The organism is Kerstersia gyiorum (genome assembly GCF_004216755.1).
In the GTDB taxonomy this organism is placed as follows: domain Bacteria; phylum Pseudomonadota; class Gammaproteobacteria; order Burkholderiales; family Burkholderiaceae_B; genus Kerstersia; species Kerstersia gyiorum.
In genome coordinates this window covers 115,344-155,992 of the sequence record NZ_SGWZ01000006.1, presented here as the reverse complement: position 1 = coordinate 155,992, position 40,649 = coordinate 115,344, and the positions used below count along the sequence as shown (strand labels likewise).

Annotated in this window: 38 protein-coding genes (1 of these 38 only partly in view); 16 read left to right on the top strand and 22 right to left on the bottom strand. The window is 64.6% G+C overall.

Features of this window, described 5'->3' with window-relative positions; translation table 11 throughout:
• Positions 1-592 (top strand): sugar phosphate isomerase/epimerase family protein (locus EV679_RS15625; RefSeq protein ID WP_130487735.1); only part of this gene is annotated, 592 nt, incomplete at its 5' end.
• A 28-nt stretch (positions 593-620) separates the two neighbouring features.
• Here EV679_RS15625 and EV679_RS15620 read toward each other — a convergent pair.
• The gene (locus EV679_RS15620) at positions 621-1,553 is read right to left on the bottom strand and encodes a LysR family transcriptional regulator (protein WP_130487702.1); all 933 of its coding nucleotides are present in this window, start codon (positions 1,551-1,553) and stop codon (positions 621-623) included.
• A 117-nt stretch (positions 1,554-1,670) separates the two neighbouring features.
• On the opposite strand from EV679_RS15620, the gene EV679_RS15615 reads away from it, so the two are divergent.
• The 3 genes from EV679_RS15615 to EV679_RS15605 all read left to right on the top strand — a co-directional run bounded on the left by EV679_RS15615 (position 1,671) and on the right by EV679_RS15605 (position 4,975).
• Entirely contained in the window at positions 1,671-2,861 is a 1,191-nt protein-coding gene (locus tag EV679_RS15615; protein ID WP_130487701.1) for a serine hydrolase domain-containing protein, read from the top strand.
• Positions 2,861-4,042, top strand: a complete 1,182-nt coding sequence (locus EV679_RS15610; RefSeq protein ID WP_068374388.1) for an MFS transporter — start codon at positions 2,861-2,863, stop codon at positions 4,040-4,042. The genes EV679_RS15615 and EV679_RS15610 overlap by 1 nt, the downstream gene beginning before the upstream one ends.
• Before the next feature lie 183 nt (positions 4,043-4,225).
• Positions 4,226-4,975, top strand: coding sequence for a tetratricopeptide repeat protein (locus tag EV679_RS15605; protein ID WP_130487700.1), 750 nt, complete (start codon positions 4,226-4,228; stop codon positions 4,973-4,975).
• A 167-nt stretch (positions 4,976-5,142) separates the two neighbouring features.
• Here the strand turns inward: EV679_RS15605 and loiP are convergent, their stop codons facing one another.
• Together loiP and EV679_RS15595 are read right to left on the bottom strand one after the other, a co-directional pair.
• Positions 5,143-5,883: a metalloprotease LoiP gene (loiP, locus tag EV679_RS15600; protein ID WP_462937376.1), complete on the bottom strand. Its 741-nt coding sequence runs from the start codon at positions 5,881-5,883 to the stop codon at positions 5,143-5,145.
• Positions 5,884-6,106: 223 nt separating this feature from the next.
• Positions 6,107-6,850: a 16S rRNA (uracil(1498)-N(3))-methyltransferase gene (locus EV679_RS15595; RefSeq protein WP_068374382.1), complete on the bottom strand. Its 744-nt coding sequence runs from the start codon at positions 6,848-6,850 to the stop codon at positions 6,107-6,109.
• Between the two features lie 252 nt (positions 6,851-7,102).
• Here EV679_RS15595 and tkt point away from each other — a divergent pair, with 252 nt between their 5' ends.
• From tkt to EV679_RS15580, 3 genes are all read left to right on the top strand, one after another.
• Positions 7,103-9,148 carry a transketolase gene (gene tkt / locus EV679_RS15590; protein WP_068374380.1) on the top strand — a complete coding sequence of 682 codons (2,046 nt, stop codon included), beginning with the start codon at positions 7,103-7,105 and terminating at the stop codon, positions 9,146-9,148.
• A gap of 18 nt (positions 9,149-9,166) precedes the next feature.
• On the top strand, positions 9,167-10,177 hold the full coding sequence (gene gap, locus EV679_RS15585) for a type I glyceraldehyde-3-phosphate dehydrogenase (RefSeq protein WP_068374377.1): 1,011 nt from the start codon (positions 9,167-9,169) through the stop codon (positions 10,175-10,177).
• 128 nt (positions 10,178-10,305) lie between these two features.
• The gene (locus EV679_RS15580) at positions 10,306-11,520 is read left to right on the top strand and encodes a phosphoglycerate kinase (RefSeq protein WP_068374374.1); all 1,215 of its coding nucleotides are present in this window, start codon (positions 10,306-10,308) and stop codon (positions 11,518-11,520) included.
• A 228-nt stretch (positions 11,521-11,748) separates the two neighbouring features.
• Here EV679_RS15580 and EV679_RS15575 read toward each other — a convergent pair whose 3' ends face one another.
• The 12 genes from EV679_RS15575 to EV679_RS15520 form a co-directional block, all read right to left on the bottom strand.
• Positions 11,749-14,490 (bottom strand): DUF3141 domain-containing protein, encoded by a 2,742-nt coding sequence (locus tag EV679_RS15575; protein WP_130487699.1) that lies wholly within the window; start codon positions 14,488-14,490, stop codon positions 11,749-11,751.
• Positions 14,491-14,669: 179 nt separating this feature from the next.
• On the bottom strand, positions 14,670-15,230 hold the full coding sequence (locus tag EV679_RS15570; protein WP_068374369.1) for a DUF924 family protein: 561 nt from the start codon (positions 15,228-15,230) through the stop codon (positions 14,670-14,672).
• Between the two features lie 121 nt (positions 15,231-15,351).
• Positions 15,352-16,077, bottom strand: a complete 726-nt coding sequence (locus EV679_RS15565; protein ID WP_130487698.1) for a type 1 glutamine amidotransferase — start codon at positions 16,075-16,077, stop codon at positions 15,352-15,354.
• Positions 16,077-16,841, bottom strand: a complete 765-nt coding sequence (locus tag EV679_RS15560) for an ABC transporter ATP-binding protein (protein WP_068374363.1) — start codon at positions 16,839-16,841, stop codon at positions 16,077-16,079. The genes EV679_RS15565 and EV679_RS15560 overlap by 1 nt, the downstream gene beginning before the upstream one ends.
• Positions 16,831-17,607: an ABC transporter ATP-binding protein gene (locus EV679_RS15555; RefSeq protein ID WP_130487697.1), complete on the bottom strand. Its 777-nt coding sequence runs from the start codon at positions 17,605-17,607 to the stop codon at positions 16,831-16,833. The genes EV679_RS15560 and EV679_RS15555 overlap by 11 nt, the downstream gene beginning before the upstream one ends.
• A complete protein-coding gene (locus EV679_RS15550) occupies positions 17,604-18,566 on the bottom strand; it encodes a branched-chain amino acid ABC transporter permease (protein ID WP_068374357.1) in 963 nt (320 codons plus the stop codon). Before EV679_RS15550 ends, EV679_RS15555 begins: the two co-directional genes overlap by 4 nt.
• A complete protein-coding gene (locus EV679_RS15545; RefSeq protein ID WP_068374354.1) occupies positions 18,563-19,423 on the bottom strand; it encodes a branched-chain amino acid ABC transporter permease in 861 nt (286 codons plus the stop codon). The genes EV679_RS15550 and EV679_RS15545 overlap by 4 nt, the downstream gene beginning before the upstream one ends.
• A gap of 15 nt (positions 19,424-19,438) precedes the next feature.
• Positions 19,439-20,641, bottom strand: coding sequence for an ABC transporter substrate-binding protein (locus tag EV679_RS15540; RefSeq protein WP_083969735.1), 1,203 nt, complete (start codon positions 20,639-20,641; stop codon positions 19,439-19,441).
• Positions 20,642-20,713: 72 nt separating this feature from the next.
• Positions 20,714-21,982, bottom strand: coding sequence for an NAD(P)/FAD-dependent oxidoreductase (locus EV679_RS15535; protein ID WP_068374351.1), 1,269 nt, complete (start codon positions 21,980-21,982; stop codon positions 20,714-20,716).
• Positions 21,979-22,302, bottom strand: coding sequence for a 2Fe-2S iron-sulfur cluster-binding protein (locus tag EV679_RS15530; protein WP_068374349.1), 324 nt, complete (start codon positions 22,300-22,302; stop codon positions 21,979-21,981). Before EV679_RS15530 ends, EV679_RS15535 begins: the two co-directional genes overlap by 4 nt.
• Positions 22,303-22,311: 9 nt before the next feature.
• Positions 22,312-23,751, bottom strand: a complete 1,440-nt coding sequence (locus EV679_RS15525) for a glutamine synthetase family protein (RefSeq protein ID WP_068374346.1) — start codon at positions 23,749-23,751, stop codon at positions 22,312-22,314.
• 16 nt (positions 23,752-23,767) lie between these two features.
• Positions 23,768-25,090 carry an aromatic ring-hydroxylating dioxygenase subunit alpha gene (locus tag EV679_RS15520; RefSeq protein ID WP_127773154.1) on the bottom strand — a complete coding sequence of 441 codons (1,323 nt, stop codon included), beginning with the start codon at positions 25,088-25,090 and terminating at the stop codon, positions 23,768-23,770.
• A 79-nt stretch (positions 25,091-25,169) separates the two neighbouring features.
• Here EV679_RS15520 and EV679_RS15515 point away from each other — a divergent pair, with 79 nt between their 5' ends.
• From EV679_RS15515 to EV679_RS15490, 6 genes are all read left to right on the top strand, one after another.
• Entirely contained in the window at positions 25,170-25,349 is a 180-nt protein-coding gene (locus EV679_RS15515) for a hypothetical protein (RefSeq protein WP_130487696.1), read from the top strand.
• 767 nt (positions 25,350-26,116) lie between these two features.
• Positions 26,117-26,851, top strand: a complete 735-nt coding sequence (locus EV679_RS15510) for a GntR family transcriptional regulator (RefSeq protein ID WP_068374340.1) — start codon at positions 26,117-26,119, stop codon at positions 26,849-26,851.
• Between the two features lie 129 nt (positions 26,852-26,980).
• On the top strand, positions 26,981-27,865 hold the full coding sequence (locus EV679_RS15505) for a phosphoribosylaminoimidazolesuccinocarboxamide synthase (protein ID WP_068374337.1): 885 nt from the start codon (positions 26,981-26,983) through the stop codon (positions 27,863-27,865).
• A 254-nt stretch (positions 27,866-28,119) separates the two neighbouring features.
• The gene (gene purE / locus EV679_RS15500) at positions 28,120-28,644 is read left to right on the top strand and encodes a 5-(carboxyamino)imidazole ribonucleotide mutase (protein WP_068374522.1); all 525 of its coding nucleotides are present in this window, start codon (positions 28,120-28,122) and stop codon (positions 28,642-28,644) included.
• Between the two features lie 20 nt (positions 28,645-28,664).
• Positions 28,665-29,861 (top strand): 5-(carboxyamino)imidazole ribonucleotide synthase, encoded by a 1,197-nt coding sequence (locus tag EV679_RS15495; RefSeq protein WP_130487695.1) that lies wholly within the window; start codon positions 28,665-28,667, stop codon positions 29,859-29,861.
• Positions 29,858-30,901, top strand: coding sequence for an L-threonylcarbamoyladenylate synthase (locus tag EV679_RS15490; protein ID WP_130487694.1), 1,044 nt, complete (start codon positions 29,858-29,860; stop codon positions 30,899-30,901). Before EV679_RS15495 ends, EV679_RS15490 begins: the two co-directional genes overlap by 4 nt.
• Before the next feature lie 75 nt (positions 30,902-30,976).
• Here EV679_RS15490 and EV679_RS15485 read toward each other — a convergent pair whose 3' ends face one another.
• The 6 genes from EV679_RS15485 to EV679_RS15460 form a co-directional block, all read right to left on the bottom strand.
• Complete coding sequence (locus EV679_RS15485; RefSeq protein ID WP_130487693.1) at positions 30,977-31,882, bottom strand: shikimate dehydrogenase; 906 nt, start codon at positions 31,880-31,882, stop codon at positions 30,977-30,979.
• A gap of 178 nt (positions 31,883-32,060) precedes the next feature.
• The gene (locus EV679_RS15480; RefSeq protein WP_068374322.1) at positions 32,061-32,750 is read right to left on the bottom strand and encodes a TetR/AcrR family transcriptional regulator; all 690 of its coding nucleotides are present in this window, start codon (positions 32,748-32,750) and stop codon (positions 32,061-32,063) included.
• Between the two features lie 14 nt (positions 32,751-32,764).
• Complete coding sequence (gene purU / locus EV679_RS15475) at positions 32,765-33,619, bottom strand: formyltetrahydrofolate deformylase (protein WP_068374320.1); 855 nt, start codon at positions 33,617-33,619, stop codon at positions 32,765-32,767.
• Between the two features lie 84 nt (positions 33,620-33,703).
• Complete coding sequence (locus tag EV679_RS15470; RefSeq protein WP_127773160.1) at positions 33,704-34,216, bottom strand: flavin reductase family protein; 513 nt, start codon at positions 34,214-34,216, stop codon at positions 33,704-33,706.
• A gap of 92 nt (positions 34,217-34,308) precedes the next feature.
• The gene (pdxH, locus tag EV679_RS15465) at positions 34,309-34,941 is read right to left on the bottom strand and encodes a pyridoxamine 5'-phosphate oxidase (protein ID WP_130487692.1); all 633 of its coding nucleotides are present in this window, start codon (positions 34,939-34,941) and stop codon (positions 34,309-34,311) included.
• A gap of 140 nt (positions 34,942-35,081) precedes the next feature.
• A complete protein-coding gene (locus tag EV679_RS15460) occupies positions 35,082-35,717 on the bottom strand; it encodes a gamma-glutamylcyclotransferase (RefSeq protein ID WP_068374314.1) in 636 nt (211 codons plus the stop codon).
• Between the two features lie 705 nt (positions 35,718-36,422).
• Here EV679_RS15460 and EV679_RS15455 point away from each other — a divergent pair.
• The 3 genes from EV679_RS15455 to EV679_RS15445 are packed head-to-tail and all read left to right on the top strand — an operon-like array spanning position 36,423 to position 40,455.
• On the top strand, positions 36,423-37,577 hold the full coding sequence (locus EV679_RS15455; protein ID WP_165390068.1) for an efflux RND transporter periplasmic adaptor subunit: 1,155 nt from the start codon (positions 36,423-36,425) through the stop codon (positions 37,575-37,577).
• Positions 37,578-39,569 (top strand): MacB family efflux pump subunit, encoded by a 1,992-nt coding sequence (locus tag EV679_RS15450; RefSeq protein WP_130487690.1) that lies wholly within the window; start codon positions 37,578-37,580, stop codon positions 39,567-39,569. It begins immediately after the preceding gene.
• Positions 39,570-39,591: 22 nt separating this feature from the next.
• Positions 39,592-40,455: a tRNA threonylcarbamoyladenosine dehydratase gene (locus EV679_RS15445; RefSeq protein ID WP_130487689.1), complete on the top strand. Its 864-nt coding sequence runs from the start codon at positions 39,592-39,594 to the stop codon at positions 40,453-40,455.
• Positions 40,456-40,487: 32 nt separating this feature from the next.
• On the opposite strand, the gene EV679_RS15440 is transcribed toward EV679_RS15445, so the two are convergent.
• Positions 40,488-40,649 carry the end of an aminotransferase class IV family protein gene (locus EV679_RS15440; protein WP_130487688.1) on the bottom strand. The gene runs 480 nt beyond the window's last position, so 162 of the gene's 642 nt are visible here — the last part of the coding sequence; its start codon lies beyond the right edge, outside the window; its stop codon occupies positions 40,488-40,490.

Below are 40,649 nucleotides of genomic sequence, written 5' to 3'. Positions count from 1 at the left end.
CATCCGCATCAATGCGGGCTTCCAGCCCGATGCCTATCAGGCGTTCCTGGAAACCGGCGCCAGGCTGGGCGGCAAGGCCATCCTGGTCGGCGTGGACGACGAGGACGAACAGCGCCGCGCCGATAATTACGCGCGTTTCTGCGAGGCGGCCCTGCCTTATGGCCTGCGTCCCAATGTGGAATTCATGCCCTGGACCGCTGTGAAAAACCTCAATGACGCCTACCGCATGGTGCAGCAGGCCGGCGAGCCGGAAAACGGCGGCATCCTGATTGATGCGCTGCATTTCGGCCGTTCCGCCACGACGCTCGAAGACGTGCGCGCGCTGCCTCGCCAATGGATGCAATACGCGCAGATCTGCGACGCACCTGCCATCGAGAATCCGACGCTGGAAGACTATATCCACGCCGGCCGCGTTGAACGCCTGTTGCCGGGCGAGGGTGGTATCGACGTCCAGGGCCTGTGGAACAGCCTGCCCGAGGGGCTGCCGGTCAGCGTGGAATTGCCGACGCAATCGCGTGCGCACCTGAGCCCGGTGGAATGGGCGGCCATGACGCTGGATGCTGCCAAGCGCGTGGTGGCGGCACGCCACTGAGCGTGCAGGGCAGGCGTGCGCCCGACGGTTAACGGGGGGTTGCGCACCTGCCCGACTTGCGGGCCGCCGGCCCGGGCTTGGGAAAGACGCGGGCGCATAGAAAATCAACGAATGCCCGCACCTTCGGCGAAGGATGTTTGCTGGCCGGCCAGAGCACATGAAAAACCCCGGAGCAGGCCATGTGCTCGGACAGCACGGGCTGTAGACGTCCGTCCGCCAGATGCTCCCGGACCGAAAAATCAGGCAGATAGGCAATGCCCAGTCCCTGCAGGGCGAAGCACAGCCGCGTTTCCAGGTTGTTGCAGATCATCGAATTCGGCAGTTGCAGTTCCGGTTCGCCCGGCGCCAGCCGCAGCGGCCATTTTTCCAGCTTGCCGCTGTTCGGATAGCGATAGTGCAGGCAGCGGTGCTGCAACAGGTCTTGCGGCAGCGCTGGTGCGCCTGCGCGGGCCAGGTAAGCCGGCGAGGCCACCAGCAGGGCGCTGAAATTGCCCAGCTTGCGCGCCGACAGGCGGGAATCGGTAGGCGTGCCGGTCCTGACCACCGCATCGAAACCTTCTTCTATCACATTGACCAGGCGGTCGGTGAAGTCCAGGTCCAGCTCGATGTCCGGGTACTGGCGCATGAATTCGCCCATGACGGGCAGGATCAGGGAGCTGGCCGAAGGCAGGCTGACCCGCAGGCGGCCACGCGGGGCGCTGCTGGCTTGCGACAGTTCCTGTTCTGCTGCCTCGATTTCCGCCAGGATGCGCCGGCTGCGTTCCAGGAACAGCGTGCCTTCGGCAGTCAGTGCGACGTTGCGAGTGCTGCGGTGGAACAGCCTGACGCCCAGCTTCTCCTCCAGCCGCGCCACGCTCTTGCCAACGGCAGAGGCAGACACCCCCAGCAGGCGGCCGGCTGCGACGAAACTGCGGGTTTCGGCCACTTGTACGAACACCATGAAACCGTTGAGACTATCCAATTTCCACCCGGTTGATTGCGGACATTAATGTCCTTTCAAAATGGAAATGTAGCCTCTTTTTCTTTAATGCGGGGTTCTCTATCGTGAGGGGGTGATTTGTAGAACAAAGGATTCCCCGTGACTTCCCCATTATTTCCCTTGCGTGCCGGTGCGGCCGGCACGCGTTTTTCGACCCATATCCAGGCAGTGGTGCAGCAGGCGCTCGACGAGCAGCGCCTGGTCGGTGCTGTCTTGCTGGTAGCCCGATCTGGTGAATTGCTGCATCAGCACGCCGCCGGCTGGCGGGATCGCGAGGCCGGGCTGCCGATGTCGGTTGATACGGTGTTCCGTCTGGCATCGGTCAGCAAGCCCATTGTCTCGGTGGCGGCGCTGGCGTTGGTGGCCCAGGGCAAGCTGGCGCTGGATGATGGTATTGCGCAGTGGCTGCCGGGATTCCGGCCGCGCCTGGCCGATGGCCGCGAGGCCGTGCTGACGCCCAGGCAATTGCTGAGCCATACCGCCGGTCTGGGCTACCGCTTTTTCGAGGCCGATGCCCTGGGCCCTTATGCACTTGCGGGCGTGTCCGATGGCATGGACGCATCTGGCATCAGCCTGGCGGAAAACCTGCGCCGCCTGGCCTCTGTGCCCCTGTATTACGAACCTGGCACTTCCTGGGGCTACTCGCTTGCCACTGATGTCCTGGGTGCCGTGATCGAGCAGGTGTGGGGCGGCCCGCTGGACGCGGCGGTGCGGGCGCTGGTGACTGGCCCGCTGGGCATGGAGGACACCGGTTTCCTGGTGCCAGGGCCGGAGCGCCTGGCAACCGCTTATGCGAACGACCAGCCCAGGCCGCATCGCCTCCAGGAAGGTGAGCAGGTAGCGCACCTCGAAGGGATGGCAGGTATCCGGTTCAGCCCGGCGCGTATCCTGGACCCGCAGGCATTTCCGTCCGGGGGCGGGGGCATGGCAGGCAGCGCGGGCGACTTTTTGCGTTTGCTGGAAAGCCTGCGGCAGGATGGCAACGGCCTGCTTCCCGGCGGTCTGGTAGAGGAAATGGGACGGGATCAGACGGCAGGTCTGACGCTGCCCGATGCGCCGGGGCAGGGCTTCGGCCTGGGCTTTTCGGTACTGCGCGATCCGGCGCTGGCGGCCTCCCCGGAGTCCGCCGGCACCTGGCGCTGGGGCGGCGCCTATGGGCATTCGTGGTTCGTGGACAGGGCGCGCGGCTTGAGCGTGGTGGCCTTCACCAATACGCTGTACGAAGGCATGTCGGGGCGCTTCGTGAACGATTTGCGCGATGCCGTCTATCTCTCGCTGGAGCAGGAATGATGGCCGCTGCCACTGGAGATCGCATGCCTGTTGCTGCCTTGCTCGCCCTGGCCATGGGGGCTTTCATTACGGTGCTGACCGAAGCCCTGCCGGCGGGCTTGCTGCCGCAGATGGCGCAGGGGCTGGCTGTGTCCGAGGCCTGGATAGGGCAGACCGTGACCATTTACGCCATCGGTTCGCTGGTTGCTGCCATGCCGTTGACGGCCATCACGCAGGGCATGCGCCGCCGGCCCTTGTTGTTGGCGGCGATCGCCGGTTTTGTCATCGCCAATACCGTGACCGCGTTTTCCACCAGCTATGGCCTGACCATGGCGGCGCGTTTCCTGGCGGGAGTCGCTGCGGGCCTGCTCTGGGCCCTGGTGGCAGGCTATGCGGCGCGCATGGTTCCCGACCATCTCAAAGGCCGGGCCATCGCAATTGCCATGGTGGGAGCGCCGCTGGCGCTTTCCATCGGCATCCCGGCAGGCACTTTCCTGGGCCAGCAGTTCGGATGGCGGATGAGTTTCGGCATCATGAGTGGCCTGGCCCTGGCGCTGATGTACTGGGTGCGCCTGCGCCTGCCGGATTTTCCGGGACAGGCGGCCGGTACCCGCCTGCCTCTGGCCCGGGTGTTCACCATGCCCGGCGTCCGGATCGTGCTGTGCGCCACCCTGGCGTTCGTGCTGGCGCACAACATCCTTTTTACCTATATTGCTCCGTTCCTGGCGGCAGCGGACATGGTGAAGCAGACCGACGTGGTGCTGCTGGTCTTCGGTACCGCTTCCTTGCCTGGCATCTGGATCGTGGGCATGCTGATAGACCGGCATCTACGCCGCCTGACCATCGCCAGCACGCTGTTGTTCGGTGTGTCGGCCTTGGTGCTGGGCATTGTCGGCCCCGCCTGGGGCGGGCCCGCCGTCGTGTATGTCGCGGTGGCGGTCTGGGGGCTGGCGTTCGGTGGCGTGGCGACCCTGTTCCAGACGGCGCTGGCGCAGGCAGCCGGGCCGGCGGCAGATGTGGCGCAGTCCATGCTGGTGACGGCCTGGAACCTGGCAATTGCCGGGGGCGGCGTGGCTGGCGGCATGTTGCTCAGCCAGTTTGGGGTAGGGGCTTTCGCCCCGGTGCTGCTGGGCCTGCTGGCCGTGGCGCTGATTGCAGTCTGGCGCGGCCGTTGCCATGGTTTTCCGGTGGCTGCGCTGTAGCGCCCGCCGGTTCGGCGCGATCTGGGCACAGCGGCCTGGCATACAGGCCAGGCCGCTGGAAATGGTGGGGGCAGACAGACTTTTTCAGACTTCTTGTTACGTAAGCCGGTCCGGGTATTCCCGGAACCCTGCTTTAAAATGCCTGCCCAAACCGCTTCCTTCCTTCGTGCCATAGGAATCTTCATGCCTTATATCGGTCTGGGCCTGCATCTGCTGATCGCCATTTTCTTCGCAGTGCATGCGGTCCGCACACGCCAGCAAATTTTCTGGATTTTCATTTTGCTGTCCTTTCCCCTGCTGGGCAGCGTCATCTACTTCCTCGCCATCTATCTGCCGGAATCGCGCCTGACCCACCATGCCGGCAAGGTGGCGTCGGTGGCGGTCAAGGCCCTGGACCCCGGCCGCGAACTGAGGGCGGCGCAACAGGCCTACGATTACACGCCGACGGCGCAGAACCAGATCCGGCTGGCGACCGCCTTGCTGGAAGCCGGTCAGCCCAAGCAGGCGCTGGAACTGTTCGAGGGCTGCCTCAACGGCGTGTTCTCGGGTGATGCGGAGATTTCCTGGCTGGCCGCCCAGGCGGCCTTCGCCGCGCAGGAAACGCAGACCTGCATCAGGTATTTGCAAGCTATCCGCCAGGCGAATCCGCAGTTCCGCGCCGATGCGGTCAGTCTGTTGCTGGCGCGTGCCTATGCCGCCCAGGGCGACGTGGCCCTGGCCCGCTCTCAATTCCAGGAGTCAGTCACGCGCCACGGCAGTTTCGAAAGCCGGGCGGAATATGCGGTCTGGGCCGCGGGCCAGGGGGATTGGGCCACTGCCGACGCCTTGCATGCGGAATTGAAGACCGTCATTGCGCGCTGGTCGCGTGCGCAGCGGGACATGCACCGCGAGCAGTTGCGGCGACTGGAAACCGCGTTTTCCGGACGGCGCTGAGCCCTGTTCTGGAAACAAAAACATACAAAGAACTGCGCTGATCTGGGTGGCACGGGATGCAAAAACGGCCTCGAATGAGGCCGTTTTTCATGGCGCCGTGGCGGGTGCCAGTCGTGGATTCCATGCAGGGCGCCGATGCGGCGTTGTCCTGCATGGCCGCTGTGCGTTTACAGGCGGTCGCGTACGCGGCGGGCGCGTTCGGGAGAGGACGGGTGCGAGCTCATGATGCTGCTTTCGCCGCCATCGAGTTCCGCCAGCTTTTCAAAGGCGGTAGCCAGGCCCAGACGGTTCATGCCTTTCTGGCCGAGCAGCTCGAAGGAGTAGTCGTCGGCCTCGAATTCCTGGCTCTGAGAGAACTGCGCGTTGATCAGGGCTTCGGTCAGGTTGCCCAGTTCCGATTGGCTCAGCGCGGAGACCGTGCTGTTGCCCGACCCGGTCGCTGCGGTACGGGCGGCATTGACGGCGTAGGCCGTGCGCATGGCCTTCTTGCTGTGGCCCAGGGCGACGTGGCCCATTTCGTGGCCGATCACACCGCGCAGTTCGTCGTCGGTCATCATGTCCATCAGACCCTTGTAGACTCGGATGCAGCCGTTGCCCATGGCCCAGGCATTCACATCGTTGGTCATATAGACCTTGTAGTTGATGCTCTGGCCGTTGAGCGTGACAGGGCCGAAGCCTTGCATGACGCGGTTCAGGCGCTTGGTGTAGGCGCTGGACGCGGGGGCGATCTGCGATTCTGCATCGCTTTGCTTGCAGGCGGCATCAGACAGCTCGACGATGTCGCTGTCGCTCAGGCTGGCAGCGGTATAGGCGCTGGAACCGGCGGACAGCAGGGCGTTCGGGTCCATATTGGCGCAGCCGGCCAGGGCGGCGGCAAGAATCAGGGCGGCAGGATAGCGGAACTTCACGATGGAACTCTCCAGGAGATGGTAGACGCCACCGGACGCACGGGGCGTTCCAGGCGGCAGGCGAATGTAACGGCGGAAGTGTAACCACGCTGCCGCGCTGTCTGCCTATCCTGGCCGGACGCCGAATGTGAACAGATGTGTAAGAGCCGGCAGGCCCGTTTGGTATGTCGGGCGGTCACTTTTTTGATGGCAGCAGCCTGCCGGTTCCCGTCCTTGCCGTGACTCAGTCCAGCCAGCCCAGCAGGGCGCTGCATGCGGCGGCCAGTACGATGCCGGCGGTTTCCGTGCGCATCACCCTGGCACCCAGGCTGACGGGATGGGCGCCATGGCGGCGCGCCAGTTCCAGTTCTGTGTCGGACCAGCCGCCTTCGGGGCCAATGACCAGGCTCAGCGTGTCGGCTGCGCCAGGGCCCGCCTGGCGCAGCCTGGCAGCCAGGGCAGTATCGGCATCCGGGTGGCAGAACAGGGCCAGGCCCGGGGCCAGGCTGGCCAGCGCCTGTGCCAGCGAGCACGGCCGGGCGATTTCCAGCAGGCGGTTGCGGCCGCACTGTTCGCTGGCCGACGTCGCAATGCCGCGCCAGCGGCCCAGGCGTTTTTCCAGGCGTTCGCCTTCCAGCTGCAGCACGCTGCGCTGGGCCGCGACCGGCACGATGGCGCTGACGCCGGTCTCGACGGCTTTCTCAATGACCCAATCCATCTTGTCGCCCGACGGCAGCCCTTGCAGCAGCACGATGCGGCCGGGCAGTTCCGCTTCCCGGGGCAGGTGCGGGCCGGTCAGTGCATAGGCCTGCTTGCCGTCGATATCCAGCGTTGCCGGATATTCGCCGCCAGTGCCGTCGAATAGCACGATGGGGCTGCCCTGGCGCAGGCGCAGCACGCGCAGCGCATGGTGCGCCGGTGCGTCCGGCAACAGGAAGCGGCTGTGGGGCGGGATTTCGGCGGAACAGAAAAAGCGTGGAGCGGACATGACGGCGGGAAGCAAAACCGGAGGCGCTGCCATCTTAGCGTCATTTGCCGGTCCGGAGCGCTCGCGCCGCAGTCCTTTGCGACGGCAACCGGGGGGCTGTCGGGCCAGGTGAACCGACACGGAATGGGGGCTGACGGACTGTCTTGGCCGCAATCGCAGGCAGCGGCTGATGGCGATGTTAAAATCTCCGGTTATTCCTTAGGCTTCTGGCCACGCGCCTTCCGGGGTGTCGTGCCGCATGAGAGTGAGTCGATGACCGAGTCTTCAGCTTCCCCGTCCGTCCTTTCGGCCGCCGTGCGCGCGTTGGCCATGGATGCCGTGCAACAGGCCAATTCCGGCCATCCGGGTGCCCCCATGGGCATGGCGGAAATTGCGCAGGCCCTCTGGCTGCGCCATCTGCGTCATAATCCGGCCGACCCGGCATGGGCTGGCCGCGATCGCTTCGTGCTGTCGAATGGCCACGGCTCCATGCTGATCTACGCCTTGCTGCACCTGACGGGCTACGATCTTCCCATCGAAGAACTGCGCAACTTCCGCCAACTGCATTCGCGTACGCCGGGTCACCCGGAAGTCGGCATCACCCCGGGCGTGGAAACCACGACCGGCCCGCTGGGCCAGGGCCTGGGCAACGCCGTGGGTCTGGCGCTCGCAGAGGCGCTGCTGGCAGCAGAATTCAACCGCCCCGGCCATGCCATCATCGACCATAACACCTATGTGTTCCTGGGCGACGGCTGCCTGATGGAAGGCATTTCCCACGAGGTCTGCTCGCTGGCGGGTACGCTGCGCCTGTCCAAGCTGATCGCGCTGTACGACGACAACGGTATCTCCATCGACGGTAAGGTCGAGCATTGGTTCGCCGACGACACCGCCAAGCGTTTCGAGAGCTACGGCTGGAACGTCATCCGTGCTGTCGATGGCCATGACGTCGATGCTGTCGACGCCGCGCTGGCGCAGGCTCGCCGCAATGCCGAGGCCGGTGCCGGCCCCACGCTGATCATCTGCCGTACTGTTATTGGCAAGGGTTCGCCCAAGCTGGCGGGTTCCGAAAAGGTGCACGGCGCGCCGCTGGGTGCGGACGAAATTGCTGCCACCCGCGCTGCCATCGGCTGGAACCATGCGCCGTTCGAAGTGCCTGCCGATGTCTACGCCGCCTGGGACGCACGCGCCCGTGGCGCCAGCCAGCAGGCGCAATGGCAGGCCGGTTTTGACGCTTATGCCGCCGCTTTCCCTGCCGAAGCCGCTGAATTGCAGCGCCGCCTGGCAGGCAAGCTGCCGGAAGGCATTGAGCAACGCCTGCAGGAACTGCTGCAACGCACGGTTGCCGAAGCGCAGACGGTTGCCACGCGCAAGGCCTCGCAACAGGCCATCACAGCGTTGGTCGAACTGCTGCCTGAAATGCTGGGCGGTTCGGCCGACCTGACCGGCTCCAATTTCACCGACTGGAAGGGCGCTGTCGCCGTCCGCGCGGGCGAACATGGTGTGCAGGGCGGCCGCCACATCAACTACGGTGTGCGCGAGTTCGGCATGGCCGCCATCATGAATGGCGTGGCGCTGCATGGGGGCTTCCTGCCTTTCGGCGGCACCTTCCTGACCTTCTCTGATTATTCCCGCAATGCGATCCGCATGGCGGCGCTGATGAAGCAACGCGTGGTGCACGTCTTCACGCACGACTCCATCGGCCTGGGCGAAGACGGCCCGACCCACCAGTCCATCGAGCATGCCTCCAGCCTGCGCCTGATTCCCAACCTGCATGTCTGGCGTCCGGCCGACACGGTGGAAACCGTGGTGGCCTGGAATACCGCTGTCACGCGTCCGGCCAGCATTGGCATGGATGTGCATGCCGGCGGCCCGAGCGCGCTGCTGCTGTCGCGCCAGAACCTGCCTTTCATCGAACGCGATGCCGAGACGCTCGCGGCAGTGGCGCGTGGCGGTTATGTGCTGCGTGACGCCGCAGGCGCCCGCGCCGTGATCATCGCCACCGGTTCCGAGGTGGCGCTGGCACTGGAAGCACAGAAGCAACTGGCCGAAGCAGGCATTCCGGTGCGCGTCGTTTCCATGCCCTGCACCGAGGTCTTCGACGCCCAGGACCAGGCCTGGCGTGATGCCGTCCTGCCCGTCGACCTGCCCGCCGTGGCAGTGGAAGCCGGCAGCACGGCGCTCTGGCACAAGTATGTCGGCCGCCGTGGCGCGGTCGTCGGCATCGACACCTATGGTGAATCGGCGCCGGCAGGAGTCCTTTTCAAGCATTTCGGCCTGACTGCCGAGAATGTGGCAGCCGCTGTTCAACGCATTCTGTAAATCAAGGAGATTACTGTCATGACCATTCGCGTCGCCATCAATGGCTACGGCCGTATCGGCCGCAACGTTCTGCGTGCACACTACGAAGGTGGCAAGAAACACGATATCGAAATCGTGGCCATCAACGACCTGGGTGATCCCAAGACCAATGCCCACCTGACGCAATACGACACCGCCCATGGCCGCTTCCCCGGTACCGTGTCGGTCGATGGCGACAGCATGGTGGTCAACGGTGATCGCATCCGCGTGCTGGCCAACCGCAACCCGGCTGAACTGCCGTGGGGCGAGCTGGGCGTGGACGTGGTGCTGGAATGCACGGGCTTTTTCACCAGCAAGGAAAAGGCCAGCGCCCACCTGAAGGGTGGCGCCAAGAAAGTGGTCATCTCTGCACCCGGCGGCAAGGATGTCGACGCCACCGTCGTGTATGGCGTGAACCACCAAGTGCTGAAGTCCACCGACACGGTGATTTCCAACGCTTCTTGCACCACCAACTGCCTGGCTCCGCTGGTGCAGCCGCTGCACGCCAAGCTGGGCCTGGTGACCGGCCTGATGACGACTGTGCACGCCTACACCAATGACCAGGTGCTGACCGACGTCTACCACGAAGACCTGCGCCGCGCCCGTTCCGCCACGCAAAGCATGATCCCGACCAAGACCGGCGCCGCCGCCGCGGTCGGCCTGGTGCTGCCCGAGCTGAATGGCCGCCTGGACGGCTATGCCATCCGCGTTCCGACCATCAACGTGTCGCTGGTCGATCTGTCCTTCATCTCCGAGCGCGACACCACGGTGGAAGAAGTCAACGCCATCCTGAAGGAAGCCTCGGAAGGCGCCCTGAAGGGCATCCTGGCCTACAACACCGAGCCGCTGGTTTCGGTGGACTTCAACCACAACCCGGCTTCCAGCACCTTCGACGCCACGCTGACCAAGGTCAACGGCCGTCTGGTGAAGGTGTCGTCCTGGTACGACAACGAGTGGGGCTTCAGCAACCGCATGCTGGACACCACCGTTGCGTTGATGAACGCGGCCTAACGCAAACTCACGGGCGCCTGCCGGCCTGAGCCTGCACGCCGCTACGCCCGCTGTCTTGTGCGCTCCCCCAGGCGGGGCGTGGAGGCAGCGGGCTTTTTCATGTCTTCCCATTGCATCCGGAGCCATCCATGTCCAAGACTCCCTCCACGCTCGCCGTGCTTACGCTGGAAAAGCTGGCGGCCAGCGGCCAACTGGCCGGCAAGCGTGTCTTCATCCGCGCCGACCTGAACGTGCCTTTCGATGACGAAGGCAACATCAGCGAAGACACTCGCGTCCGTGCTTCGGTGCCCGGCATCCGCCTGGCGCTGGACGCCGGCGCTGCCGTCATGGTGACGTCGCACCTGGGGCGTCCCAAGGAAGGTGAACTGAACCCTGAAGACAGTCTGGCGCCGGTGGCGCGCCGCCTGTCGCAGCTGCTGGGCGTGGAAGTGCCGCTGGTGCAGGACTGGATCGACGGTGTTGAAGTCCAGCCCGGCCGCGTCGTGCTGCTGGAAAACTGCCGGGTGAACCCGGGCGAGAAGAAGAACGACGAAAACCTGTCGCGCAAGATGGCGGCGCTGTGCGATGTATACGTCAACGACGCCTTTGGCACGGCGCACCGTGCCGAGGCCACCACGCATGGCATCGCCCGCTTCGCGCCGGTGGCCGCCGCCGGCCCGCTGCTGGCGGCCGAACTGGAGGCCCTGGGCCGCGCGCTGCAAGCCCCGGCACGTCCGCTGGTGGCCATCGTGGCCGGTTCCAAGGTCTCGACCAAGCTGTCCATCCTGGAAGCCCTGGCCGACAAGGTGGACCAACTGGTGGTGGGAGGCGGCATTGCCAACACCTTCCTGCTGGCCATGGGCAAGCCCATCGGCAAGTCGCTGGCCGAGCCGGAGCAGGTCGGCCAGGCCAAGTCCGTGATCGAGCGTATGCAGCAGCGTGGCGCGGCGGTTCCCATTCCGGTGGACGTGGTGTGCGCCAAGCAATTCGGCGCCGATGCAGAAGCCACGGTGAAGTCCGTCGATGACGTCGCCGCCGACGACCTGATCCTGGACATCGGCCCGACATCCGCTGAACAGCTGGCCGGCATCCTGAAGCAGGCCGGTACCATCGTCTGGAACGGACCGGTCGGCGTATTCGAGTTCGATGCCTTCGCCAAGGGAACGGAAGTCATCGCCCGCGCCATCGCCGAATCTCCCGCGTTCTCTATCGCCGGTGGCGGCGACACGCTGGCAGCCATTGCCAAATTCGGCATTGCCGGTGATGTCAGCTATATCTCTACTGGTGGCGGCGCTTTCCTGGAATTCCTCGAAGGCAAGGTACTGCCTGCCGTGGATATCCTGCAGCAACGCGCCAGCGCCTGATCTGCCTTGAGTGACACTGCCTGCCGCGGCCGGGGCGACCCAGCCGCGGCAGGTCTGTTTTCCAGCGCGCCGTGTCGCCACTGATCGCACCGCCGATCTGCACTGCCAGCGAAATGTCTGTGTACCGGATATCCGGCATGAACTGGCCGGATGGCCACGCTGATGGCCACGAAAAAGCGCTGCTTCCTTGCGAAAGCGGCGCTGTCAGGGCCGAACCGGCAGGCGGGACTACTTGCTGCGCTGGGCGCGTCGGGTGGCGCGATTGGGGCTGGCAGGTGTCTTTGCCGGTGCGGCAGCAGGCTGCACCGGGGCGGTGCCGGCGGGGGCAGGGCTGGCCGGTGCGGTGGCGGGCGGCTGGGGAACCGGCGTTGCGGGTGCCGGTTTTGCTGCCGGGACAGGAGCGGCCGCCTTGGCTGCCGTTGTTTTGGTGGCGGTCTTGCGTGCCGGCGCCTTGGCAGGCGCACGCTTGACGGGGGCGCTGGCCTTGGCGGCCGGGGCAGCCTGGGGCGTGGCGGCCACGGCAGCGGCACTCGGGGACGGGGCCGCATCATCCAGCGCAGCGCCCAGCTCCGGCTTGGGATCAGGCAGGGCCGGCTGCCCGCCATTGGTCTTGGCAGTAGCCCAGGGCGCCGGTTCCAGGCCGGGGATGGGCTGCGTTTCGGTGGCCTGAGCCAGGCGGCTCTGCTGGCTGCTGGCCGATGCGGCATTGCCCAGGATCGGGAAACGTGCGGCACGGTCGGCGGCGGATTCAAAAATGGCGCGCATTTCTTCCAGGCGGGCCTGGCTGGTTTCGCCAAGCTTGTCGCCTGCTGCCGTCACGACGCGGATCATCTGCTCGAGCGCCTGGCGGATGTTTTCTTCCGACGCTTGCGACAGCAGGATAGGCATGCTCTGGATGGCGCCATGCATATCGAGCATCATCATCAGGGCCTGTTCGCGCACCATTTCCTTGAAGCGCTCCAGCGTCATGCTCTTGTCGTGGTCGACGCGCAGGCGGCGGATCAGGTTGAAATTGCGCTCGTCGATGGCGCCTTCGCCATGGCCGACATAGACCAGCATGCGGATGCAGGCTTCGCGCAGGCCGCCGCGGCTGACCTGGGCACGCAGGTCTGCCAGCGTCTGCTTGACGAAGTCGCGGTGTTCCGGTGAGACGCCGGGGTGCTTGCGCGGCGGCGCTTCGGGGTGGGCGCCCAGGCCTGCCAGCGTCTGCGCCAGGGGCGAGCCGTACACCGTCATGAACAGTTGCTCGACGATATCGTCGCGGGTGACGCGCCAGATGTCCAGGCCCGAGGAAACGCTGCGCGACAGGATTTCCTGCCAGACCCGGAAAATGTTGTCGGCAGCCACCGGCACGCGCTCTTCGCGGACTTTCTCCGCCAGTTTCGCCGTGCTTTCCGCCAGCGGATTCTTGTCGCTGAAGGCTTCGTACTGCAGGCGCAAAGGATGCAGCACGCGCAGCGTCTCGGCCACGGTGGGCGTGGCCCAGAGCTGCACCCAGGGCTGCATGAAGCGGCGGTACAGGCCCAGGTTGATTTCCGACAGGCGCGCCACGGTGGCGAAGCGGCGGTCGTCTTCCTGGATGGGTTCGATGATCTTGCGTACCTGGTCGAGCTTGCGGCGTTCGAAACTGGCGATATACGGGCCGTCGGTGAGGTCGGCGTTGGGCGTATCGTTCTGCTTGTCGCGGATGATGGCTTCGTAGATGCCTGTGGGCAGTACGTCGATCAGGTCGATGTTGCTGGTGAATTCCTGGTGTTCTTTGCGTGCCACGCTGCCGGATACGAAGATGCCCAGGTGGCCGATGCTCTCATGCACGGCATAGACGATGGTCTGGCCGTGGGCACGGATTTCCTCGTCGTTCTGGTAGACATCGGTGAGCCAGCCCAGCGCCTGGGGCGGGGGGGTGATGTTGTCGCCGCGCGAGCAGAACACGATGATGGGCGACTGGATGTTGCGCAGGTCCAGGCGGATGCCGTCGCTGGTGACCAGCTCGGCGGTGGACAGCCGGTTGCCGACGAACAGGTTGTCGACGATGTACTGGATCTCGTCGCCATTCAGGTACACGTGGCCGCCCCACCATTTCTCGAAGCCCAGGTAGCGCTCGGTTTCGGTGTCGATATTGGCGTACAGGTGGTACTGCTTGTCCCACAGCGTATTGGCGGGATTGAGGAATTCGAAGTTGCGCACCAGCCAGGCGCCGTCGAATTTGCCATGGCCGAGATCGCTGGTCAGCGCCGTCAGCCACGAGCCGCCGAGCAGGCCGCCGAGGTAGCGCATCGGGTTCATGCCACGCCAGCCGGCCCAGTAGGAGAGCGGCGCGCCTGCCAGGATGATGGGGCCGAACAACTCGGGGCGCATGGCAGCGGTCATCATGACCTGCCAGCCGGCCTGGCAGTTGCCGATGACGACCGGCTTGCCTTCCGCTTCGGGATGGCGGGCAATGACGGTTTCCAGGAAAAAGGCTTCAGCGCGCATCACGTCTTCGACGGTCTGGCCCGGTTCAGGATCAGGCAGGAAACCCACGAAATAGCAGGGGTGCCCGGCACGGATGGCTACGCCCAATTCGCTTTCCGGCTTGAAGCCGCCGATGCCCGGGCCGTGGCCGGCACGCGGATCGACGACGACGAAGGGGCGCTTGCGCGGGTCTATGACCACGCCTTCGGGCGGGATGATGCGCGACAGCATGTAGTTCACCGGGCGCGGCAGCGTATTGCCACGGGCGATGACCTCTGATTGCATGCTGAGGACGTTCGGTTCCTGTTGCGCCATGTGTTCCTGGTACTGGTTGCCGCGCTGGCGCATGGCGTCCGCATACAGCACGCTGCGCTGCCAGGCGTCGACAGCGTAGGCCATGGCGGCGGACCAGGGGGTCAGGGAAAACAGGGAGGTCAGGGGCGCGCCCTTGGCCTGGGATGCATCTTGGGATTGGGCTTCCTGCGCCTTGGCTTGCGCGCTTTGGCTGGTGGGCATGGCGGACTCCGTAATGATCAGGACGGCGCCGGTCGGCTCACGGCGCAGCGGGACATGCGTACCTCTCCTGCGATTACATCGCAGAAAATATTGCAATGCAACATCAATATCGTAAAAGCCGGAAAAACCGGCTAAGTTTCGGATTTTCCGGAGGTTTCCTGGTTTTTGGCGCGCCGATGTCAGCCGCCGAAGCCGCCGGCGCGCAGAAAGGCGTCTTCCTCGGTGGTGGTGACGCGGCCCAGCATGGCGTTGCGGTGCGGGAAGCGGCCGAAGCGGCTGATGATGTCGTGGTGGATTTCCGCATAGCGCAGGGTTTCGCCGCCCAGCGGCTGACAGAGCGCCACGCAGCGTATCTGCGCTTCGAGGTCTTCGGCGTGCTCCAGCGGCAGGTACATGAAGGGGCGCAGTTGCGGCTCGATGGCGAGGTCGTGGCCGAAGGCCAGCGCCTGCTCCGTATAGAACAGCGCCAGCGGGTCGGTGGCGAACATATGGGCGGTGCCGCGGAAGGCATTGCGCGGGAACTGGTCCAGCAACAGCAGCAGGGCCAGCGCGCCTTCAGCGGTATCCATCCAGGGGTCGCGTTCGCGCCGTGCGGCCGCCAGGTGGTCGGCAATGAAGGCCTGGCTGAAGCGCCTGTCGAAATCCGTATCCTTGGCGAACCACAGGGCGGGACCGGCTTCGCGCCAGAAGGCGATGACCTGGTCCGGTGTGGCGCTGGCTTGCTTATCGTGATCGAGCATGAAGACTCCCTGCGGAGGGTGGCATAGATATCCTTTGCCATCATAGCGGGATTTGCCGGCCAGGCGAGTCATGGATGGAGATTGTCGCCGCGGCGGTGAGCAACAGCGGTTACATATGCGTTCAGCGATGCAAATGCCGCACCCATTGCGAATACAGCGTGAACAGCGTCTCGCGCAGCGTCCGGGTCTTGTCTTCGAGGTCCGCCAGCGTGGCGCTGGGTGAACTGACGGCCGGATTGCCGGCGGCCAGCTCGCGCTCCAGCTGTGCGCCGTTGCGTTCCAGCGAGAGCTGCACCAGCGCCGGGGTCATTTCCAGGTGGGACTGCATGCCGATATGGATGCCGTCCAGCACGTAGCCCTGATGGGCACAGTGCGGGTTGGTGGCAATCAGCCGGGCGCCCGGCGGCAGCCGGGAGAAAGTGTCGCCATGCCACTGGAAGGTCAGCAGGCTCTGCCCTGCGTGGCAGCCCAGCCACTGCTCAGCCTGGGGATCGTCCGTGGCCGTGATCCGGCCCCAGCCGATTTCCGGACGGGGGTTGCGGCTGACTTCGCCGCCCAGGGCGGCGGCCATGATCTGGCTGCCGAGGCAGTGGCCGGAGAGCGGAATCCGCAAGCTGGCAGCCTGCCGGATCAGGGCCTTTTCCTCGGCCAGCCAGGGCAGCGGATCATGCGCGCTCATATAGCCGCCCATGAAGATCATGCCGGCATAGGCGTCTGCCCGGGCGGGGACGGCGTCGCCATCGAGGATGCTGATCAGGCGGTGCGGAATGCCCAGTTCGTCCAGGATGGCGGGCACCGAGCCGGGTGCGCCGACTTCGGTATGCTGAAAAATCGCGACAGGTTTCATCAGGCGGATTCCATGGGCCTCGGGGTTGGGGGCGGGCTGGCCGTGACGGCCTCTTGCGGCATGCCGACGCCCAAGAGGCGTTGCAGCAGCGCGCCGTCGGTCGCCAGGTCACGGCTGGCGCCGGCATGGCAGACGGCGCCGCGTTCCAGCACGATCGCCTGGTGTGTCATGGACAGGGCCAGTACTGGATGTTGTTCCACGATGATGGAAGGCAGACCGTCTTCTTCGCACAGTTGCATGATGGCGCGCGCCAGCTCTTCCACGATGATGGGGGCCAGTCCTTCCATGGGTTCGTCCAGCAGCAGCATGCGCGGGTTGGTCATCAGGGCCCGGCCGATGGCCAGCATTTGCTGTTCGCCGCCGGACAGCTGGTTGCCGTAGTTGCCGCGGCGCTCCCGCAAGCGCGGGAACAGCTGATAGACACGTGCCAGGTGCCACGGGCCGGGGCGGGCGACAGTGCTCAGGTTTTCCTCGACAGTCAGGGAGGGGAAGACCTCGCGTTCTTGGGGCACCCAGCCCAGGCCGGCGCGCACCCGCCGGTGCGGCGCCGCCAGGGTGATATCGGCGCCGTGCCAGCGGATGGCGCCGCCCATGACCCGCGTATTGCCCATCAGTGTTTCCAGCAGCGTCGTCTTGCCGACGCCGTTGCGCCCGAGGATGGCAAGGCTTTGCCCGGCCGGCAGCGTCAGGCTGAGGCGGTCCAGGATGACGGCATTGCCATAGCCGGCCGTCACGGCGTCGAAAACCAGCGCATCAGCAGGCATGGGGAACTCCTGTGGTGCCGAGATAGACCTCCCGCACGCGCGGGTCGGTCATGATCTCCGCCGGGCTGCCTTCGGCCAGGATACTGCCGGAAACCAGGACGGAAATGCGTTTGGAGAAGCGGAATACCAGGTTCATGTCATGTTCGATGAACAGGATGCTGATGTCGTCGGGCAGGGCGGCGATGACTTCGAATAGCTCGCCGCTTTCGTCCTCCGGAATGCCTGCCGCCGGTTCGTCCAGCAGCAGGATGTGCGGCCTGGCGGCCATGGCCAGCGCGATTTCCAGCAGGCGCTGCTTGCCGTAGGCCAGTTCGGTGACGGGCGTCGTGGCGACGCCGTCGAGCCGCAGCCGGCCCAGCAGCTCATGGGCCTCGTCGTGGATGCCGGGCATGCGCCGCAGGCTGCTCCACCAGTTCGCGCCCAGCCCGTCGCGCTCGCAGATGGCCAGCACGATGGAGTCCAGCGGCGTCAGGCTGGGGAACAGCGTGTTGATCTGGAACGTGCGCACCAGGCCGACGCGGGCGCGCTGGTCGCAGGAGTGCTGGGTGATGTCTCGCGTGCCCAGCATGATGCTGCCGCTGCTGGGCCGCAGGACACCGGTCAGCAGGTTGATCAGCGTGGTCTTGCCGGCGCCGTTGGGCCCGATCAGGGCCTGGCGCGAGCCAGGTTCCAGCAGCAGATTGACGTCATTGACGGCGGCAAAGGCGCCGAATCGTATGCCCAGGCCCCGGGTTTGCAGGGGCAGAGTGCTGCCATGCGGTTTCATCGTGCTTTCCCCAGAGTGAACAGGCGCGAGAACAGGCCAAGAATGCCGCCACGGCCCAGCATGACCATGGCCATCAGGAAGATGCCGATCCAGAACATCCAGAATTCCGGGTTAAGTTCGGCAAAGGCGTCGTGCAGCACCATGTAGACGATGGCGCCTATCATGCCGCCATACAACCTGCCGGTGCCACCCAGCACCAGGATGATGAGGATTTCTGCCGAACGGTTGAAGCCGATGGACTCGATGCCGACGAATTGCGTGGTCTGGGCCAGCAGGGCGCCGGCGACGCCGGCAATGGCGGCCGAGAAGCAATAGGCCATGCGCAGCCGCTGTTCGACCGGTGAGCCGATGGCGCGCATGCGCTTGCGGTTGTCGTGGATGCCGCGCAGCGCCAGGCCGAAGGGCGAACGGATGATGCGGCGGGCCAGCAGAAATACCCCGAGCACGACGGCAAAGCTATAGAAGAAGGCTGTTTTGCCCCAGAGGTCGAACTCGAAATAGCCGAATACCGGCCACATTTCTATGCCTTGCAAACCGTCGGTGCCGCCGGTGATGCTGCTCAGGCGGTTAGCCAGTTCGGCCAGCAGCATGCACACGCCTATGGTGATCATCAGGCGCGCCAGATCTGAGCCGCGCACGACCAGATAGCTCAGCAGATAGCCCACCAGCGCGCAGACGGCGAAGGCCAGCAGCAGGCCGGAAAACGGTTCGGCCCAGCCGTGTTTGGCCAGCAGGCCGGCGGCGTAGGCGCCCAGGCCGAAAAAGGCGGCGTGGCCGACGGTCAGGATGCCGGCATAGCCGAGCGCGATATCCAGCGAGACGGCGAAGAGCCCAAAGATCAGGATCTGGCTCAGCAGCGTCAGGCGGTCGGGCAGCAGCAGGCTGCCGGCGGCCAGCGCCAGCCAGAACAGGGCTTCCAGCCAGGGCAGGCGGTCTTGGGGAATCGAGAGCTTTTTCATGCCAGCCCCTTGCGTGGAATGATGCCGTTGGGACGCAACAGCAGCAGTGCGACCATGAAGACGTAGATCAGGAATGAACCTGCCTCGGGCAGGTAGTATTTGCCGGCGACATCCACAATACCCAGCAGCAGCGCCGCGATGAACGGGCCGGTGATGGTGCCGGCGCCGCCGACGCAGACGACGATGAGGAAGTACACCAGGTATTTCAGGGCGAACGCGGGTTCCAGACCGATGACGCCCAGGCTCAGGGCCCCGCCTACCCCTGCCAGGCCGCAGCCGAAGGAGAAGGTCAGGAAGAACAGCCGTTTGACATGAATGCCGGTCCCGGCGGCGACGCGCTGATTGTCCACGGCGGCGCGCACCATGGCGCCGTAGCGGGTTTTATTGAGCAGCAAAAGCAAACCGCCCCAGATCAGCAGGCCGGCCAGCACCAGGAACAGCCGGTAGCGGCTGATATCCAGGCCTGGCAGGGCAATCTGGCCTTCCAGCGCGGCGGGCATGCGGAAAGGCTGCATGGACGGCCCGAACAGGTAGGTGATGCCCGCCGTGGCGGCAAAGACCAGGCCGATGGAAAACAGCACTTGATCCAGCGGGTGGGCGCGGTACAGGCGCCGGAAAAACAGTCTCTCCAGAATGGCGCCGCACAGGGCGGCCGCCAGGAATGCCAGAGCCAGCGAACTGAAGAAATCCAGTCCGTAGCGCTGCATCGCAAAGCTGGCGGCATAGCCGCCAGCCATGGCGAAGGCGCCGTGCGCGAGGTTGACGAAATTCATCAGCCCCATGGTCACGGACAGCCCGACGCTCAAAAGGAAGAGGAGCATCCCGTAGGCCACTCCATCGAAAATCACTGTCGCCATCGAGATGCTCCTGCCTTACTTGCCTTTGGCGGCGTCTGCCTTGGCAGGGTCTTTCACGTTCTCATAGGCGTCGAACTCGACGTTCACGAGTTTGCCGTCCACTTTGTCCGTCTTGCGGATATAGACCGTCTGCACGATGTCGCGGGTTTCCGGGTCGATCTGGATCGGGCCGCGCGGGCTTTCGAAACTCAGGCCGGCCAGGGCATCCATGACTTTGGTGCCGTCGGTGTCGCCGCCGGTCGCGGCCAGCGCCAGGTCATACGCGGCCATGGCGTCATAGGCGGTGGCGGCGAAATAATTGGGCCGCAGGGACGTGCCGAAGTTTTCCTCGAAATCGCGGATGAACTTCTGGTTCTTTTCCGACGGGTGGGCGTAGGAGTAATGGTGGCTGGTAATCAAATCCTGCGCGATGTCGCCAGTGGCATCCAGAAAGCTGTCGTCAGTGGCTTCGCCGGTGGCGAAGAGCTTGATTCCGGCCTCGCTCAGGCCGCGCTCTTTCCAGACGCGCAGGAACGCGGGGGGCATGACGCCTGAGGGGAAGAAAAAGAAGACGGATTCCGGCTTGGCGTCCTTGATGCGCTGGACATAGGCCGAGAAATCGGGGTTGGACATGGGCGTGCGGATTTCGCCCAGCACCTTGCCGCCGCCCGCTTCAAAGGCATTCTTGAAAGCCGTGTAGGCATCGGTGCCCGAGGCATAGTCGGCCACCACAATCATGGTTTCCTTCACGCCGTTTTCCAGCATCCAGCGCGCCATCGGGTCGGAAACCTGCTGCACTGTGAATGACAGGCGGGCGATATAGGGCGAGCTATTGGTGATGGCCGAGGACGATGCGTTCATGACCAGCACCGGCACCTTGGCCTGCGTGGCGATAGGGGCCACGGCATAGGCATTGGGGCTGAAATCCAGGCCGGTCAGCAATTGCACCTTGTCGCGGACCACCAGCTCCTGGGCGTAGCGCTTGGCCAGATCGGGCGCGGCACCGGCGGTGTCCTTGCGGATGATCTGCACCGGGCGGCCGGCAATCTTGCCGCCGTGTTCCTTGAGATACAGCTCGACGCCGGCATCGAATTGGCGTCCATAGTCGGCATAGGGGCCGGAGTAGCTGGCGATCATGCCTATTTTCAGCGGCTCTTCGGCCTGTGCCGGCAACCCGAAGGTTGCGCCAATACAGGACAGCAGGGCGGCGCCGATCAAGGTTCTCTTGCTCATTTTCATGGGGGAACTCCGTTGTGGCTGTTGGTGGACAAAGAAGGCGGGTGAATCGTTGTTGTGATGTCGGCAGACGCGTCAGGCGCTGGCAGCCAGATGCTTGAGATCGAAGGATTCGTCGCGCAGCATCTCCGGCGTGGCGGGAATCGCGGCGCTGATGAGTTTCCGGCTCAGCATATGCTCGCCGGGACGGTTGATGGAATGCGCCGCGGCAATGCGGCCGTTGCGCAGATAGAACACGCTGAAGCGGTCCGCGGCCATATCGCCGCGGATGACGGTTTCGTCGCCCGGCAGCGCCAGCCCGGCCATTTGCAATTTGAGGGCGAACTGATCGCTCCAGAACCAGGGCGCGCCGGTATAGGGTTCGGGCCTGCCCGCCAGCGCGGAGGCCAGGGCGCGGGCGCCGTCATTGGCGGCCTGAATGGACTCCAGGCGCAAGCGGCGCGGCATGCCGGGTACCTCGGGCTGCAAGGCATTGGCAACGTCGCCGATGGCATAGACATGCGGCGCATCGGTACGGCCCAAGGCGTCGGTGAGTATGCCGTTGTCGCAGGCGATACCGGCCTGGCGGGCCAGTTCGTCATTGGGCTGCACGCCGATGCCGAGCACGACCAGATCGCAATCCAGCACGCTGCCATCGGCCAGTTCCACGCCGGTGACACGGCCAGCCGCACCGCGCAATTGGCGGACACCCTGGCCCAGCCGGATATCCACACCGCCATCACGCTGTTTTTGTTCCAGATAACAGGCCATGGCGGCGGGCAGGCTGCGCGCCAGCAATTGGGGATGGGTTTCGATCAGCGTGACCTTCAGCCCGCGTCCCGTCAGCGCCGCCGCGGCTTCCAGGCCAATGAAACCGCCGCCGATAATGCAGGCGCGGCTGGCTCCGGACAGAGCGGCATCCAGGGCGAGCGCATCATCCAGTGTGCGCAGGTTATGCACCCCCGCCAGGCTGGCGCCAGGCAGGGCCAGCGTGCGGCAGCGGGCGCCGGTGGCCAGAGCCAGGCCGCCATAGCGCAGCGCTGAGCCATCGGCCAGGGAAAGTGTCTGGCGGCCCGGATCCAGGGCCACGGCACGCGTGCCCAGGCGCAGTTCTATGTCCTGTTCGCGGAAAAAATCCGGCCCTTTGAGCGCCAGGCTGGCCGCGCTGCTTTTGCCGCTTAGCAGGCCCTTGGACAGCGGCGGGCGCTGGTAAGGCGCATGGGCCTCGTCGCCCAGCATGATGATGGGCGCGTCATAACCCAGGCGGCGCAGGCTGTCGGCCAGCTGCGTGCCGGCATAAGAGGCGCCGACTATCACTAGCGGCGGCGGGCGCGAAGAGGATGACGCGGAGCCGGCGGGATTCATGACTGGCTCTCGGGGACGCGCACGGTCAGGCCGTCGAGCGCATCGGTCAGAATCAACTGGCAGCTCAGGCGGCTGCCAGGCTGGCGCTCGCTGGCCACGCCGTCCAGCAGTTCGTCTTCCATGTCGTCCGGCGCCGGCAGGCGGCTGATATCGGCATCGGCGACATAGACATGACAGGTCGCGCAAGAGCAACAGCCGCCGCACTCGGCATCTATGCCGCGTATGTTGTTGTGAATGGCGGTTTCCATGACGCTGGCACCGGCTTTGGCCGTAATGCTGCGGGTGCTGCCGTCTTTGAGGATGTAGTGGATGGTGGGCATGCTATCGCCTTAAAACATATCGAAGTATTCGCGCTGTTCCCACTCGCTGACTTCGAGGTTGAAACGGTCCAGCTCGGCCTGTTTGATATGGCAGTAGTAGTCGATGAAGGCCGGGCCGATCTGCTGGGTCAGCACGGTGTCCTGGCGCAGCGCGGCCATGGCTTCCGGCAGGGAGCGCGGCAGATTTTCCGCTGCGGTTTCGTAGGGGGCGTCGGCAGAGGGGCCGGGGTCCAGCTGGCGCGCGATGCCGTCCAGGCCGGAGAAAATCTGCGCCGCCAGGTAAAGGTAGGGGTTGGCGGTCGGTTCGCCCACGCGGTTTTCGATGCGGCTGGCATTCTGGCCCTGGCCGCCCAGCACACGCAGCATGGCGCCGCGATTGTCGCGCGCCCAGATGGCGCGGTCCGGCGCCAGCGAGAAGGGGCGGTAGCGCCGGAAGCCGTTGACCGACGGGCTGGCAAACAGGGCCGCGCCGCGCGCGTGCTGTTTGAGCCCGGCCAGGTAATGCATGCCGCAGGGGCTGAGCGGATGCTCATCGGTGTCCGGCATGAAGGCGTTGGCGCCATTATCCTTGCGGCACAGCGATTGATGCAGGTGCCAGCCGCTGGACATGACATTCGGGATGCGCGGCCGGCACATGAAGGTGGCGTGGTAGCCGTGGCGCAGGCAGATCTGCTTGATGGCGCTGCGCAGCAGCACCATGGTGTCCGCGGGGGCGAGGCCGCGGGTCGGGCCGAAGACCAGTTCGAACTGGCTGGGGCCGAATTCGATTTCCAGCGAATGCAGGGGCAAGCCCAGCGCCAGCAATTGCGTGCGCAGCAATTGCATCAGGTCATCGACCCGGTCATAGCGCAGCTCGGTCAGATACTGGTGGCCGTGCGTGAGCAGGGAAACGCGCGGCGGCTCACCCGGCTGGCCGGAGTCTTCCAGGCCCATGCGGGCATCGTCCAGCCGGAAAACATGGAATTCGACCTCCAGCCCGGCGATGAAATCCAGCCCCAGGGTATCCAGTTCGCGGATGGCGCGCTGCAGGATCTGCCGCGTGCCGAAGGGACAGGGCGTCCCGTCGCTCATATAGGCGTCGCACAGAATCCAGCCGGTGCGCGGCGCCCAGGGCAGCATGCAGAAGGTGGAAGGGTCTGCCACCAGGGTCACATCGGCGCCGCCCTGCAGGCCGGGAATGGCGAAGCCGCCATTGCTGGAGAACACGGGAAAGACCGTTTTATGCGAGGTGTCCTTGGCCAGCAGCGTGGACGTCAGGTTCACCCCGTTGCGCAGCGCCGCGCCAGCCGCTGCCGCGACCAGTGTTTTGCCGCGCAGAATGCCGTGCTGATCCGGCCAGGCGAAGCGGACGGTGTCCACGCCGCCGGCGGCAAAACGCGCGGCAAGTTCATCTGCCTGACGTTGCTGGTCTTCCGACCAGAGATTGAAGCGTTCAACAAAACTGGCCATGTTGGCTACCCTTCTTTCAGGCCTGCAGGCGGGCGCTGGCCCAGTCGGAACCACGGCGGCGCAGGAGGTCGGCTTCTTCGCAGTACGCATCGGTGCGGTCGGCTTCGGCGACCCCGTCGATGGAAGGCGGGCCGTACAGGGCCGCGGCTTCTGCGGAATTGGGCTGCATGGGCACGGCTTCGCCGGACAGAGCGGCCTCAATGGCGCCGACCAGCATGCGGCGGTAGGCGATGATGCCCTTGTCGGTGGTGCCCAGGTGCTCGCGGGTGCGGTTCTGGATCGGGCCCAGCGATTCACAGGCCCATTGGTCATGCACGTTGATGTCCATGCCCATGCCGGTGTAGGTCTGGGTCAGTTGCTCTTCGACGTTGTAGCCATAGTTGTTGCGCTTGTTTTTGCGTGAGATGTAGTCCGGCAACTCGATGGTGGCCAGGCGTTGTTCGCGCATCTGCTGTTTGTCCACCGGACCGGCAAAGCTGGTGAAAATTGCGTACCAGTAGCAGTGCGTGTCGTCCACCGGCACATGCCACTGCGAGATGGTCATTTCGGTGCTCATGGGGATGACGAACGCCTGCGGGAAGATCACGTTGGTGACGCGGACATGGGTTTGCGTATCGGAGAGCGTGCGCAGCGTCGTCAATTGCATGCCGTAAGGGGCGGGATTGACACGGATTTCCGGGCGGTCGTATTCACGCAGCACCTGGGTGATGGCCAGTTCCGAATCGGCCGAAGCGCCGCGGAACTGCTTGCCGTAGCTTTCCGAGGTGTCTTCGTCTTCAAAGAAACGGTGCAGGAATGACGCGTGGGCGGGGTCCATGCCGACTTCCAGCGCCTGCAGCCAGTTGCATTCCCACAGCCCCTTGAAGGCGAAGGTGTGGCTATCGGGAGCGACGAAACAGTCGAAGTCGGGAAAAGCCGGGGGCTCGCCTTCGCCGATGTAGGCGAAGATGATGCCGCTTTTTTCCACGACCGGATAAGCGGCCTGCTTGATGCGGGTACAGAGCTTGCTGCCGGCGGGTTCTGCCGGGGTTTCCAGACAGTTGCCCTGGGCATCGAACAGCCAGCCGTGGAACGGGCAGCGCAGCCCGCCGTCTTCCAGGCGGCCGAAAGCCAGATCGGCGCCGCGGTGGGGGCAATCACGGTCCAGCATGCCCAGCTTGCCGTTTTCATCACGGAACAGAACGAAATTCTGGCCCATCAGTTTGACCGGGCGCAGCGGGCGCGGCCCTTGCAGCTCTTCGGCCAGCGCGACGGGCTGCCAATATTTCCGCAGCAGCGTGCCCGCCGGCGCGCCGGGGCCAACACGCGTGATGAAGTCATTTTGTTCTGCGCTGAGCATGGGAAATCCCTCCTGATGGATGCCTGGGTTTATTCGCAAGCAGTGGTGTTTTGTATTCCGCTGTATGCAGCGGTATGCAATGAAAAATAATTTAAGCAGGCAAGGACGAGAGGTCAATGTATTTTTTTGGTCTGGTGATTTCTCATTGCGTGAATATTCAAATAAAAAAATCACTGCATGGAGAGTGGGAGGCAGTCATGGCGATACTCTCCCTGAGCTTCGTATTCGTTGGCTTGAGGCTTATTTCCGGGAAAAATGAATTTATTGTTCGAGTTGCCTGATTGAGAAAACGAAATTTTTTGACAATTAGGGATTTCGAGTATCTTTGTTTTTGCTCATTGTTGGTTTTTTGTATTTCGTTGTTTTTATTGATTATTTTTGTTCCACTGGGTGTTGTTTTTGATAATGGTTTTTATTTTTCATTGTATTGATGGGCGCTAAAAAGCCAGGGAAATGACCGGTTCTGGTGCAATGGAAATAGCGTGATGCCATTTTTTGGGTCATTTTTTATTATCGGAAAATGCCTGTTTCTGGTGCGCTTCAATTTTTAATTGCATCGGCTTGGTGCAATACGGGAAATGGCCGTTTTTCGGCGCACGTTTTTTTGTCTTCAGGGGTGGTTGGCGGTGAAGTTTGTCGGAATGAGAAAAGACAGAAATCCGAAGAATTCGGGCGATTTTTTATGGATTCTGCTAAGAAATGGCGATTTTCGTCTGGAATCCACGGAAGATCTGCAGGTTTGTCGCCGTTGCCTGAGCCTTAATCACTGATATTCCAGGGTTTTTGATCGGTATACTTGCAGCTATGTTCTGGTGCAGGATGTTTTTCACTGTATGCAGTCAGGTGGCGCTTCGTAGGCGCAGGCGGCAGTGCGCCTGAATGGTGCGTTGCGGCGGTCGCTGGTGCGGCCATCGGTTATCCTGCTGTACTTTTATGCATGCAAGGCTGGTCGCCTCATTTTCGGGCGCCGGCATGTCGGGGGAGCCTCTGGCTCCCGTTCTGCGTGGACGCTAGGCGTGGCTGAATATGGACTCTCAACAATCTAGGGTGCTGGTACAACTCAGGGACATGATCCTCAAGGGCGAGTTCGTGCCCGGCGAGCGGCTGGCCGAAGTGCCCCTGGCTGAAAAGCTGGGTGCTTCGCGTACCCCGGTGCGGCTTGCACTGACCAGCCTGGAACACGAGGGCCTGATCGAATCGGCACCTGGCGGCGGGTACCGCATGCGCCAGTTCACCGCGCGCGAAATTGCCGATGCCATCCGCCTGCGCGGCCTGATAGAAGGGTTTGCGGCCCGCCTGCTGGCGGAGCAGGGGGCGCCGCGCCAGTTGCTGCGCGAACTGCAGGAATGCCTGGATGACGGCGATCGTGTGGTCTACAAGGCGCAGATGGACCTGGACGACTATGCGGCCTATGTCGAAATGAACGACCGTTTCCACCGCTTGATTCTCGAAGGCTGTGGCAATGTCATGTTGACCCGCATGCTGGAGCTGTTGGTAGGGCAGCCATTCGCGGCGCCCAGTGCCATGCTGCCCATGCAGTCCAATATGGAAGAAGGGCAGCAGTGGATGCAGCATGCCCACCGCACGCACCATGCCATCTTCCAGGCCATCGAACGGGGGCAGGGCTACCGGGCGCAGGCGCTGGGTGAGGAGCATGTGGAGATTGCCCGCATGAATCTCGAATATGCGCTGGAAAAGCCGGAACTGGCGGTCGAGCTGATGCCCAGTATGCGGCTGGTGGATACCAAAGGGCGCCTGTAAGACCAGGATGGTGTGGTAGCAGTGCCTTCAGGGGCAGATCAGGGGCTAAAATCCGCAAGTCCGGGAAAACCGGACTGCCTTGTTGGGTTGCGCCCTGCATTTTTGAATCTGACTCCGGGGAATACGAGAGTGACTTCCGCCTTGCACCAATCTTCCATTACGTCGCTGCCTTTGCTGGGCCGTGGCAAAGTTCGCGATATGTACGCCGTCGGTGACGACAAGCTGCTGATCGTCGCGAGCGACCGTATCTCGGCGTTCGACGTCATTCTCGATGATCCGATTCCGGGCAAGGGCCAGGTGCTGACGTCGATGACGGAGTTCTGGCTGAAGAAGCTGGCGCATATCATGCCCAACCACTCCACCGGCGTGGACCCGGAAAGCGTGGTGACGCCTGCCGAGCGCGAGCAGGTGCGCGGCCGTGCCGTGGTGGTCAAGCGCCTCAAGCCGATTCTGGTCGAGGCTGTGGCACGCGGCTACATCATCGGTTCGGGCTGGAAGGACTACCAGGCCACGGGTGCGATCTGCGGCGTCAGGCTGCCGGCCGGCCTGCAACTGGCCGACAAGCTGCCGCAGCCGATTTTCACGCCGGCCGCCAAGGCCGAGTTCGGCTCGCACGATGAAAACGTCGATTTCGCGTATGTCGAGAAGGCCGTGGGCGCCGAGCTTGCCGCCCGCATCCGCGACGCAGCGCTGCGTCTGTACAGCGAAGCTTCTGAATATGCAGCCACGCGCGGCATCATCATTGCCGACACCAAGTTCGAGTTCGGCCTGGACGACGATGGCGTACTGCACTTGATGGACGAAGTGCTGACGCCGGATTCCTCGCGCTTCTGGCCTGCGGATTCCTACCGCGCCGGCACGAATCCGCCGTCCTTCGACAAGCAGTTCCTGCGCGACTGGCTGGAAAGCCAGCCCTGGGACAAGACCCCGCCCGCGCCGCGTCTGCCGGCGGAAGTGGCGGAACAGACGGCGGCCAAGTACCGCGAAGCGCTGGAGCGCCTCACACAGGGTTGATCCCTGCGGTTGGCGCTGCCCTCGCAGGCGGCGCCGGCTTTCGGTGGCCGGCGGTTGTCGCCGCTGCGCCACGTATCCCGCACGCTGTGCCGCGCTGCCGCAACAGGCAGGCCTGATCTTCGCGGTAGCCGCCGGCCTGGCGGTAAAATAGCGGATTACCAATTCTTTTTTCCGCCACAGCGGGCGATGCACCGCGGGCCGATGGCATTTTCCCGCCATGCCGCATGCCAGCCCTGGCGCGAGGCTTTCCTGACATGACCATTGAATTCGATCCTCCGTTGCGCGCCGATGCCGTCGTCGGCGTCGTCATGGGGTCTTCCAGCGATTGGGACATCATGAAGCAGGCCACCGACATGCTGGACGCATTCGGTGTTCCTTATGATGTTCGCGTCGTTTCGGCCCACCGCATGCCGCTGGATATGGTCGCCTATGGCGCAGCCGCCAGCGCTGCCGGATGGCGCGGCATCATTGCTGGCGCGGGCGGTGCAGCCCACCTGCCGGGCATGCTGGCCGCACTGACGGAAGTGCCGGTTTATGGCGTGCCCGTGCCTTCGCGCTACCTGCGCGGTGAAGATTCGTTGCTGTCCATCGTGCAGATGCCCAAGGGCGTGCCGGTGGCCACTTTCGCCATCGGCGAAGCGGGCGCGGCCAATGCCGCGCTGCACGTCGTGGCCGCGCTGGCGACTACGGACGCTGCGCTGCGCGAGCGCCTGCTGGCGTTCCGCGCCAAACAGACCGGCCAGGCGCGTGCCATGGTCGTGCCGCCCGCGGCGCCCTGAACCTAAGCCGGATGGCATCAATGAGTACCGAGCAAGTGAACAACAATCGAAATATAGGCGTAACGCCGGTTCTGCCGGGGCAGTGGCTGGGCATGCTGGGCGGCGGCCAGCTGGGACGCATGTTCGTGCATGCGGCGCAGGCCATGGGCTATCGCGTGGCGGTCCTCGACCCGGCGGCAGATTGCCCCGCAGCACAAGCAGCTGACCGCCATATCCAGGCCGCCTACGATGATGCGGCCGCATTGGATACCCTGGCGGCGCTGTGCGCGGCCGTCACAACTGAATTCGAAAACGTGCCGGCCGACAGTCTGCGCCGGCTGGCGGCGTGTACCCGTGTGGCCCCCTCGGGCGACGCCGTCGCCGTGGTGCAGGACCGCATTGCCGAAAAAGATTTCCTCGCGAGCCAGGGCATTGCCGTGGCGCCCTACGCCGCGATTCATTCTGTGGCGGATCTCGATGGCGCTGCCGATGCCTTGTTTCCCGGCATCCTCAAGGCGGCGCGCCTGGGCTACGACGGCAAGGGCCAGGCCCGTGTTGCCAACCGTGCTGAAGCGCGGGCGGCCTTCGAAGCCTGGGGCGGCGTGGCCTGCGTGCTGGAAGCGCTGCAGCCGTTGAACCATGAAATTTCCGTGGTGCTGGCACGCGGCACGGATGGCGCGACTGCCGTGTTTCCGATCGCGCGCAATGTCCATGAGCAGGGCATCCTGGCGGTAACCACGGTCGGCGCGCCGGCAGATGCCAATCTGGTGGCACAGGCGCAGGATGCCGCGCGCCGCGTGGCCGAAGGCCTGGCGTTCCAGGGAGTGCTGTGCGTGGAGTTCTTCGTGCTCGATGATGGCCGTCTGCTGGCCAATGAAGTCGCGCCCCGTCCGCACAATAGCGGCCACTTCACCCAGAATGCCTGTCATGCCAGCCAGTTCGAGCAGCAGGTTCGTGCGGTCGCCGGCATGCCGCTGGGCAACCCCGGCACGTATGCGCCGGCCATCATGCTGAACCTGCTGGGCGATGTCTGGTTCCGTGATGGCGCCGCGCAGGCGATTGAACCCGACTGGGCAGGCGTGCTGGCCTATCCCTCGGCGCACCTGCATCTCTATGGCAAGCACGAGGCCCGTCCGGGCCGCAAGATGGGTCATATCAATGTCGTCGCGGACACGCTGGCGCAGGCACGCGCCGACGCGCAGGCCATCGCCCGCCTGCTGGGGATACCGCAGCCATGAGCCGACTCCCCAACGCCGAGGAAATTGCCGCCGCCGCACGCCAGCTGGCCGATGGCGGCCTGGTGGCTTTTCCGACCGAAACCGTTTACGGCCTGGGCGCGGATGCCGCAGACCCGGCGGCGGTGGGGCGTATCTATGCGGCCAAGGGCCGGCCATCGAATCATCCCGTCATCGTGCATATCGCGCCGGAAGCACAGTTGTCCGACTGGGCCAGGGATATTCCCCAGGTGGCGCGGGATTTGGCCGAGGCGTTCTGGCCCGGGCCACTGACCCTGATCCTCAAGCGCGCCGATGATGTTCCTGATGCGGTGAGTGGCGGGCAGGACAGCGTGGGCGTGCGTTGCCCCTCGCATCCGGTGGCGCAGGCGCTGCTGCGCGAATTCGCCCGTCTCCGGCCGGGGCAGCGTGCCGGGGTCGCGGGGCCGTCCGCCAACCGTTATGGCAAGGTGTCGCCTACTCGGGCCGAGCATGTGCGCAGCGAGTTTCCCGCTCAGCTTGAAGACGGGACGCTGCTGGTGCTGGAAGGCGGCGCATCGGATGTCGGTATCGAATCAACCATCCTGGATGTTTCCAGGGTGCAAGAAGGCGTGGGGCCGGTTCTGCTGCGTCCTGGCCATATCACGCCGGAACAGATCGCCAGCGTGACGGGCAGCCTGCCTGCGCGCCCGGATGCGCAGGCGCCCAGGGCATCCGGTACGCTCAAGGCGCATTATGCGCCGTTGACGCCCGTGCGCCTGTGCGACAGCGGCACGCTGGCCGCCTTGCTGGCGGAACGCGCCGCCGGTGCGGCGGGGCCGGCGCTGGCCGTGCTGGTCCATGACCCGTCAGGTATTGCGCCGGCATTGCGCGGCAACGTGCCCGGTATTGCCTGGCGCCATGTGACGGGTGGTCCGGATGCCTATGCGCGCCAGTTGTATGCCTTGCTGCGTGAGCTTGATGCGGGTGGCCATCAGGCCATCCTGGTCCAGCGTCTGCCCGAGGATAGCAGTTGGGATGCCGTGCGTGATCGGCTGGGACGTGCGGCGGCCGCGTTTGAATGATGGATGCGAACAGGCCGCCCGATGGGCGGCCTGTCGTGATGCTTGCAAAGGCGCTGGGGTTTGCCAGCGCTTTTTTTATTGATTGTTGCGTGCGTGGATCAGCGTCTGGATGTGGCGCTCCATGCGGTCAGCATCCGGTTCGCGGCCGGTGAAGAGACGGAAGGCATCGACGGCCTGGCCCACAGCCATGGCAGTGCCAGCTACGGTGCGGCAGCCTGCGCGCTTGGCGGCTGCGAGCAGCTCGGTTTCCAGTGGCGAATAGACGATTTCCGATACCCACAGGCCGGGATGCAGCAGCGCAGCATCCAACGGTAGGCCAGGCAGTTTCGCCATGCCGGTCGGGGTGGCATGCACCAGGCCGCAGGCACCTTCCAGCGCGGCAGCGGCGCTGGCTTCCGCTCGTGCGGCATGCGTGCGGTATTGGCGGTTGAGTTCAGCCGCCAGCGCGCCGGCACGCTGCGGGTCGGCATCGACGATGCGCAACGAACGCGCACCCATCTGAATGATGGTATGGGCGATGGCAGCGCCCGCGCCGCCCGCGCCCAGCAGGACGACATGATCCAGGTTGGCATCCGGTAAATGACGCTGGATGCCCCAGCGCCAGCCTGAGCCATCGGTATTGTGGCCATGCAGCTTGCCGTCGCGGATGACCACGGTATTCACCGCACCCATGGCTTCGGCGTCGGCCGACAGGCTGTCTAGCAGGGGCAGGATGATCTGCTTGCATGGATAGGTAATGTTGAGCCCGGCGAAATCCATGACGCGGGCCGCTTCCAGCAGCTCAGGCAGCGCGCCGTCCTGGCGCGGCGAACGATCCAGGTCGATAAGCTGGTAATGCAGTTTCATTCCCTGGTTGCGTGCTTCTTCCTCGTGCAGCGCGGGCGTCATGGAAAGCTGGATGCCGGAGCCGATGAGGCCGAGCAGATAGCTGGCACGCGGAGCGGAAGACTGGGCCTGGAGAGCGGAAGGGATCTGGGACATGATTCGTCTGGGTAGTGGGTGCGCTGCCTGGATTCAATAATATACGAACTAGTTAGTTTTATATTTTGAGGGATAAAAGCGATAAGCACAAGAACGCAGAGAGGGGCTTCAAGGCCGGGATATCCCGGAATGGCAGCCTGGAAAAAGAACAGGGCCGCATAAGCGGCCCTGGGAAAAATCAATCCATGTCGGGGTGGCGGCGCACGTAGCGGATCATCATGTCCACCGCCTCCTCGCGCCTGGCGGCCTGGATCGCGGGGTCGCTGAAATCACGCTTGAACACCAGCGAAAACGTGCTCTGGTTGGACGCATTGAAGAAGCACAGCGCGCTGATCGAGTGGTGCAGGTCTATGGGCAGCAGGCCGGGGCGGAACAGGCCTTGCGCGACGCCACGCTCGTAGACGGCGCTGACCGAATTGATGGCCGGGATGTTCAGTTCCTGGATGATGCGGGAACGCGCCAGATACACGCCGTTATGGATGTTCTCGGTCATCACCAGGCGCACGAAGTCCGGGTTCGAATAATGGTAGTCGAAGGTGAATTCCACCAGGCGGCGCATGGCCGCCTGCGGGTCCAGGTCATCGAGGTGCAGTTCGTTTTCGATGCTGCGCAGGCGCCGGTAGACCGCTTCGAGCACGGCCACGTACAGGCCTTCCTTGTTCTCGAAGTAGTAATAGATCATGCGCTTGCTGGTGCGCGTAAGCGCCGCGATCTCGTCGATGCGCGCGCCGGTCAGGCCCTTGCGGGCGAACTCCTGCGTCGCGACCTCGATGATGTCCTGCATGGTCCTTTTGGGATCATTGGTACGGCCGGTCTTGTTCTTGCCCTTGGGCTCGGGACGCGGCGTAGCGTCGGACGGCTGGGTCATGGCGCTTCCCGGCGTCAGCGGAAGACAACCGTACGGTTGTTGTTGAGCAGGATGCGGTGCTCAACATGGCTGCGCACGGCACGCGACAACACCAGCGATTCGATGTCGCTGCCCACCTGGGTGAGATCCGAGGGGGTGAGGGTGTGGTCCACGCGAGCGATGTCCTGCTCGATGATGGGACCTTCGTCCAGGTCTTCCGTGACGTAGTGAGCGGTGGCGCCGATGATCTTGACGCCGCGCTGGTGCGCCTGATGGTACGGGCGCGCACCCTTGAAGCTGGGCAGGAAGCTGTGGTGGATGTTGATGGCGCGGCCGGACAGGGCGCGGCACAGTTCGGGCGACAGGATCTGCATGTAGCGCGCCAGGACGACCAGATCGACTTTCTCGGCGGCGATGATGTCCAGGATCTGCTGTTCCTGCTGCGCCTTGGTGTCCGCGGTGACCGGCAGGTGATGGAAGGGGATGCCGTATGAGGCCGTCAGGTTGGCGTAGTCATTGTGGTTGGAAACCACGGCGGCGATGTCCACTGGCAGCTGGCCGCTGCGCGTGCGGAACAGCAGGTCATTGAGGCAGTGTCCCTGCTTGCTGACCATGATCAGCAGGCGCGAACGACGCTGGGCATCGTGCAGCTGCCATTCCATGGCGAATTGCGAACCGACCTGTTCCATCTGGCTGCGCAGTTCCGCGTGATCGCTGCCGATGGGTTGGCGGAAGTGCACGCGCAGGAAGAAGCGCTGCGTGTCTTCGTCGCCGAACTGTTGCGAATCGAGGATGTTGCAATGATGGCGGTACAGCAGTTGGCTGACGTGATAAACGATGCCGGTGCGGTCAGGGCAGGAAAGGGTCAGTATGTAGTCTTGGTGCGACATGGTCGGCAATATTGTTATGAATGGGCGGCGGTGGCGGCCGCTTGTTACAGGCAAAGTCCGGCGCCGAGGCAGCGGCGCGCGGGTTCAGGCGGCAGCGCCGACGGCAGGCGTCAGGCTGAAGTTGCCGCGATGATAAATCAAAGGCGCATTTTCGCCATGGGCGCAGCGTTCAACTTTGCCGATCAGTACCATGTGATCGCCGGCGGCATGCTGGGAATGCGGGCGGCATTCCATCCACGCGGCACAATCCGGGCCCAGCCAGGGTGTGCCTGCCTCGGTGCGCAGATCCTGCAGACCGTCATAGCGCGCTTCGCTGGGGCCGCGGGCAAAGCGCATGGCGAGTTCCTGTTGCTGGTGCGACAGGACATTGATCACATAGCGTTGGCCGTTGGTGAACAGGTCCAGCAGGTGCGAGGATTGCATCAGGCTCCAGAGCACCAGGGGCGGCGCCAGAGACACCGAATTGAACGAGCTGATTGTCACGCCGACGGGCTTGCCGTCGGGCAAGGTGGTGGTGATGACGGTCACGCCCGTCGCAAAACGGCCCAGTGTGGCGCGGAAGTGGGCGGAATCGAAATCGGGCTGGTCAGAGGTCATGGTTGGGGGCTTGCAGGGTAAAGCGCGAGAGCGCATGGGCCGTCGCGCGCACGGCGGAGATCGGGCAGGCAGGGGCGCAGGCCCCTGGTGCTTCAGGGGGCCAGGCGGCGGACGGCCCACTGGCCGTCGGCCTGGCGTTCATAACGCAGCCGGTCATGCAGGCGCGAAGGACGGCCTTGCCAGAACTCGACGGCTTCGGGGCGTACCAGGTAGCCGCCCCAGTGCTGTGGACGCGGCGGCTCATCGCCGTACTTGGCGCGGGCGGCCTCGAAGGCGGCTTCCAGGGCGTCGCGCGTTGTGGTGCTGCTTTGCTGCGAGGCCCACGCACCCAGGCGCGAATCCAGCGGCCGGCTGTGATAGTAGGCGTCAGATTCGGCATCCGGCAGCCATTCAATGGTGCCTTCGATGCGAACCTGGCGCTGCAGCGGTTGCCAGAAGAACAGCAGGCAGGCGCGTTGTTGCGCAGCGAGTTCCTGGCCCTTGCGGGATTCGCGGTTGGTGAAGAAGGTGAAGCCGCGCTCATCGACGCCCTTGACCAGGACGATGCGGGCATCCGGACGGCCTTGGGCATCGGCCGTGGCCAGTGTCATGGCGTTGGGTTCCGCGACCTCGCCCTGCTGGGCTTGCTGGAACCAGCGTTCGAATTGTTCGAGGGGAGTCGGGGCGAGATCCTGTTCCAGCAGGGTGTCGCGGCTATAAGTCTGGCGCAGGTCGGCAATAGACATGATGCGGCGTCATAGATGAGAGTCGGGATATCCCGAGTGTATAACGGCGGGCGCGCCTGGGGCAGCAAAGCACGGGCGCGCACCGGCTTTTACCGGCCAGGACCCTGGGGGCTTGACCGGTGGACGGATGGGAGACGTTCTCAGGCTGCCAGCGCCTGGCGGGCGCGCAGCGCAGGTTCCAGGCGGTAGGCCAGCTGGTCGAGGCGGGCGTCGCGGATATTGGCCTGGCGCAGCGCCTTGGCGGTTTCAAGCACGTAGTCCGAGCACGGGCCGCAGGAGCCCGACGCATTCAGGATGATGGAAACCTGTTCTTCCTGGCTCAGGCCGGTGATATAGCCCGGATGGCTGCGATTCATCACGAAGGACAGCGCACGGATATCGCCGTGTTCGCTGCGGCAGCGCAGCCAGCGCGGCTGGTAGCAGCCGGTGGACATCTCGCGTTGCCACAGGCGCGGGAAGACGTTGTCGATCTGGCTGGCCTCGATGCGGTAGGCCATGCCGCGGCAGGAACCGCCCAAGTCCAGTCCGAATACCAGGCCGGGTTGCTCCGGCGTGCCGCGGTTGATGCAGGACCACAGGCACAGCGCACGGTGATGCCCCACCAGGGTGGCGGCACGGCGTTCGACAAACTGGAAGTCGGGGCGCCAGATCAGCGAGCCATAGGCGTAGATCCATATATCTTCGCCAGGGGCGCGCTGAGACAGCAGCGCATCCTGCGATGCCTGCAGCTGTTCTGGTGTCCAGAGCGGAATGTGGGCGGAGCGGGCTCCGGTCATGACAAGGGTGGTCACGGCGATAGGCGATCAGGTAATGACTGGCAATCTGGTTCCCGCCGCAGCGGAAAACCGGGCTTTTCGCGCCGCTGCAAGCAGGATGCGGCATGCTGCAACGCGGCGTATGAGCATAAAGATAGTCCTCTAATGCATGAATTGGATATAAATAATGGTTATATAAAGATTATTTTTACCTTGATGCAAGGATATAAGCGGCTTGCGCGGCAATAACGCGTGCGCGCGTCTGGGCCCGGCAGTGCCTGCAAAGCGGGCGCCAGGGCTGCTGCGCGTGCTTTGCACAGACTTCCCATGTTGCGTTCGAGCGGCTTGAGCCTGGGGGGCGGCGCATCGGTGATCGTGGCGCGAGTGGGGGGCCGGTGGGCAGGCGCTTGTGGGCAATACAGTGAAATGGTGGCGGGGAAACCACACTTTGGCGGCGCGTTGTCTGCTGTCCGGGCGGCGGGACGCTGCCGCTGCGCTGGGGCCAGGCCCGTGCGCGACATACAGGGCTGTTGCGGCAGCCGGTGCCGGGCGCTGCCGCATGCGACCGGGCACTTGAGGTCTGGCACTTGGGGCGAGCACGAGTGGCCAGCCACTTAAGTATGATACGTGTTTTCGCTGCCTTGAATGGCAGTAACCGGATAAAGCGGTGACGGGATGGCAGAGCAGAAGAGGTTCCGGAAGCGGGGCCGATGGGCGGGGGCGGCGGTGCTGCTTTTGTTGCTGGCGTGGTGGTTGTGGCCGGGAGCGGACGAAGGCGCCAGCTATGTCACGGCGCGCATGGCGCGAGGGGATATCCAGAACGAAGTCCTGGCCAGCGGCATTCTGGAGGCGTCCGAGCAGGTCAGCGTGGGCGCCCAGGTATCGGGGCGCATCGAATCCCTGAAAGTGAAGCTGGGGGACCCGGTAGCGAACCAGCAACTGGTTGCGCAGATTGATTCGCTGCCGCAGCAGAACGCGGTGCGCAAGGCGACGGCTGCGCTGGAACTGGCGCAGGCCCAGGTTGCGGCGCGCAATGCGCGCCTGAGCCAGGCGCAGCGCGATTACGATCGCCAGCAGCAACTGGCGCGTACGGGATCGGGCACGCGCGAAGGGCTGGATCACGCCAAGTCGGCGCTGGACGTGGCGCAGGCCGAGCTGGTGCAGGCCCGGGCGCAGCTGGACCAGGCGCGTGTGGATATCGACAGCGCACGGGTCGACCTGGACTACACGCGTATTACCTCGCCCATGGATGGCGTGGTGGTGGCGATTGTTGCCAAGGAAGGACAGACCGTCAGCGCGGTGCAGCAGGCGCCCACCATCATCAAGGTGGCCGCGCTGGATTCCATGACCGTCAAGGCGCAGATTTCCGAAGCCGATGTCGTGCGCGTGCGGCCTGGCATGGCGGTGCGCTTTTCCATCCTGGGCGAACCGGGCAGGGAATACCGCGCCCTGTTGCGCGCCGTCGAGCCGGCGCCCGAGGCGCTGATCATGAAGGACGACTCCCATGCCGTCACTACCGGCACTTCCAGTACCAGTGCCGCCGTCTATTACAACGGCCTGTTCGATGTCGACAATCCTGAAGGCGCGCTACGCATAGGCATGACCGCCAAGGTCGGTATCGTCTTCGAGGAAGCCAGCGATGTCTGGCTGCTGCCTTCGGCCGCCGTGGTGCGCCGTGAAGGCGCGGGCAAGGCCGTCGTGCGGGTGCTGGATGCCAAGGGCACGGCGGAGGAGAAAGTGGTGCAGGTGGGCATGGATAACAAGGCCCATGTGCAGATCATCGACGGGTTGGACGAGACGGACGAAGTCATTGTCGGCGAAGCCGCCCGCAAGACCGGCGGCGGGTTGAAGGCACCGCATGGCCCGCCGGGAGGCCGCTAAGTGGGCGCGCTGCTGGAACTGCAGGACGTCTGGCGCGAATTCAACGCCGGCGAGGAAACCGTTGCCGCGCTGCGCGGCGTTTCATTGCGCATAGAGGCCGGCGAAATGTTGGCCATCGTCGGGGCGTCGGGCTCGGGTAAATCCACACTGATGAACGTGCTGGGTTGCCTGGACCGTCCGTCGCGCGGCAGTTATTGCGTGGATGGCCGGGACACGCGCCAGATGGATGCCGATGAACTGGCGGCGCTGCGCCGCGAGCGCTTCGGCTTCATTTTTCAGCGCTACCACCTGCTGCCGGCGCTGGATGCCTTGGCCAATGTGGAAATTCCGGCGGTCTATGCCGGCGCCGGCGGCGCCCAGCGCAGTGCCCGCGCAGCGGCCTTGCTGCAGCGCCTGGGCATGGGCGATCGTCTGTCGCACCGGCCGGCGCAACTTTCCGGCGGCCAGCAGCAGCGCGTGAGCATCGCCCGCGCCCTGATGAATGGCGGCGAGGTCATCCTGGCCGATGAACCGACCGGTGCGCTGGATACCCATTCCGGCCGCGAAGTCATGGATATCCTCAAGGCCCTCAATGCAGCAGGGCATACGGTGATCATCGTGACGCATGACATGGGCGTGGCCGCCCATGCGCGGCGCATCATTGAGATCAGCGATGGCGCCATCGTGGTCGATCGCAAGACGGAAGCCGTCCAGGATGCCGAGGCTGTGCCTCAGGTGGTTGCCGTCGCGGCCCCGCAAGGACAGGATGTGCTGCTGCCGGCGCAGGCGCCGCGCCGCCAGGGCGCCGGGTGGCTGACGCGTTTTGCCGAGGCGCTGCGCATGGCCCTGGTGTCACTCAATGCCCACCGGCTGCGCGCGGCCCTCACCATGCTGGGCATCGTCATCGGCATTGCCGCGGTCGTGTCCGTCGTGGCGCTGGGTCAGGGTACACGCGACAAGGTGCTGAGCGATATCAATGCCATGGGCACCGATACCATCCAGATATTCCCAGGGCAGGGCTTTGGCGATGAACGTGCCGGAGAGATCCGCACCCTGGTGGGAGCGGATGCGGAGGCGCTGGCCGGACAGCTGTATGCGGACAGCGTGACGCCGGATGTCAGCCAGACGGTCGGGTTGCGCTATGGCAATGTGGCGCGGCTGGGCGTCGCGGCCGGGGTCGGGGACCAATATTTCCGCGTCAATGGCCTGGCCTTGCAGGCCGGGCGTATCTTCGATGGTGAAAGCATACGCACGATGGCGCAGGAGGCCGTGATAGATGCCAACACCCGCCGCGAACTGTTCGGCGACGAGGACCCGCTGGGCAAGACCCTGTTCCTGGGGCAGCTGCCGGTCCGCGTGATCGGTGTCGTTGCCGAGGGCGACAGCGTCTTCAATGGCATGGGCGGAGAGAACTTGCGGGTGTGGATTCCTTATACCGCTGCGATGGCGCGCCTGACCGGCAGCCAGTCGCTGCGCAGCATTACGGTGCGCGTGGACGATGCCTTCGCGGTGGAAGATGCCGAAAGGCAGATCGTGGCCTTCCTGGAGCAGCGCCACGGCGTGCGCGATTTCTTCACCTTCAATATGGATTCCATCCGCCAGACGGTGGAGCGCACCACGCGCGCGCTGACCCTGCTGATTTCCACCATTGCCCTGATTTCCCTGGTGGTGGGCGGAATCGGCGTGATGAACATCATGCTGGTTTCGGTAACGGAGCGCACCCGCGAGATCGGCGTGCGCATGGCCGTGGGCGCCAGGCGGGCAGACATCATGCGCCAGTTCCTGATCGAGGCGGTGCTGGTGTGCCTGCTGGGTGGCCTGGCGGGCATTCTTCTGTCGTTGGGGCTGGGTGAGCTGGTGCGGCGTGCCGGCATCGGGCTGGAAATGATCTATTCAGTGCCGGCCATGTTGACGGCTTTTGCCAGCGCCACGGCCATCGGCGTGGTATTCGGCTTCCTGCCGGCGCGCAATGCGTCGCGGTTGGACCCGGTCGAAGCGCTGGCGCGGGATTGAACCGGCGTGGGAAAATAAAGCCATGAACGATATTGCAGAGCATACCCAGGCTGGCGAGGCAGACCCCGCCCGCCGTTTCGGCGGCCTGGACCGCCTTTATGGGCCGGGCGCGCTGGCGCGCCTGCAGGCCAGCCATGTCCTGGTGGCAGGCATCGGTGGCGTGGGTTCCTGGGCGGCGGAGGCGCTGGCCCGGAGCGGCATCGGCGCCCTGACGCTGGTTGACCTGGACCACGTGGCGGAGTCCAACGTCAACCGCCAGGTACACGCCCTGAGCTCAAGCCTGGGGCAGTCCAAGATCGAAGCCATGGCTGACCGTATCCGAGGCATCAATCCTGCTTGCCGCCTGACGCTGGTGGATGACTTCGTCGAGCCCGGCAATGTGGCGGCCTTGCTCGCCACGCACCCGGATGCCGTACTGGATTGCACCGACCAGGTGGCGGCCAAAATTGCCATGGCGCTGGAAAGCCGACGCCTGGGCCTGCATTTCCTGATGTGCGGCGGCGCAGGCGGCAAGACCGATCCGCTGGCATTGCGCGCGGGCGATCTGTCGCGTGCCAACCATGATGCGCTGCTGGCCAAGATACGCAACAAACTGCGGCGCGAGCACGGTTATCCGCGTGCCGCTGTCGTGGCGGGCAAGGCGCCGCGTCGCATTCCCAATATGGGGGTGCAGGTATTGTGGCTGGAACAGCAGGCAGTGCTGCCGTCTGCCTGGCTGCAGGCAGATGGCCTTGCCTGTGAGGCCGCCCCAGCGGCAGGCGCGGAGACGGCGCCGCAGGGGCTGTCGTGCGCGGGCTATGGTTCGGCGGTCATGGTGACGGCGGCGATGGGCATGGCGGCGTCGAGCCAGCTGGTGCAGCGCCTGCTGGCAAAAAAACTGGCCTGAGGGAAAGGGCTGCCTGCTGCCGGCAGGGGGGCTTAGAGTGTGAATCGCAGGCTGGACAGGCTGACGTCCACCCAGCCGCGCAGTGCATTGGACACGCGGATGGCACTGGCCTGGGCCAGGTCCTGGCGCGTGAGCACGCGTTCGACGGCCGCGCCGCTTTCCAGCAGCGCGCCGCGTTGCACACCCGGCAGCAG

What these genes read in the sequence shown, in the direction of transcription:
- pdxH (WP_130487692.1), bottom strand. Translation starts at nt 34,941, where the DNA reads ATGTCTATTGCCGACCTGCGCCAGACTTATAGCCGCGACACCCTGCTG.
- purU (WP_068374320.1), bottom strand. Translation starts at nt 33,619, where the DNA reads ATGTCGCACCAAGACTACATACTGACCCTTTCCTGCCCTGACCGCACC.
- EV679_RS15510 (WP_068374340.1), top strand. Translation starts at nt 26,117, where the DNA reads ATGGACTCTCAACAATCTAGGGTGCTGGTACAACTCAGGGACATGATC.
- EV679_RS15485 (WP_130487693.1), bottom strand. Translation starts at nt 31,882, where the DNA reads ATGTCCCAGATCCCTTCCGCTCTCCAGGCCCAGTCTTCCGCTCCGCGT.
- EV679_RS15580 (WP_068374374.1), top strand. Translation starts at nt 10,306, where the DNA reads ATGTCCAAGACTCCCTCCACGCTCGCCGTGCTTACGCTGGAAAAGCTG.
- EV679_RS15515 (WP_130487696.1), top strand. Translation starts at nt 25,170, where the DNA reads ATGAAAAATAATTTAAGCAGGCAAGGACGAGAGGTCAATGTATTTTTT.
- EV679_RS15565 (WP_130487698.1), bottom strand. Translation starts at nt 16,077, where the DNA reads ATGAAACCTGTCGCGATTTTTCAGCATACCGAAGTCGGCGCACCCGGC.
- EV679_RS15610 (WP_068374388.1), top strand. Translation starts at nt 2,861, where the DNA reads ATGGCCGCTGCCACTGGAGATCGCATGCCTGTTGCTGCCTTGCTCGCC.
- EV679_RS15520 (WP_127773154.1), bottom strand. Translation starts at nt 25,090, where the DNA reads ATGCTCAGCGCAGAACAAAATGACTTCATCACGCGTGTTGGCCCCGGC.
- EV679_RS15550 (WP_068374357.1), bottom strand. Translation starts at nt 18,566, where the DNA reads ATGAAAAAGCTCTCGATTCCCCAAGACCGCCTGCCCTGGCTGGAAGCC.
- EV679_RS15570 (WP_068374369.1), bottom strand. Translation starts at nt 15,230, where the DNA reads ATGCTCGATCACGATAAGCAAGCCAGCGCCACACCGGACCAGGTCATC.
- EV679_RS15555 (WP_130487697.1), bottom strand. Translation starts at nt 17,607, where the DNA reads ATGAAACCGCATGGCAGCACTCTGCCCCTGCAAACCCGGGGCCTGGGC.
- EV679_RS15525 (WP_068374346.1), bottom strand. Translation starts at nt 23,751, where the DNA reads ATGGCCAGTTTTGTTGAACGCTTCAATCTCTGGTCGGAAGACCAGCAA.
- EV679_RS15595 (WP_068374382.1), bottom strand. Translation starts at nt 6,850, where the DNA reads ATGTCCGCTCCACGCTTTTTCTGTTCCGCCGAAATCCCGCCCCACAGC.
- EV679_RS15480 (WP_068374322.1), bottom strand. Translation starts at nt 32,750, where the DNA reads ATGACCCAGCCGTCCGACGCTACGCCGCGTCCCGAGCCCAAGGGCAAG.
- gap (WP_068374377.1), top strand. Translation starts at nt 9,167, where the DNA reads ATGACCATTCGCGTCGCCATCAATGGCTACGGCCGTATCGGCCGCAAC.
- EV679_RS15540 (WP_083969735.1), bottom strand. Translation starts at nt 20,641, where the DNA reads ATGAAAATGAGCAAGAGAACCTTGATCGGCGCCGCCCTGCTGTCCTGT.
- EV679_RS15575 (WP_130487699.1), bottom strand. Translation starts at nt 14,490, where the DNA reads ATGCCCACCAGCCAAAGCGCGCAAGCCAAGGCGCAGGAAGCCCAATCC.
- purE (WP_068374522.1), top strand. Translation starts at nt 28,120, where the DNA reads ATGACCATTGAATTCGATCCTCCGTTGCGCGCCGATGCCGTCGTCGGC.
- EV679_RS15495 (WP_130487695.1), top strand. Translation starts at nt 28,665, where the DNA reads ATGAGTACCGAGCAAGTGAACAACAATCGAAATATAGGCGTAACGCCG.
- EV679_RS15535 (WP_068374351.1), bottom strand. Translation starts at nt 21,982, where the DNA reads ATGAATCCCGCCGGCTCCGCGTCATCCTCTTCGCGCCCGCCGCCGCTA.
- tkt (WP_068374380.1), top strand. Translation starts at nt 7,103, where the DNA reads ATGACCGAGTCTTCAGCTTCCCCGTCCGTCCTTTCGGCCGCCGTGCGC.
- EV679_RS15445 (WP_130487689.1), top strand. Translation starts at nt 39,592, where the DNA reads ATGAACGATATTGCAGAGCATACCCAGGCTGGCGAGGCAGACCCCGCC.
- EV679_RS15605 (WP_130487700.1), top strand. Translation starts at nt 4,226, where the DNA reads ATGCCTTATATCGGTCTGGGCCTGCATCTGCTGATCGCCATTTTCTTC.
- EV679_RS15470 (WP_127773160.1), bottom strand. Translation starts at nt 34,216, where the DNA reads ATGACCTCTGACCAGCCCGATTTCGATTCCGCCCACTTCCGCGCCACA.
- EV679_RS15560 (WP_068374363.1), bottom strand. Translation starts at nt 16,841, where the DNA reads ATGCCTGCTGATGCGCTGGTTTTCGACGCCGTGACGGCCGGCTATGGC.
- EV679_RS15460 (WP_068374314.1), bottom strand. Translation starts at nt 35,717, where the DNA reads ATGACCGGAGCCCGCTCCGCCCACATTCCGCTCTGGACACCAGAACAG.
- EV679_RS15530 (WP_068374349.1), bottom strand. Translation starts at nt 22,302, where the DNA reads ATGCCCACCATCCACTACATCCTCAAAGACGGCAGCACCCGCAGCATT.
- EV679_RS15545 (WP_068374354.1), bottom strand. Translation starts at nt 19,423, where the DNA reads ATGGCGACAGTGATTTTCGATGGAGTGGCCTACGGGATGCTCCTCTTC.
- EV679_RS15490 (WP_130487694.1), top strand. Translation starts at nt 29,858, where the DNA reads ATGAGCCGACTCCCCAACGCCGAGGAAATTGCCGCCGCCGCACGCCAG.